The 46,635-nt window shown below is 51.2% G+C and carries 41 protein-coding genes, 3 tRNA genes and 2 pseudogenes (1 of these 46 only partly in view); 5 read left to right on the forward strand and 41 right to left on the reverse strand.

Features of this window, described 5'->3' with window-relative positions; all coding sequences use genetic code 11:
• Positions 1–611, reverse strand: the 5' portion of a protein-coding gene (locus VNA68_00680; GenBank protein HVE80646.1) for an NUDIX domain-containing protein. 52 nt of this gene lie to the left of the window's left edge; only the first 611 of its 663 coding nucleotides appear in the window; it begins with the start codon at positions 609–611; the stop codon falls past the left edge of the window.
• A gap of 135 nt (positions 612–746) precedes the next feature.
• Between VNA68_00680 and VNA68_00685 the strand changes: the two genes are divergently transcribed.
• The 4 genes from VNA68_00685 to VNA68_00700 all read left to right on the forward strand — a co-directional run bounded on the left by VNA68_00685 (position 747) and on the right by VNA68_00700 (position 2,667).
• Entirely contained in the window at positions 747–986 is a 240-nt protein-coding gene (locus tag VNA68_00685) for a hypothetical protein (protein ID HVE80647.1), read from the forward strand.
• Positions 967–1,338: a hypothetical protein gene (locus VNA68_00690; GenBank protein HVE80648.1), complete on the forward strand. Its 372-nt coding sequence runs from the start codon at positions 967–969 to the stop codon at positions 1,336–1,338. The genes VNA68_00685 and VNA68_00690 overlap by 20 nt, the downstream gene beginning before the upstream one ends.
• Before the next feature lie 106 nt (positions 1,339–1,444).
• The gene (locus VNA68_00695; protein ID HVE80649.1) at positions 1,445–1,891 is read left to right on the forward strand and encodes a hypothetical protein; all 447 of its coding nucleotides are present in this window, start codon (positions 1,445–1,447) and stop codon (positions 1,889–1,891) included.
• Positions 1,888–2,667 carry a hypothetical protein gene (locus tag VNA68_00700; protein ID HVE80650.1) on the forward strand — a complete coding sequence of 260 codons (780 nt, stop codon included), beginning with the start codon at positions 1,888–1,890 and terminating at the stop codon, positions 2,665–2,667. The genes VNA68_00695 and VNA68_00700 overlap by 4 nt, the downstream gene beginning before the upstream one ends.
• A gap of 59 nt (positions 2,668–2,726) precedes the next feature.
• Here VNA68_00700 and rpsG read toward each other — a convergent pair whose 3' ends face one another.
• The 14 genes from rpsG to tyrS form a co-directional block, all read right to left on the reverse strand.
• A complete protein-coding gene (gene rpsG / locus VNA68_00705; protein ID HVE80651.1) occupies positions 2,727–3,203 on the reverse strand; it encodes a 30S ribosomal protein S7 in 477 nt (158 codons plus the stop codon).
• Complete coding sequence (gene rpsL / locus VNA68_00710) at positions 3,204–3,617, reverse strand: 30S ribosomal protein S12 (protein HVE80652.1); 414 nt, start codon at positions 3,615–3,617, stop codon at positions 3,204–3,206. It abuts the gene before it with no gap.
• Between the two features lie 43 nt (positions 3,618–3,660).
• Positions 3,661–7,503 (reverse strand): DNA-directed RNA polymerase subunit beta', encoded by a 3,843-nt coding sequence (gene rpoC / locus VNA68_00715; protein HVE80653.1) that lies wholly within the window; start codon positions 7,501–7,503, stop codon positions 3,661–3,663.
• Between the two features lies 1 nt (position 7,504).
• On the reverse strand, positions 7,505–11,011 hold the full coding sequence (locus VNA68_00720) for a DNA-directed RNA polymerase subunit beta (GenBank protein HVE80654.1): 3,507 nt from the start codon (positions 11,009–11,011) through the stop codon (positions 7,505–7,507).
• 170 nt (positions 11,012–11,181) lie between these two features.
• Complete coding sequence (locus tag VNA68_00725) at positions 11,182–12,495, reverse strand: MFS transporter (protein ID HVE80655.1); 1,314 nt, start codon at positions 12,493–12,495, stop codon at positions 11,182–11,184.
• Positions 12,496–12,575: 80 nt separating this feature from the next.
• The gene (locus VNA68_00730) at positions 12,576–13,184 is read right to left on the reverse strand and encodes an ATP-dependent Clp protease proteolytic subunit (GenBank protein HVE80656.1); all 609 of its coding nucleotides are present in this window, start codon (positions 13,182–13,184) and stop codon (positions 12,576–12,578) included.
• Positions 13,185–13,233: 49 nt separating this feature from the next.
• Positions 13,234–14,511, reverse strand: a complete 1,278-nt coding sequence (tig, locus tag VNA68_00735; GenBank protein ID HVE80657.1) for a trigger factor — start codon at positions 14,509–14,511, stop codon at positions 13,234–13,236.
• A 76-nt stretch (positions 14,512–14,587) separates the two neighbouring features.
• Positions 14,588–14,980: a hypothetical protein gene (locus VNA68_00740; GenBank protein ID HVE80658.1), complete on the reverse strand. Its 393-nt coding sequence runs from the start codon at positions 14,978–14,980 to the stop codon at positions 14,588–14,590.
• Between the two features lie 96 nt (positions 14,981–15,076).
• Positions 15,077–15,409: a hypothetical protein gene (locus VNA68_00745; protein ID HVE80659.1), complete on the reverse strand. Its 333-nt coding sequence runs from the start codon at positions 15,407–15,409 to the stop codon at positions 15,077–15,079.
• A gap of 84 nt (positions 15,410–15,493) precedes the next feature.
• A tRNA-Leu gene (locus VNA68_00750) sits at positions 15,494–15,577 on the reverse strand.
• A gap of 3 nt (positions 15,578–15,580) precedes the next feature.
• A complete protein-coding gene (gene rsmD / locus VNA68_00755) occupies positions 15,581–16,126 on the reverse strand; it encodes a 16S rRNA (guanine(966)-N(2))-methyltransferase RsmD (protein HVE80660.1) in 546 nt (181 codons plus the stop codon).
• 1 nt (position 16,127) lies between these two features.
• Positions 16,128–16,985, reverse strand: a complete 858-nt coding sequence (locus VNA68_00760) for a hypothetical protein (GenBank protein HVE80661.1) — start codon at positions 16,983–16,985, stop codon at positions 16,128–16,130.
• A gap of 10 nt (positions 16,986–16,995) precedes the next feature.
• Positions 16,996–19,032, reverse strand: a complete 2,037-nt coding sequence (gene recG / locus VNA68_00765) for an ATP-dependent DNA helicase RecG (GenBank protein HVE80662.1) — start codon at positions 19,030–19,032, stop codon at positions 16,996–16,998.
• Position 19,033: 1 nt separating this feature from the next.
• A complete protein-coding gene (gene tyrS / locus VNA68_00770) occupies positions 19,034–20,200 on the reverse strand; it encodes a tyrosine--tRNA ligase (GenBank protein ID HVE80663.1) in 1,167 nt (388 codons plus the stop codon).
• Between the two features lie 87 nt (positions 20,201–20,287).
• Between tyrS and VNA68_00775 the strand changes: the two genes are divergently transcribed.
• Positions 20,288–23,125, forward strand: coding sequence for a transglycosylase domain-containing protein (locus tag VNA68_00775; GenBank protein ID HVE80664.1), 2,838 nt, complete (start codon positions 20,288–20,290; stop codon positions 23,123–23,125).
• A gap of 146 nt (positions 23,126–23,271) precedes the next feature.
• On the opposite strand, the pseudogene VNA68_00780 reads toward VNA68_00775, so the two are convergent.
• The 26 genes and pseudogenes from VNA68_00780 to VNA68_00905 all read right to left on the reverse strand — a co-directional run bounded on the left by VNA68_00780 (position 23,272) and on the right by VNA68_00905 (position 46,578).
• Positions 23,272–23,844: pseudogene (locus VNA68_00780) on the reverse strand (PIN domain-containing protein).
• Between the two features lie 141 nt (positions 23,845–23,985).
• Entirely contained in the window at positions 23,986–25,311 is a 1,326-nt protein-coding gene (radA, locus tag VNA68_00785; protein ID HVE80665.1) for a DNA repair protein RadA, read from the reverse strand.
• 49 nt (positions 25,312–25,360) lie between these two features.
• Entirely contained in the window at positions 25,361–27,841 is a 2,481-nt protein-coding gene (locus VNA68_00790) for an AAA family ATPase (protein HVE80666.1), read from the reverse strand.
• Positions 27,842–27,929: 88 nt separating this feature from the next.
• Positions 27,930–29,240, reverse strand: coding sequence for a transcription termination factor NusA (nusA, locus tag VNA68_00795; GenBank protein ID HVE80667.1), 1,311 nt, complete (start codon positions 29,238–29,240; stop codon positions 27,930–27,932).
• A gap of 130 nt (positions 29,241–29,370) precedes the next feature.
• On the reverse strand, positions 29,371–29,691 hold the full coding sequence (locus tag VNA68_00800; GenBank protein HVE80668.1) for a hypothetical protein: 321 nt from the start codon (positions 29,689–29,691) through the stop codon (positions 29,371–29,373).
• Between the two features lie 90 nt (positions 29,692–29,781).
• A complete protein-coding gene (locus VNA68_00805; protein HVE80669.1) occupies positions 29,782–30,126 on the reverse strand; it encodes a YraN family protein in 345 nt (114 codons plus the stop codon).
• Positions 30,116–30,739 (reverse strand): ribonuclease HII, encoded by a 624-nt coding sequence (locus VNA68_00810; GenBank protein HVE80670.1) that lies wholly within the window; start codon positions 30,737–30,739, stop codon positions 30,116–30,118. The genes VNA68_00805 and VNA68_00810 overlap by 11 nt, the downstream gene beginning before the upstream one ends.
• A 300-nt stretch (positions 30,740–31,039) precedes the next feature.
• Positions 31,040–31,393: pseudogene (gene rplS / locus VNA68_00815) on the reverse strand (50S ribosomal protein L19).
• 34 nt (positions 31,394–31,427) lie between these two features.
• Complete coding sequence (locus tag VNA68_00820; protein ID HVE80671.1) at positions 31,428–35,018, reverse strand: DNA polymerase III subunit alpha; 3,591 nt, start codon at positions 35,016–35,018, stop codon at positions 31,428–31,430.
• Between the two features lie 56 nt (positions 35,019–35,074).
• The gene (locus VNA68_00825) at positions 35,075–35,356 is read right to left on the reverse strand and encodes a DUF5665 domain-containing protein (GenBank protein HVE80672.1); all 282 of its coding nucleotides are present in this window, start codon (positions 35,354–35,356) and stop codon (positions 35,075–35,077) included.
• Positions 35,328–35,807 (reverse strand): YtxH domain-containing protein, encoded by a 480-nt coding sequence (locus tag VNA68_00830; GenBank protein ID HVE80673.1) that lies wholly within the window; start codon positions 35,805–35,807, stop codon positions 35,328–35,330. Before VNA68_00830 ends, VNA68_00825 begins: the two co-directional genes overlap by 29 nt.
• On the reverse strand, positions 35,807–36,067 hold the full coding sequence (locus tag VNA68_00835; protein ID HVE80674.1) for a hypothetical protein: 261 nt from the start codon (positions 36,065–36,067) through the stop codon (positions 35,807–35,809). Before VNA68_00835 ends, VNA68_00830 begins: the two co-directional genes overlap by 1 nt.
• A gap of 81 nt (positions 36,068–36,148) precedes the next feature.
• Positions 36,149–36,709 (reverse strand): mechanosensitive ion channel domain-containing protein, encoded by a 561-nt coding sequence (locus VNA68_00840; GenBank protein ID HVE80675.1) that lies wholly within the window; start codon positions 36,707–36,709, stop codon positions 36,149–36,151.
• A complete protein-coding gene (gene gatB / locus VNA68_00845; GenBank protein HVE80676.1) occupies positions 36,709–38,127 on the reverse strand; it encodes an Asp-tRNA(Asn)/Glu-tRNA(Gln) amidotransferase subunit GatB in 1,419 nt (472 codons plus the stop codon). Before gatB ends, VNA68_00840 begins: the two co-directional genes overlap by 1 nt.
• Entirely contained in the window at positions 38,127–38,567 is a 441-nt protein-coding gene (locus VNA68_00850; GenBank protein HVE80677.1) for a hypothetical protein, read from the reverse strand. The genes gatB and VNA68_00850 overlap by 1 nt, the downstream gene beginning before the upstream one ends.
• A complete protein-coding gene (gatA, locus tag VNA68_00855) occupies positions 38,564–39,988 on the reverse strand; it encodes an Asp-tRNA(Asn)/Glu-tRNA(Gln) amidotransferase subunit GatA (GenBank protein ID HVE80678.1) in 1,425 nt (474 codons plus the stop codon). The genes VNA68_00850 and gatA overlap by 4 nt, the downstream gene beginning before the upstream one ends.
• Complete coding sequence (gatC, locus tag VNA68_00860) at positions 39,985–40,275, reverse strand: Asp-tRNA(Asn)/Glu-tRNA(Gln) amidotransferase subunit GatC (GenBank protein ID HVE80679.1); 291 nt, start codon at positions 40,273–40,275, stop codon at positions 39,985–39,987. The genes gatA and gatC overlap by 4 nt, the downstream gene beginning before the upstream one ends.
• 79 nt (positions 40,276–40,354) lie before the next feature.
• Positions 40,355–42,370, reverse strand: coding sequence for an NAD-dependent DNA ligase LigA (gene ligA / locus VNA68_00865; GenBank protein ID HVE80680.1), 2,016 nt, complete (start codon positions 42,368–42,370; stop codon positions 40,355–40,357).
• Positions 42,367–43,143, reverse strand: coding sequence for a hypothetical protein (locus VNA68_00870; GenBank protein HVE80681.1), 777 nt, complete (start codon positions 43,141–43,143; stop codon positions 42,367–42,369). Before VNA68_00870 ends, ligA begins: the two co-directional genes overlap by 4 nt.
• The gene (locus VNA68_00875; GenBank protein ID HVE80682.1) at positions 43,143–44,033 is read right to left on the reverse strand and encodes a M48 family metalloprotease; all 891 of its coding nucleotides are present in this window, start codon (positions 44,031–44,033) and stop codon (positions 43,143–43,145) included. Before VNA68_00875 ends, VNA68_00870 begins: the two co-directional genes overlap by 1 nt.
• Positions 44,033–44,590, reverse strand: a complete 558-nt coding sequence (locus VNA68_00880) for a hypothetical protein (GenBank protein HVE80683.1) — start codon at positions 44,588–44,590, stop codon at positions 44,033–44,035. The genes VNA68_00875 and VNA68_00880 overlap by 1 nt, the downstream gene beginning before the upstream one ends.
• Positions 44,591–44,598: 8 nt before the next feature.
• Entirely contained in the window at positions 44,599–45,156 is a 558-nt protein-coding gene (locus tag VNA68_00885; protein HVE80684.1) for a LemA family protein, read from the reverse strand.
• Positions 45,157–45,272: 116 nt separating this feature from the next.
• The gene (locus VNA68_00890) at positions 45,273–45,575 is read right to left on the reverse strand and encodes a hypothetical protein (GenBank protein HVE80685.1); all 303 of its coding nucleotides are present in this window, start codon (positions 45,573–45,575) and stop codon (positions 45,273–45,275) included.
• Between the two features lie 111 nt (positions 45,576–45,686).
• Positions 45,687–46,304, reverse strand: coding sequence for a hypothetical protein (locus tag VNA68_00895; GenBank protein ID HVE80686.1), 618 nt, complete (start codon positions 46,302–46,304; stop codon positions 45,687–45,689).
• Positions 46,305–46,414: 110 nt separating this feature from the next.
• Positions 46,415–46,499, reverse strand: a tRNA-Leu gene (locus VNA68_00900).
• 5 nt (positions 46,500–46,504) lie between these two features.
• Positions 46,505–46,578 (reverse strand) — tRNA-Cys (locus VNA68_00905).
• Positions 46,579–46,635 lie beyond the last annotated feature (57 nt).

The raw sequence follows: 46,635 nt of genomic DNA on the forward strand, positions 1-46,635 counted from the left end.
AGGTATATTAGATCGGGCACGCTTACAATCAGTTTGTCGTCTTTAATATCCGCAATATCAGCCCAAAAGCTCTCGCCGGCTTTAACCCTAGCTTTAAGTTTGCCAGACGGGCTCTGCCCGTAAAAGAGGTGGAACAGAATCTGGCTGACCGGCTCCCCTTCCTCGCAGATAGAAATGTAGCCATCACCGCGGTGTGTGAGCGCAACACTCAAACCTGTCTTTTCCTTAAGTTCGCGCTCAGCTGCCTCTTTAACACTCTCACCTATGTGCAGCTTACCGTACGGAAAGCCCACCTGGCCGTACAGAGGCTGGCGGCGGCGGCGGAACATCAGCCACTGCCCTTCCTCGTTTTGGCAGACGATCAAAGTTACGATTCTAGGCTGCAAACGCGGTTTAAAAAGCTGCAGACTGAACTGGTCGGCCCGCACCTTGCCCTCTGGTGTCAGCTCATATAGACCATCGTCTGTCTTTTCCACCAAACCCTCTTTTGTCAGCTGGCGCAGGTGGTACATAAAGAGATTACCCTCCACCTCAGCCGGCTTAAGTTGGGAATAACGCAGCTGGGAGTTGGTGATTAGTTTATGGAAGATGTGTTTTTGCAGACGGTGCATAATTAATTAATAGTCCTTCGTGCTAGAGCATACCAGTTAATTATTTTTGACTCAAATTTTTTCGACTAGATACTATTTGACTCAAATTCTAATATGAGGTCGTTGGGTGAGAAAGCAACTTGAAAAGGAGCCGAAATGGCAGATACGAACCAACTATCGTTCAGTGCTCTCGAATGCTGGTGCGACGGCCGCCGCGGCCACACGACCGAGGAAGAAACCTCGCCATATCTGATGTACTTTAGAGGGTCAGACGGCTATAGGTTTGAAACTGAGTTTGTGGGCCTGCGCCATCTCTGCCCGGCTTGTGTAACGCGTATAAGCGAGATGATGTGCTATTACCTAGAGGAGGTGCAGTATGAGCGACTGTATTGCTGAAGAAGCTGCCGTTTTGGCAGAAAAAGAACAATGGGTTCAAAATGCTGCCAGGATAATAAGTGACTGTATCGATAATATCGATATGGAAGTTGCCGTGAGCTCAGCACGATGGGCCTCTCTTTGGCTCGATGACGTAAAGCTGTACGAGCCGCTGGAAGACAGGGATAGAGCGATAGAGGTAATTAAATCGGCCTTTAGCAGCTCACTTGAGAGAGCAGAGGGAGTTGAGCGTTACCCCACGGGGGTGCCTTCCATACGAAGCATGATTGCCGCAAAAGAGGCATTCTGCCTAGCGTATGGCAATGAAGCCCAAGGGATGAAAAAGCTCTTAGACGAAGTCTTTGCCGCCTGACCTACTCCCGGCCAAGCGTGGCCGGGAGTAATGCACTTAAGCTTGCTACACTACCCGCTTTCCCCTATAACTGCCTCTACAAACCTTGACAGTGAAAGAAGGTAAAATGTCTGGCAAACTTGAGCCAACACGGGTACGCAGCGAAGTGCTGCCAGCCGACCCGCAGCCTGTTTTTGCGCTTGTGCTGAACTTCACTGACCTATCCGATGAGCATCTTGCAGAGATTTCGATTCTATCGGGCGGAAGCGATCGCACAATCATTCAGGTTGAACCGGAACTGTTTAATACAGAAAAAGATGCAGCCGGTGCATGGCAAAAGCTTTGCAAGCTGCTTGCGCCGTACACCTACGAAATGCTGTTCATTTTGGTGCCTTGGGGATTCAGGGGATTCGAACAGATTGTGGAGGCAATCTATCTGGAGCAAGGGCGTGACCCATTCACCTTGATTCAGGTGGGATATTCCGTCTACGAGATGGGTATGGGGATGCGCCTCATAAATCAGCCTGGAGCCCTCGAGGTAGGCAGCGGGTCCTTAGAGGAGAAGATTAGATGAGCCAAGCATACGCCTTTGAGATCCCATACTGTGACGCTGAAATTGCCGCCAGACTAATTGAGTCTGTTCCACCGGATTGGAGTTGGATCGACGGACAAGTAGATGCTCCTCTGAAAGAAGTTGCGGAAGGATTGGTAGCTAGGGCCGGGTATAAAATATGCCGTTTCGACAGCATTGCAGTAGTTACCTTGAATGAGGAGGGAGAAAGAAACGATTTCTTCCATTTTTCTAGCGAACAACGCACATCAATCCTGATGTACCGCCGGGAAGCCAAGCTTGCGTTGGTCGGCTTGGGTCTTATGCCGTTGTTTGTCAGATTCGATGAAGCCGGTTTTGACCAGCAGGAGTGCGGAGATATGCCGTTTGAATCTGCCAAGCGAATTGCAAGTGAGTACGTCTGCCGAGGCTATCTGGGTGACCTGTTCTTCCGCAGCGATTGCTACGACAATTGCGGTAGCTACAATCCGGAAAGGTGTGATATACACCTTGCGCCCTACACGGCCAGATGGCACAGAATGGAGGGAAGGCCTCCAGTTATTCCTTTTTCCGAGCTAGAAGCAGCCTACAAAGCCGGCAACCGGCAGCGGATCAAGGATATCAAGGCCAATAACGACCCGCCCAAAGCACAATTCCCCGCACTCATCAAAATAGAGTGGGAGAAAAAGTATGGCGGCAGACCGGAGAGAATAGCCGGGATACTGGATGCTTGCCGTGAGCTAGGACTAAAAGAACTCGACCCTGAACCGATTGAATACGGCACTTCATATGCCGAGTAACGCCCTCTTACTGCGAGCGAAAGCCCTCGGTAAGAGGGCTTTTTTTATAATTATCTTTACTAGTATCTGGCGAAGTGAGCGAAGGCTTTATTGGCCTCGGCCATCTTGTGGGTGTCTTCTTTCTTCTTAACGGCGTCGCCAGCGCTGTTGTAGGCATCCATCAGCTCTTTGGCTAAAATCTTATCGAACGCCCGGCCGCCTTTTGCACGAGCCGCGCCGATTATCCAGATCATAGCGTAGTGAATCTTGCGATCACCCCGGACTTCCATTGGTACCTGGTAAGTGGCGCCACCGACCCGCTTGGCCTTGACCTGCACAGATGGAGCGACATTCTTAATTGCGGTTTCAAAAATCTCTACCGGATCCTTCTTAAGCTGATCACCGGCCTGCTCCATAGCATCGTACAGCAGCTGCTCGGCCAGACGCTTTTTGCCGTCTTGCATGATTTTATTAATCATTTTGGTAACTAAAACATTCTGATACTTTACATCAGGTATTAATTCTCTCTTAAAAGATTTCGTCTTCTTACGCGGCATTTACTTTTTTTCCTTCTTGGCACCGTACTTACTGCGCCCTTGCTTACGGTTAGAAACACCAGCCGCATCGAGCGAGCCACGCACAATCGTATAGCGTACACCGGCTAAGTCTTTAGGGCCGCCGCCGCGAATCAGTACCACCGAGTGCTCTTGCAGGTTGTGGCCAATTCCGGGAATATAAGCCGTTACCTCCATACCGTTGGTTAACCGTACACGAGCAATCTTACGCAGAGCCGAGTTCGGCTTACGCGGGGTGGTAGTGCTGACCTTAATGCAGACTCCACGCTTCAGCGGCGAAGGATGCACGTAGCTCCTGCCCTTGAGCGCGTTTAAGGTCCGGGAAAGGGCCGGCGTTTTGGTCTTCTTCTTTGGATCTTTCCGCGGCTTGCGGATTAGCTGGTTAATGGTTGGCATAGCTGGGATAGTTTCTCAGATTTTTACTGGTTTAGTCAACATTTTACTTCTTGGCTGCAGCCTTAGCTCTGGTTTTAGGCTTTTTCTTCTCGGCTTCAGCGGCACGGAACCCGGTACCGACAGGTATCAGTCGGCCGATAATCACATTCTCTTTTAATCCACGCAGTTTATCGAACTTACCGCGGGTAGCAGCTGCTATCAGCACACGCGTGGTGTCCTGGAAACTGGCAGCACTCAGGAATGAATCGGACGAAGTAGAAATTTTGGTAATCGGCAGAAGCAGCTGATCGTATGTAGCCACCTTGGCTTTAGCATTCAATGCGGCGTTTTCTTCCGTTACACTCATCTTCGGCACAATGTCGCCGGTAACAAACAGAGTTTCGCCCGGATCTTCTACCTGCACCCTCGAGAACATCTGGCGAATGATTATCTCTATGTGCTTATCGTTAATGGCCTGACCCTGCGAGGAGTAGATAGACTGAACGGAGTCAATTATGTAGGTATGTACGGCCTTTTCGCCCAACAGCGCTAGCATATCCTGCAGATTCACTGAGCCCTCTGTTAAACGCTGACCGCGGGTAACCAGATCGCCATTAGATACTTGTACCGACTGGTACACGGGAACCTGGTGCTCTTTTACGGCTTCGCCGGTGTGGGCCAACAGAATCTTACCGCGCTTCAGTTCTACGGTGCCTTCAATGCGGCTTTTTATAGCTCGCTTGCCGTCAGCATCAGCAGCCATCACATCGCCCGGCTTCACAATTGCTCCGTCTTTCACCTGGGTTTTGCGGCCGTCTAGCGCGTACTCGGTAACCTTGATATTGGCCGGGGTGATTTTAATAATCTTCTTGCCCGACTCTTCGCGAACTTTTACCATACCGTCGATCTCAGACAACACTGCCTGACCTTTCGGTGCGCGGGCTTCAAAAATCTCCTCTACACGCGGCAGACCGGTGGTAATGTCTTCGCCGCCAGCGGCAGCACCCTTGTGGAAGGTACGCATAGTCAGCTGGGTGCCCGGCTCACCAATCGACTGGGCGGCAATAACGCCGACCGGCTCGCCCATTTTCACCATCTCACCCCGGGCAAGATCGAGTCCGTAACACTGGCGGCAAATACCCCAGAGCGTCTTACAGCCCAAAACGGTGCGGATTTTAACTTCTTCAATTGCTTCATCTGCCACAATGGCGTTTGCCTGAGTATCGCTGATCATTTCGCCAGCTTTGGCTATTACTTCACCCTTGGCATTCTTAACCGTGGCAGCTGCCACACGACCGGCCAAGCGGTAAGCGAATGTTTCGCCAATGCTTTCAGATTCGTGTCGGCTGACGATACTGCCCTCCTTGTCGCCGCAGTTTTCTTCGGTAATGAACACATCCTGCGAAACGTCTACCAAACGGCGGGTTAGGTAGCCAGACTCAGCCGTTTTTAGGGCTGTATCTGTCAGACCCTTACGGGCGCCGTGGGTCGAGGAGAAGTACTCCAGGGTAGAAAAACCCTCTTTGTAGTTGCTCCTAATCGGCAGCTCAATAATCTGGCCTGTCGGGTTGTTTACCAGACCCAACATACCCGAGATCTGGTTGACCTGGCTGAGATCTCCGCGGGCACCGGATTCAACGAACATTCCGATAGTGGCATTGCTTTCATTAATCGCGGCCTCTAGCAGCTCTTTAATCCGCTCATTGGTCTTCTGCCAGACTTCAATCGTGCGGCGATAGCGCTCCTCATCTGTAATTAGCCCCATGTCGAACTGCTTGCTAATTTCTACCACCTGGCTCTCGCCTTCATCCACCATTTTCTCTTTCTGAGGCGGTACCACGAAATCGTCGAAGCCGATCGAAAGGCCCGAAAGCGTTGCATACTTAAAGCCAAGGTCCTTAATATTATCCACGGTCATGGCGGTCAGTTCGCCGCCGCATCGTACAAATATTTCCGTTACCAGCTTCTGCAGTTTCTTCTTATTCATAGTTTCATTACGGAATTCTATGGCTTCAGGCAGGATTTCATTGAATATGACGCGGCCGGCCGTAGTAACTGTTCGTACACCTTCTATTGGAACCGTAATAGTCGTTTGGAGTTTAATAGCGCCCTGCTCGCAAGCGGTGATCGCTTCATCGAAATCGGCAAAATGCTTCTGTGGCTCAGGTTCAGAGATGTTGTCGTAGGTCAGGTAGTAACAGCCCAGCACTATATCCTGGCTGGGGTTGACGACAGCTGCTCCATCGGCCGGCTTCAGCAGGTTTTTGGTTGAAAGCATAATGGTCTTGGCCTCTTCCTGGGCAGCCGCAGAAAGCGGCACGTGGACGGCCATTTGATCGCCATCAAAGTCGGCATTAAAGGCCGAGCAGACTAGCGGGTGCAGCTGGATAGCCTTGCCTTCAATCAGAATCGGTTTGAAGGCCTGAATACCGAGACGGTGCAGGGTCGGTGCGCGGTTTAAGAGTACATACTTTTCGGCAATAATCTCTTCCAGCGCGTCCCAGACCTCGTTGCGTGCGCGCTCAATCATCCGGCTAGCGGATTTCACGTTATGAGCCAGTTCAGCTTCTATCAGCTTGCTCATGACAAACGGCTTGAAGAGCTCGAGAGCCATCATCTTCGGTATGCCGCACTCATCGAGCTTTAGGTTCGGGCCGGCTACAATTACCGATCGGCCAGAGTAGTCTACTCGCTTACCCAAGAGGTTCTGGCGGAACCGCCCCTGCTTACCTTTAAGCATATCGCTTAGGCTCTTAAGCTTACGACGGCCGCCGGTCGAAGACACGGCGCGCTCGCGGCGAGCGTTGTTATCTATTAAAGCATCTACCGCTTCCTGAAGCATACGCTTCTCGTTACGGCGAATGACCTCGGGGGCACCAAGCTCAATCAGGCGCTTCAGGCGATTATTACGGTTGATCACCCGGCGATAGAGATCGTTCAGGTCCGAAGCCGCAAACCGGCCGCCGGCCAGCTGCACCATTGGGCGCAGGTCAGGCGGAATCACTGGCAAATCGGTAATAACCATCCACTCAGGGCGCAGATTCGCACCCTTCATGCCCTCCAGCATCTTCAGACGCTTAAAGGTTTTTTTACGTTTCTGGCCAACAGACTGCTCGGCTTCTTTAGCGAGCTGCTTTACTAGTTTTTCGATGTCGATTTCGGCTAGTAGGTTGCGAATGGCTTCAGCGCCGATTTCGGCCCTAAACACATCACCATATTTTAAGTTCAGCTCGCGGTACTTGGCTTCTGTCAGAAGCTGAAGTTTGGCCAGGCCATCAAGTTCGGTCTTGGCTGAGCTGTAACTAGCTTCGAGGTCAGCCATTTCGCCAGTCCGAGCCTCGGCCAGCTGAGACTTATCGGCATCTTTGGCGCTGGCCTTGGCCTTAAAGCTTTTTTCGATATCGGCCTTACGAGTCTTGTACTCATTTTCCAGATCGCTAATAGCCTGCTTGCGCCGCTCGTCGTCAACTTCAGTTACCAAGTAGCTGGCAAAGTAAACCACTCGCTCTAGATCGCGAATACTCATATTCAGTACCAAGCCGATACTGGAGGGCGTGCCGCGTAAGAACCAAATGTGAGTTACGGGTACAGCTAGAGCAATGTGGCCCATCCGCTCACGGCGGACTATGCTGCGGGTTACGCGAACGCCGCACTTATCACAAACTACGTCCTTGTAGCGGATTCGCTTGTACTTGCCGCAGTAGCATTCCCAATCTTTAGTGGGGCCGAAGATACGCTCACAAAACAGTCCGTCTTTTTCAGGCTTCTGGGTGCGGTAGTTGATGGTCTCGGGCTTAATAATCTCACCATGTGACCATTCTAAAATCTGATCGGGTGAAGCCAGCGCTAATTTAACAGCACTGAACCCACTGGTCATCTGGTCTAATCCTTCTTTTGCGTCTACCACCTTAAGCCTCTTTCTTTTCTTTAGCAGTTACTTCGGCTTTTTCAGCCTCTTCAAACTCATCTCCGCCGCCGGCAGCTAGATCCACCAAGGGCATATCAGCTACAGCCTCATCGCCTACTATGAGCTTATCTGTGCCCAGTTCCTCGACATCGGCGTCCATTTCACCGGCAATCACCTCTTCGGCATCAACTTCCTGGGAAGTTTCGTCACGGATCAGATCTACACCCAGGCTCAAACTCTGCAGCTCTTTGACCAACACATTGAATGATTCCGGAATGCGCGGGCCCCTAATTTCTTCGCCCTTAATAATCGCCTCATAGGCCTTGGAGCGGCCAACAACATCATCGGATTTAATTGTTAAGATTTCCTGCAGACTGTGGGCAGCGCCATAGGCTTCTAGTGCCCAGACTTCCATTTCTCCAAACCGCTGACCGCCGCGCTGAGCCTTACCACCCAAGGGCTGTTGGGTAACCATGGCGTAAGGGCCGGTCGAGCGGGCGTGAATTTTATCATCTATCATGTGATGCAATTTCAGCATGTAGTTGAAACCGACTGTGGTTCGCTCATGATACGGCTCACCCGTACGGCCATCGTAGAGCTGAGCCTTACCGTCTTCTGGCAGGCCGGCTCGCGCCAGCTCTTCTTTAATCTTTGTAATGTGGACGCCGTTAAAGACCGGTGAAGCTACTTTGTAACCCAAGAGATTAGCGGCCCAGCCTAAGTGGGTTTCAAACACCTGGCCGATATTCATACGCGCGCCCACACCCAACGGATTCAAAATCATATCTACCGGCGTACCGTCTTCCAGGTAAGGCATATCTTCAATCGGCAATACGCGGGCAATCACGCCTTTGTTACCATGACGGCCGGCCATTTTATCGCCGACTGAAATCTTACGCATCTGCGCGATTGAAACATGGAACTGCTGAATAACTCCGGCCTGCAGTTCATCGCCGCCTTCGCGCGAGAAGATCTTAACGCCAACGACTTTACCCCGCTCACCGTTTGGCATGCGCAGGCTAGTGTCTTTTACATCTCGGGCTTTTTCGCCAAAAATGGCTCGCAGCAGTTTTTCTTCGCTAGAAAGCTCTTGCTCACCCTTAGGGGTGATTTTGCCGACCAAAATATCTCCGGCGCTGACTTCGGCGCCAATGCGCACAATGCCGGTTTCATCGAGATCTTTCAGGCTGTCCTCAGAGACATTCGGAATGTCGCGGGTAACGATTTCCGGGCCCAGCTTAGTATCACGCACATCGATAGTGTAGGTTTCGATATGAATCGAACTGTAACGGTCGTCTTGTACCAGCCGTTGGCTGATAATAATGGCATCTTCGAAGTTATAACCACCCCAAGACATAAAGGCCACTAGAACGTTCTGGCCCAGGGCCAGCTCGCCGGCATCGGTCGACATGCCATCGGCTAGCAGGTCGCCTTTTTTAACCTTTTGTCCGGAATGCACGACTGTGCGCTGATGGATGCTGTTGCCTTGGTTGCTGCGCACGAAGTTCAGCAGCTGATAACTCTTTACGCCAGCTTTAGCGTATTTCACAGTAATCTCGGCGGCTGTAGCGGATTCCACTACTCCGTCTTCCTCAGCCACAATCACCTGACCCGAGTCACGCGCTACAACCTGCTCCATACCAGTACCGACTGTTGGGGCCTGGGGGCTAACTAAGGCCACGGCCTGCTTCTGCATGTTCGCAGCCATCAAGGCCCGCTTGGCGTCATCGTGCTCGATAAATGGAATTAGAGCCGTAGAGACGGAAACGATCTGTTGGCTAGAAACATCCATATACTCTACGTTATTGGCGTCCTCTTCTTCGGCTTCACCGCTACGCCGCACGGATACCCGTGGTTCTACAAAGTAGCCGTCGGGGCCGATTTTGGTGCCGTATTCAGTAATCACTGCGTTTTTTTCATCAGCAGCATCCATATAGACTATACGGCCGGTGACCTTAGCCTTAACAGGCACCTCTTCCAGGCCCAGCTTAGCTAGTCTTTTGGCGGCTGCCGGGCTGATTTTATCGCCGGGTTTTATAATAGTTTTTTCGCCATCTTTGATGGTGGTTCGGGCGATGTGGCCGGCTGCTTTATCGGGACTGATCCTATTAATAACTTTGCGGTAAGGGGTCTCTACAAAGCCGTATTCATTCACCTGTGCATAGGTAGAAAGGTTCGATACCAAACCGATGTTGGGGCCTTCTGGGGTTTCAATCGGGCAGATACGGCCGTAGTGACTGCGGTGTACGTCACGAACCTCAAAGCCGGCGCGCTCGCGGCTGAGACCGCCGGGGCCCATAGCGTTCAGGCGGCGCTTGTGTGAGGTTTCGCTTAGAGGATTGGTCTGGTCCATGAATTGGCTGAGCTGAGAGGAAGCAAAGAACTCCTTAACACTAGCCACAATAGGACGAACGTTAATCAGCTGGCCGGGAGTAACAGTAGCGCGGTCGTAAACAGACATTCTGTCTTTAACATTGCGCTCCATACGGACTAAGCCAACCCGGAACTTGGCCTGGATTAATTCACCAACCATTTTCAGGCGGCGGTTCTCTAAGTCGTCAATATCGCTGGCCGGACCTTGGCTGTGGTTTAGGCGTACTACCTCGCGAATAACGGCAACCAGATCTTCGGGGCGCAGAATGCGGTTTTCTACCGTATTTGCGAGCTTAAGGCCCAGGCGCTTGTTTAGCTTATAGCGGCCTACCTTAGAGAAGTCGTAGCGCTTAGGGTCAAAGAACATGCTTTCTATCAGAGACTTTGAGTTTTCAACTGTGGCCAGATCGCCGGGGCGAATACGTCGGTAAACCTCCATAAAGGCCTCACTCTGGTTAGAGGATGGGTCTTTATCCAAGGTTTCAGCAATATTCTTGATCTCACCAGTATCAACATCTTTGAACAGTTTTATAATCTCTTCGTCTGAGCTATAGCCAAAGGCGCGCAGTAGTGTCGTAACTGGAATTTTGCGCTTGCGGTCGATCTTAACGGAAATTACGCCGTTAGCGGCTGTGTCCATCTCTAGCCAGGCACCGCGGTCAGGAATAACTTTTGCACCGTACAGGTTGCGCCCACCGGCCGGTTCGGCCATAAAGAAAACCCCAGCCGAACGAACTAGCTGGGATACAATGACTCTCTCTACACCATTAATAATAAAGGTGCCGCGGTCGGTCATCCATGGATAATCGCCCAGGAATATCTCTTGGTCTTTAATTTCACCAGTCTCTTTGTTCTCAAGCCTTACCTGGGCTTTTAGCGGCACTTCGTAGGTTACATTCTTAGCTTTTGAAGTTGCAGCATCGTACTTAGGCTCTTCGAAGTGAAAATCCTTAAAGTAGAGCGCGAGGCTCTTGCCGGTAAAGTCTTCTATTGGGCTGATAGAAGCAAACAGCTCCGCCAGACCTTCACCTATTAACCAGTCGAATGAATCCTTCTGGGCTTTGATGAGATTCGGCAGAGGTAGAACTTCCTCGGTTTTATTGAAATAACGGCGGGTGGGTTGGGCTGATGCCAAAAGGCTGTCTCCTCTTTGATTATTAAATTAACCAAGAGGTATTTATCTAAATCGGCTTCTAGAGCTTTCGCATCCCAGGAAGTAAAGAGATACGAAAGTCCTACACGCAAAAAAAGTAGGCAGGCGACCCTACTTCGCGATTTAAGCTTCCTCTTGGGTCTAATATTCGCTTATTTAGATACTCTTGTCAATAGTTTTCGCCACCAGGGAGCCGGACGCGCTAGACGCCCAATTGAGTAGTATTGGAAGATGGCATAAACAGTCAGCACCACCCCTAGGGCCGTAAGCACCTTAGTAACGCTGAAGAGATCAGCCAGGATGCCAGCAAAAAATACCGGCAGGGTGGCTGCAATATTAACCATCATTCCCAGCGCGCCAAACACCTTACCCCTCGTCTCGTCGGTTGTGGCTTGGTGCAGCATAGTCTGGGAGGCGGCACTGATCATTGAATGCAGCAGCGCCAATACAAGCAGTAAACCTGCAACCGTCCAGCTCACTACACTGATACTAAAGCCATTGAAGCCGCCGATATGGCGATAAAGCTGCCCACTAAGACCCAGCATAGTCAGGCCTATGCTGGCCGCTACCAAGCACAAGGCCACAAGCTGCCAAAGGCTAAGACGACTGCTCAGATTATTCACTAACATTACCCCCGCTATCAGCCCCAGGCCGGCCGGCAAGAACAACAAGGAGCTTGAATCTGTCAGCGGGATCTTGAGCAGAGCCAATGACATAGCCGGCGCCAATGCCAGTACGATACCGACTACCGATTGGGTGATAGTAAGCTGTAGAATCGGAAAGTAGAGCTTATGGCTTGCCAGAATCGTCTGCAGATTCTGCCTGGTTTCGGCCATAACCCTCGAGACATCGTTAGATAGCTTGTGCCTTTTATGGTAGGCGGCCTCCAGCGAAGGCAGCATCAGATCAAGCAATGTAGCCGCCAGCCAAAGAATAGCCGCCACCACGTACGGGCCATGCGGGCCTGCCAGCTTTATGGAGAGTGCCGAAGAGCCATAACCGACTATGAACGAAGCATACAAGGTTAGTACAAACAGGGCATTGGCCGAGACCAGCAGATTCTTTTTAACCAATCGCGGGATAGAGGCCGCTTCGGCCGGCACAAAGAACTGGCTGATGGTCGCGATAGCGAAGCTTACAGCCAAGACTAAGAAAAAATTAGTTTCCACTAGAGGGTATGCAAGCACAAGCATAGCCCGGGCAATATTAGAAACCACCAGCACCCATTTGCGGTTCCAATAATCAACATAAGCTCCTGCCAGTGGCCCAAACAGAATGGCGGGGATACCAAAGGCCAGCACCAGCATTGCCACCGACACGTTAGCGAACTTGGTTTCGGCTGCCAGTTCGAAAACGCGGATGATTAAAGCGAAGAACAGTAAGTTCTGAGCAACCTGAGAGAATATTTGCGAACCCCAAAGCTTAACGAAGCTTGAGTTGCGCAGCAGCTGCAGATAATTGTTCACCGGTATCCTTAAGTTTATTGATTAAGCTTAATATAGAGCGCCCACTGCCTGGTGTCGAGTACCTTGAGCCAGATAAGCTCTTATCCCCTCTTAACGACTATGTTGTCTATGAGGCCATATTTTTTGGCCTCATCTGCCCCCATGTAAAAGTCACGGTCGGTATCCCCGTGAATCTTTTCAATAGGCTGACCTGTGGCGATAGCTAAAATTTTATTAATCCTCTCCCTAAACCCAAGCGCCTCACGGGCCGAAATTTCTATATCAGCTGTAGTGCCAGAGAATGCTGAAGACGGCTGGTGCATCATTATGCGGGCATTAGCTAGCGCCGAGCGCTTGCCTTTGGCGCCGCCGGCAAGCAGTACTGCACCCATACTCATGGCCATACCGACGCAAACAGTTGCAACATTGGGCTTAATGAAGTTCATCGTATCAAGTATGGCCATACCGGCATACACTGAGCCTCCCGGGCTATTAATGTAGAGCTCGATATCTTTTTTGGGGTCTTCGCTTTCTAAAAAAAGCAGTTGGGCAATAACAAGGTTGGCAACAGTTTCATCTATCTCGCTGCCTAGGAAGATAATACGTTCTTTCAGCAGGCGAGAATAAATGTCATAGGCCCTCTCGCCCATGGCAGTCTTTTCTATAACAGTCGGAATTAGAATTTGATTCCTAAGGTTGTTGTCTGACATTGCCATCTCCTTTTAGCACTCGCTGCTTACGACTGCCAATATTATAAGTTTATTTGGAGGCGTATTCAACCAAACAGCGGACTGTTTTAGCCGTCATTAAGTGGTTATAAATATCTTCTTTCACCTTCTCGCTCTCCAGCTCTTTCTGCATAGTGCTATCGGTATAGCGCTGCTTGAGTAGCGTCAGCTCGGCTTCTATTTCCTCCGGGCTTACCTTTAGGTTTTCTCTAGCGGCCACTTCGCGTAGCACTAAAGCCAATGCCAACCGGCGCTCGGCCTCGGGCTTTAGTTCGGCCTCCATCTCTTCGGCTGTTTTATTCTGCAGCTTAAGGTACTTTTGCATATCCAGGCCGCTGGTGGCCAATCTCTGCTCTAGCTCGCTCTTGAGTCGATCCACCTGGTGCGAAAGCAAATGCTGAGGCAGGGTAAGCTTGCTCGCTTTTACGATTTCTTCTAGCAGTTCATTCTCATACTGGCGATTGGCCTCTTGCTCAGCCTCAACCTTCAGCTGATCCTTAATGTCTTTTGTAAGTTCGTCTACGTTCTTAAACGGGCCGACTTCGGCAGCAAATTTATCGTTAAGCTCCGGCAAGGCAAGTTCTGTAACTTCGTGCAGGGTAATAGCAAACTCCACTGGCTTACCTGCCAGCTCCTTTTGGTGGTAATCCTTGGGAAAAGTAATGGTAAAGGTTTTTTCGGCTTTTGGCGCTAGACCCACCAGCTCCTCCTCAAAGCCAGGAATAAACTGGTTTGAGCCAAGCTTTAAGGTGTGGTTTTTGGCGGTCGCCCCCTCCACCGGCTTGCCGTCCTTGGTGCCCGCAAAATCAAACAGCACTTCATCGCCGGTTTTAGCGGCACGATCAACTTTATTGCGCTTGGCCATGCGGCGGCGGAGATCTTCGATCACTTCCTGCAGTTTGTCGTCTTCTATCTTAACTTGGGGCTTAGCCATTTTTATCTTGGTGTAATCGGGCAGTTTTACAGCCGGCAGAATCTCTACCTTGGCCTCAAACTCCAGCTCGGTGTAGGGTACGAATTTTTTAATTTGAATATCCGGGTGGCCGATAGCGGCAATCTTGGCATCTTCTAAGGCGTGGCCATAATAGTGATTAATAGCCGTCTGTATCACCTCACTCTGAACGGTGGCAGCACCAACCTCGCGCTCCACGATATTGTCGGGAGCTTTACCGGGGCGAAAGCCCGCCGCCTTAACGCCAGCGCGCAAGTGGTTAATGACACCGGTATGCTCTTTTTTCAGCTGGGTCTCGCTGACTTTGATCAGCAAAGTAACTTCGGTCTCGCTTTTTTTGATGATTTCAGAACTCATAGCTGCGTATTGTAGCAAAGCTAAGCCAAAATGTCATCGGCACAAAGAAAAAGACCCGCACCGTTTTGGTGCGGGTCTATGCCCTGGCTGGAATAAAGCGGCCATCTGAGAAAAAGCCGTGACTGCCTTCGCATGGCCTGAAAAACCACTTGTCTTCATTGCAGTCGATCGATTCATAGACCACGCCCATCTCATCGGACTGCAGGTCGTAGCCGATACCGATCGCAAGATACAAACCGCCCTTTTTGTGCTCCCAGAGCAAGGTCTCAAGCAAGCGTACTGAATAGCGGTAAAAATTATCCCGAACGGTCAGCTTCTCTCGGTCGATGTCCTCGGTATGAAGGTAAACCAGGTAATCATGATCTGCGCCCTTGTGGACGGCTTGGCGGCTTTTGTTGCCGAACTCAACTGTAACTGTAAAGAACAGCAATGATCTGTGCGGCACCTCCATCCTTTCCCTAGTTTTCAAGGCCTAGATATTTCACCACAAAGCGATTTTTTAATCAATTGGCGGATTAAAAAGAAAAAGGCCCAGAGAAAAAGCGTACCTTCTTCCTTGGGCCCGTTAGCCTGGAAACATTGAGTTATGATGAGCCTTGCCGGCTCTACGATACTCAATTGCCTCAGGCGGTACTTCGGCATCTATAAAGCCAGCCTCTATGAGCATATCAATGCTATCCATAGCATTCATGACAAAGTAGGCTTGATCATTTTTTATCAGATCGTCATTCCTCCAGGGAAGGGAATCCCACGTGTAGCCGATTCTTTCGGCATTGTGACGGGCGAGAGCGAGTACTGCTTTGTTGCGCTTGGTATCACTCTGGCGAACTGCCTCTATGGCAATCCTAATGGTAGATGAAGCTTCTTGAAAAAAAGACCGATCTACAACTTCTCCCATAACCCAACCTTCTTTGTAGATGTGCTAGAAGTAGACAAGGTTAGTAAACCAGTATAAGAACTGTCTTGCAAGTATAAATCTAATTGGTGGGGATGAAAGGACTTGAACCTTCACGCCTTGCGGCACTAGTTCCTAAAACTAGCGTGTCTACCATTCCACCACATCCCCGCATCAGCTTGAACGGTTGTAGAAACTCAGGGCTGAATCGCCATAAGTTTTTGTCTTTTCAAGCTCTAATGATTTTACATCAGGAGAGGGCTGCCTGCTAGAGTGCGAAACGACCATTTGCCCACCAGCGAGTAAAAAACCTGCCAGCTGGCCCAGAATGCCGACGTCCAGCTTATCGTAAGGCGGATCGGCCGTAATCAGATTATAGCGCGGTGCCGGCTGCTGCTGCTCCGGGAACTTCAGCCACCGCTCTACTCCGGCCTTATAAAGATGAAAATCGGCCGCCACACCTAGTTCTGAAACGTTCTTTAGAATAACAGCCTGCGCCTGCCCACCCGTCTCTAGCGCGTCCACGCTACTGGCGCCACGGCTAAGAGCCTCCAATCCAATCGCCCCACTGCCGGCATACACGTCTAGCACAACAAAACCGGTAACATCTCCCAGGGCATCAAACATAGCACCGCGCACTTTGTCGGCCATAGGCCTGGTGGCCATGCCTGCCGGGGCCGACAAACTCCGGCTGCCAAACTTACCGGCTATTATCCTCACGCTAGACCCTGACTGCTACTCTGGGTGCTGGTTTAGATTTAAGCTTTACGGTAGCGGTTTTCTGCTGAGCTTCAAGGTAGGCCAGCAGCCAAATGACGCCAATCGTATGAACCGTTTGCGGCGAGAGACGGTGCTTAACCAATCTAGCCACCCTTGAGTTCCAACCCGTCTCATAAAAGGTTTCGTATATGTGAAGACTGGCAATATCTCGCGATTCTTGTTTAAAGAACTCGATCGGGCCAATCTGCCTGGCGCGAGCTAATTTTGCCGGATCGAGCTTAACCCGCAGCCGGGTGCCGAACATAGCCATGACTACACCCATTTCAAAATTAAAGTGAGTGGTCAGCAGCCCTTTGCCGCCCCAAATAGCCCAGCCTTTCCGGAATATATCACGCGGTGCCTCACCCCGTACAAAGACTTTGTGTTTAAAAAAGCTGGAATTGGGGTTTTTTACCTTGGAGGAGTGCTCGGCAATCTTTTCTTCTAGCGGAAAGTGGTGGGCAGGGGTCAGACCGTCGCAAATGTAATGACCCATCCAGGCCGCCTCAAAAGCCGCCCTTACTAAATCTTCTTTTGCCAAGGCATCAACCAATACTCGGTAATGCCCCAAGATATTCTCTGGAATCGGCCCCACATCGGTGCTGGGGTTATAGAGATGCCCTGGCTCCTGCCGGCCGGGCGATTTTACCTTTAGACCGTCTGGGCCATTGATACCTTCAAAATGCAATATTTGCTTGAGCGGTGGAAATGTATCTTCCTTAAGGTAAGAACGAATCATTTCATAGGCTGCTGTATCGAACTTTTGGTGAATGCCAATACTAGAGACCGCCTTGCGTGATGTAACGAATCCTGAATACATTTAATGCCCCTTAATCGAGCGATGTCATCGCTTTTAAGCGATTGATGCGCTCTAAAACTATTGGGTATTGTAGCATGGCCTGAGGCTCGGCCACAAAGTCGGCCGTAATGTTACGCACGCTGGCTACCAGCTTCGTATCGCTCAAATCAGCCAAGCGCAGGTCTAATATGCCGTGCTGCTTTTGGCCGTAAATCTCCCCCGGTCCGCGCAACTCAAGATCAATCTGAGCAAGTCTGAAACCATCCTGGGTCCTCTCTAGTGCCTGCAAACGGCGAAATGCGTCACCACCCTCAGTACCCGTAAACAGCAAACAGTATGAGCTATGCGTACCGCGCCCGATACGACCTCGCAGCTGATGCAGAGCGGCCAGGCCAAAACGCTCCGCACCTTCCACTAGCATAATGCTGGCATTGGGGATATCTACTCCAACCTCAATCACACTGGTAGCCACCAATATATCAAGCTTGCCATCTGCAAACCGCCCCATAACGGCATCGCGCTCCGCTGGCTTAAGCCTGCCATGCACCACACCAATCCGGCGATGCTTAAATGGCCCCTTGGCCAACCTCTCGGCCTCGGCCGTTACGCTTTTGGCCTCTAGTACATGCGAATCTTCAATCAGCGGGCAGACTACAAACATCTGCCGGCCGCGGGCGAGCTGAGTATCAATGAATTTATACGCACTGTCTCTTTTATCCGGTTCCACCAGCTTAGTGGCCACACTTTTTCGCCCCGGTGGCATTTCATCTATAACCGAAATATCCAGATCGCCATACACAGTCAGCGCCAGGCTTCTGGGTATAGGGGTGGCCGTCATGCTTAAAAGGTGCGGCAGGCAGCCGGCTTTAGTTTTAAGCGTCTGTCGCTGAGACACACCAAAGCGATGTTGCTCGTCTATAATCACCAGCCCCAGGTTGGCAAAACTAACACCCTCTGATAGAAGAGCATGCGTACCGATAGTAAGATGAGCTGTGCCGCTGGCCAACTGTTTATTTGCTTCTTGCTTGGCTTTAGCCGTTTGACTGCCTACTAGTAGTACCGTCTGGTACCCCAGCCGTTTTAGTAGGGGTGTCAGCCTGGCAAAATGCTGTTTGGCTAGGATTTCGGTCGGCACCATCAGAGCAGCTTGAAGCCCACCGGCCATTGCCATGGTAGCAGCCAGGGCCGCTACAGCCGTCTTACCGCTACCTACATCACCCTCTAGCAAGCGATTCATCGGCCGCTCTCCAGACATATCCTGCAGAATCTGCCAGGCGGCCTTGCGCTGGGCATCGGTTAAATCGAAGTCTTGCGCGGCAGTAAACTTCTTTGCCACGTCAGCATCCAGGGGTATCACAGGAGCCTGCTCAGTCTTAATTTCACTTTTTATAATTAGGCTAGCGGCAATAACGTAGAACAGTTCTTCAAACGCAAAGCGGCGACGGGCCTGCTCTAATTTCTGCCGACTAGAGGGCGCGTGGATTTCGGTTAAGGCCTCACCAAATGGCGCAAGCTTACCGGCTTTTAGGATTTCTGCGGGCAGAGTCTCTGGCAGCTCTCTGGCGCGATGCAAAAGCGGCATAATAAAACCCCTGAGCTGTTTTGAGGTAAGCCCTTCTGTTTCAGGGTAAATCGGCACAATGCGAGCCGTATGCTTTGGGTCACCATTATCTTCTTCTATAGCCGGGCTTTGCAGTGCCAGGTCACTGTTCTTAAACTCCAGCTTTCCCGAAACAAGCACCCGCTTGCCGGGAGGGAAGCTACGGGTAAGGTACGGTTGGTTGAACCACACAACCTTTACCGTACCGGTCTCGTCTGTAAGGATTGCCTCGGTAATAGACAGCCGGCGACTGCGCGCCCGGCGGTTAGCAATGGCAACCACCTCGGCCCGGAAAGTTACAAGGCCCGGCCGCATTGAGCGGATTGGAATAATATTAGAAAAATCATCATAACGGCGAGGGTAGTGATTCAGCAGTTCGCCAACAGTTGTAATTTTAAGGCGGGCAAGTCTTTTTACCGCTAGCGGCCCGACACCCTTCAAGGTTTCTACCGAGCGGTCTAAATACATGCTAGCTCAGGTGCAGTTTGACGAACCGGCGCTTGCCGACCTGAACGATATCACCATCACCTACCTTGACGTTATCCGCGTCTATAGTCTGGCCTGCAATTTTAACGCCCTTTTGGCTTATCAGGCGCCTGGCCTCCGATTTACTGCTGGCAAGACCCAACCCAACCAGCAGCTCTGCCGGGTCCCAAGCAGCTTTAGTAATCTTCTCTTCCGTAATATCCTCGGGGGCCTGTTTATCTCTGAACTGTTTATTAAACCCTTCCTCGGCACCTGCTGCCTCCTTCTCTCCGTGATACTGCCTGACTATTTCGCGGGCCAGGGAGGCTTTGGTATCACGCGGATTGGCCCCCGCCGCAATATCGGCTATGACTTGCTTAATTACATTCATAGGAACATCAGTGCAAAGCTCATAATATGAGCCGACCAAAGCATCTGGCAGGCTCATCACTTTACCGTACATATCAGCAGGCGTATCGGTAATCCCTATGTAGTTTCCAAAGGATTTGCTCATCTTCTGTACGCCATCAGTACCTACCAGCAAGGGGCACATTACTATCTGCTGTGGCCTCTGCCCCAGTTTTTTCTGCAAATTGCGGGCGGCCAGCATATTAAAACGCTGATCGGTGCCACCAAACTCCACATCGGCCTCTAGGCATACTGAATCATAGGCCTGCATCAATGGATAGAGGATTTCATGGAGGGAGATTTCTACTCCTTGCTTTAAGCGGGTTTTAAAGTCATCGCGCTCGATGATTTGGGCAACTGTAAACTTACCGGCCAGCTCTAGCAATTTTGCTAAGTCGAGCTTATCTAGCCATTCGCTATTACGCCGTATTTCCGCCTTCTTAAGATCCAGGATTTTACCGACTTGTGCCAGATAAGTCTTGGCATTAGCTTCAATTTCTTTGTCTGAAAGCACCGGCCGGGTTTTGTTTATACCGGAGGGATCCCCTACTCTGGCAGTCGCGTCTCCGATTAGAAAAATAACCGTATGGCCCTGGTCCTGAAATTGGCGCAGCTTTCGCAAAACCACGGCATGGCCCAAGTGAATATCGGGGCTAGTGGGGTCTACTCCCAACTTCAATCGCATTTTTTTGCCCTTTAGGGCACGGGTCAGCTCAGCCTCTGTAATGACTTCGCTGATGCCTCGAGAAATAAGTTCATTCATTCTAACAATATACCATAAGGAATAACCGGTGGTCTGGGAACCCAAGAAAACCTCGACTAGAGCAAGCGCAAACATTATAATACTGCTATGAAAAGACGCAGGGTGCTAAGAGGAGGAGCTAAAGGCTTTAAAGGCCAGCTCAAACTCTTTTCCACCTCATTTACACCCACTGGATTCAAGCGCTACTGGCTCAACCAAGCTGGTGCTCGCCGCGCGGCCAAGATCGCCGGAGTAGGTTCTTTATTCCTATTTTTAATTTTTCTTTACTTCGCCAAAGACCTTCCTAGTCCGGGTAAGATCAACGCCCGGATAGGCGCTCAGAACACCCGCTTCTACGACCGCACCGGCCAGACATTGATTTACGAAGTGCACGGCGATAAAAACCGAACCGTAATCGCGTTCAACGAAATGCCGGACAATATCAAAAAAGCCACCGTTGCGATCGAAGATAAGGACTTCTTCAAGCATGGGGCCTTTAGTATTTTCGGTATCGGCCGGGCATTTACAGGTGTAGTTTTCCGTGACCCAAGCAAGGGCGGAGGCTCAACCATTACCCAGCAGTATGTAAAAAACGCCCTGCTATCCCCAGAGCGCACCCTCTCGCGCAAGGTCAAAGAGCTGATTCTAGCGATTGAAATCGAGCAGCTCTATAAGAAAGATGACATTCTAAAGCTCTATTTGAATGAAATTCCATACGGATCGCAATCATATGGTATAAAAGCCGCTACCAATACCTACTTCTCTAAAGATGTTGAGGATAGGAAAGTACCAAAGGAGCCGCACGAACTAACATTAGATGAGGCGGCACTGCTGGCCGCTATGCCGCAAGCACCCACCTACTACTCGCCTTACGGCAACCATCGCGACGCCTTGATAGCCCGACAGCATCTGGTACTCAGCCGTATGGCAGAGCAAGGCTTTATAACGAATGAAGAGGCCAAGGCCGCGAAAAGCGTAGACACTCTAAGTAAACTTAACCCCAGGCCGAATATTGCATCTAAATCGAAGGCTCCGCATTTCACCCAGTTCCTGCAAGAACGGCTGGCGAATAAGTATGGCACACGAGTGGTTGAGCAGGGCGGCCTAAAGGTGATTACCAGCCTAGATTTAGAGAAACAGGCAGCGGCCATTGATGCGGTTCAGAAAAATATGGGTAATGTCCGTCGACTGGGCGGAAGTAACTCCGCGCTGGTTGCTACCGATCCTAAGAGCGGCGAGATTTTAGCCATGGTTGGCTCATATGATTACAACGATGAAAAATTTGGCGCCTTTAACGTAGCGGCCGCCCACCGCCAACCCGGCTCGAGCTTTAAACCGCTGGTGTACGCCACAATGTTCAAAAAAAACTGGGGCCCGGGCAGCACTATGTATGATGTAACAACAGATTTCGGCGGCGGCTACAAACCAGAAAACTATACCGATCGTACTTACGGTGTTCAATCTGTGCGCGCCTCACTAGCCGGTTCGCTAAACATACCGGCTGTTAAAGCACTATACCTTGCGGGCATCAAAGACAGTCTAACCCAGGCGCGCAAAATGGGTATTTCTACCCTGAATAGCGACTCCTCCAAGTATGGCTTAAGCTTGGTTTTGGGTTCAGGCGAGGTCAAGCTGGTAGATATGGCTAACGCCTATGAGACGTTTGCGAACGGCGGTAAACATTACCCTTCTACCGGTGTGGTTAAGATTACCGATGCCCGAGGACGGACATTGCAAGAATCCAAAAAAGCCCAGCCTAAAAAAGCACTGGACCCGCAGATTGCTTATTTGATTTCCCACATATTAAGCGATAAAGCCGCCGGGCAGTATATATTTGGCGGAGCATTGCAAACTCCTGGCTTAAACACCGCTATTAAAACCGGTACGACCGAAAACTATCGAGACGCCTGGACCATGGGCTACACGCCAAGCATAGTAGTGGGCGTCTGGGCCGGTAATAACGATAATAAGTCGATGACCAAAGCAGCCAGTGCCGTTTCGGCGCCGGCGTTCAAGAGCTTTATTACAGATAAGCGTGTACAGATTAAGAACGAGCAGTTCGAAAAGCCAGCCGGTATAAAACAGGTCACACTTGATGCCAATACAGGCGCCCTGCCAACATCGGGAGGCAGCCCAAAGACCCGCACCGATATATTCCCCTCTTGGTATAAACCAGAAACAGCTGGGGCGGTTAAGACCGGTAAAATAGATAAGGTATCTGGCAAGCTAGCCACTGACTGTACTCCGCCGTCCGCTGTGCAGGAAGTAACCTCTGGCCAAATGGATGCTGAAATTCCCGCAAGTGACCCAGCTTATAGCCGCTGGAATGGGCCGGTGCAGGCATTGGCAAAAAGCATGGGCTTCAGTGCCGGGGGCGGACTGCCGACTGAATCAGACGACGTCCATAAATGCAGCGATACGAAGCCATCGGTAAATTTAACGGTGAGCGGCAACGGGCCGCTGAACATAAGAGCCGACGTCAGCCAGGGCACTCACGCCGTGAATAATCTTACGATTTACTTCGATGATCAGGTGATATCAACTACCGGCGGAGGCTCATACGAATTCACTTATAACCCCCCTGCTACCGGCAGCCATACGATTAAAGCCAAAGTGAGCGACACGGCTCTATACGAGGGTACAGATGAGGAGGCGGTTAATGTTACCAGCACCAGCGGTTTTGAAGGCACAGCCCCGGGTAACGGAGTCGTATTTGGGCCAGGATCTAGTATTAACTTTAGGTGGACTACCGCGGGAGGTGCAAATAAGTACATTATATCGGTAAGCGGACCAGGCGGTAATCAGAGTAATAATGCCGGTAACTCGACCTCATATACCTTTCCCACGCCCTTCATTCCGCCCGGTAATTACACATGGTATGTACAGGCCTACCATGGTGGCACCCTGCTTACTCAAACTGTCTTAAGAAGTTTTCAGATCCAATAATTTCATGGTGGTTAGGCGGTTAACTCTACTAAGTCGTCTTCTATATTTCGATTTGTGCGATGGCGGTTTTTAGCGCCACTGGCTTGTGGGCGCTGGCCACGCTGCCGACTGTGCCGTTTAGGGGGCTGGCCGCTATCAGATTTAACCGGTACCGCAAACAGCATTTTGCCGGCTACGGTTTGGAATACGCGGGTAATCTCTACTAGCAACTCCTGGCCAATCAGCCTATCGCCGCGGTCGATTACAATCATAGTTCCGTCAGACAGATAGCCTACCCCCTGCCCCTTCTCTTTGCCGGCCTGCACTACTTTTACCATCATCTGCTCGCCAGGAAGTACGACTGGACGGATAGCGTTTGAAAGCTCATTAATATTAAGCACCCTGACGCCTTCGATCTGGGCTACCCGATTCAAGTTGTAATCGGTAGTTAATATTTGTGTACCTAGCTTTCTGGCTAGATGCACCAGCTTGGCATCTACCTCTTCTACATCCTCAGGGTCATCTTCTATAATTTCTAAATGCACACCCTCGGCCGTCTTAATGGTATTAAGCATTTCCAGCCCTCTGCGCCCGCGACTGCGGCGCAGGCTATCGCTAGAATCGGCAATATTCTGTAATTCCGCCAGAATAAATCTCGGCACCAGCAGCTTACCGGGCACAAAACCGGCTCGCGCTATATCTGCAATCCGGCCATCTATAATCACCGATGTATCTACTAGAATCTCTGATGCAGCCAATAGATTAGGGTTTACTGCCGCGTTTCTAGCTGCTATTGCCTTAGCTGCAATGGCCGCGCTTAGCATTGCGGCAAAAGCAAGCAGGCCAATTAAAAATAATTCCATATTAATTTCCTATTTAGTTTAATGTAGGGCAGTTTCTACGGCTTGGGCGATATTCGCTACTTGGCCGGTGCGGCCTTTTACCTTAGATAGCGGCATTAGAGCCGACTTAAAGCCCAGTTTCCTAGATTCAGCTATGCGGGATTCCACATTACTGACAGACCGTATCTCTCCGCTTAAACCGACTTCGCCAAATGCTATGAGATTATGGGCAACCGGCTGATTCTTATACGCAGACGCGATTGCTAAAATAATTGCCAGATCGGCGGCCGGTTCGGTGATCTTCAGTCCGCCAACGATGTTAACATAAATGTCCTGATCACTCAAATTCAGCCCAGTACGCTTCTGCAAGACCGCTACCAAGACATTTAGGCGGTTAATATCAAAGCCAGCTGCAGTTCGCTTGGGGTAGCCGAAGGGACTTTTGGATACCAGTGCCTGGACCTCGACCAGTAGGGGGCGGGTTCCTTCCAGCGTGGCCAGCACCACCGAGCCAGGCGCTGTTTGGCGTTCTGCCAGTAACGCTTCCGAAGGGTTTGGTACCGGTACAAGCCCAGAATCACGCATTTCAAAAATGCCAACCTCGCTAACGGCTCCAAAGCGATTCTTTACCCCCCTTAAGGCTTTAAAGGTACCGTAGCGGCTGCCTTCCAGGTAAATAACCACATCTACTAGATGCTCTAGAATCTTCGGCCCGGCAATCAACCCCTCTTTGGTTACATGGCCTATTATCAGTACAGCCGTATGGGTGCGCTTGGCTACCTGTTGCAGTATCTGGGCGCTGGCGGTAATCTGCCCGGCCGTACCAGGGCTGCCCGTCAGGCTTTCTACCCCCAAAGTCTGTATGGAATCTATTATAACCAAATCGTACTGCCCGGCTGCAATCGTAGCGACTATCTGCTCAGCTCCGGTTTCTGTGAGCAAATCCAGGTTAATATCTGCCAGCTTAAGGCGCTCCGAGCGCAGCTTTATCTGGCTGGCCGACTCCTCGCCGCTCACGTATAGTACGGTACTGCCAGCGGCCACCCTGGCTGCTACCTGTAGCACCAGGGTCGATTTGCCCACGCCTGGATCGCCCGAAAGCAACATGACCGAGCCGGGTACGATGCCGCCGCCCAAGACTTGATTTACTTCCGGTATGCCGGTATCGATCCGCGGCATCTTAGCAGATGATATAGAGGCCAGTCTTTCGGGCTTTAGGGCCGTCGCTCCCGCAAACCGGCTGGAGCTGGCCGGCACCTGTTCAAGCAGGCTGTTCCAGCGGCCGCACTCTACGCACTTGCCGCTCCATTTGGAATAACGAGCACCGCATTCCTCGCATACAAATTGAGTTAAGGTCTTAGCCATAACCGAATTGTATCATAAAAACCGAACAAAAAGCAAACAGTTTATTTATTTAAGATTTAATCTTGGCCAAAGCCTTTAGAATGAGCTGGCCGTCCTTAGCGGCCACGGCAATCGTATCGCCCTCTTTAAACTCGCCGCTCAATAAGCCGACAGCCAGCGGATCCTCAATGTAATCCTGAATCGCCCGGCGCATCGGGCGGGCGCCTTGCTCGATGTTGTAACCTTTCTCTATCAAGAAATCTTTTGCCGATGGCTGGACCTTAATAATAAGATTCTGTTCACCCAAGCGCTTGCCTAAATCATCTAACTGCAGCGCCAGGATTTTCTTAATATCCAGCTTAGAGAGCGGTTTGAATACTATAGTGTCATCGATACGGTTAAGGAACTCGGGGCGGAAGGTCTTCTTTAATGATTCCAGCACCTGCTCCTTAACCTCCTCGTGGCGCTCCTGCAGCAGTTTTTCTTCAGCGGGAGTGTCGGTCTTAAAGCCCAGACGCGCCGCCTGCCGCAAATTCTCAGCCCCCACATTGGAGGTCATAATAATCACCGTATTGCGGAAATCGATCCTGCGCCCCTTGGCATCTGATACATAGCCGTCCTCCAGAATCTGCAGCAGCATATTAAACACATCTGGGTGGGCTTTTTCTATCTCATCAAACAGTACTAGACTGTAAGGCTTGCGGCGTACCACTTCTGTTAGCTGGCCACCATCATCATAGCCGACATATCCGGCCGGAGCGCCGACCAAACGGGCGACATTATGCTTTTCCATAAACTCACTCATATCGATCTTTACCAGTGCGTCGCGACTGTTAAATATCTCATCGCTCAGCACTCTAGCCAGCTCGGTCTTACCGACACCGGTTGGACCCAGGAATATAAATGATCCAATCGGGCGGCGCGCGTCGCTAATACCGGTACGGCTGCGGCGGATCGATTTAGCTATGGCTGCCACGGCCTCACTCTGCCCCACTACGCGCTTAGCCAGAGACTGGTCGAGCTTTACTAGGTTTTGGATCTCGGTATTTATCAGCCGTGTCACCGGTACGCCCGTCATCACGCTAATTACCTGGGCTATCTCATGAGCCGTAATCCTAAGCGACTCGCGGCCCACGCCTTCTTTAGCCTGCATTGCCTGTATCTTCTGCTCTAGTTGGCTGGCTTTAGTCTTAAGTTTTGCGGCCATCTCAAAATCTTCCTCATTCACCGATTCTTCAATTTCATTCTGAATAGAGGCCATTTGCTTCTGCAGGCCTCGCAAGGGCTTACTGGAAGCACCGCGCTTAATTCGCACCAGAGAAGCCGCCTCATCTATCAAATCAATGGCTTTATCTGGCAGAAAACGGTCGGCAACATAACGCTGGGCTAGCTTGGCGGCATGTGCAATAGCATCATCGGTAATTTCTACCCGATGGTGCTCCTCATACTTAGCTCTCAGTCCCTGCAGAACTTCAATAGTTTCCTCTACTGAAGCCTCTGGTACCTGCACCGACTGGAATCGGCGCTCCAAAGCTGAATCCTTCTCTATGTGTTTACGGTATTCCTCAATCGTGGTAGCACCAACTACCTGGATGTCTCCGCGACTTAAGGCCGGCTTCAAAATGTTAGCGGCATCAATCGCGCCCTCGGCCGCTCCGGCGCCAACTACCGTATGCAGCTCATCTATGAATAATATGACGTCGCGGTTAGCCTTGGTTTCATCCAGTAGCTTTTTGAGCCGCTCTTCGAATTCGCCTCGGTATTTGGTACCGGCAATCACACTGGCCAGATCGAGCATAATAATCCGTTTGCCCTGCAGCATCTCTGGTACTTCTTCGGTAACTACCTTCTGGGCCAAGCCCTCGACAATGGCGGTCTTGCCGACTCCTGGCTCGCCGATCAGCACCGGATTATTCTTACTGCGGCGGTTGAGAATAGTAATTACCCGGCCAATCTCTGTCTCACGCCCAATTACAGGATCTAGCTTGCCCTCCACTGCTGCCGCTGTTAAATCCACCCCAAAGCTGTCTAGTGCCGGCGTCTTGGTTTTGGGCTTTTTGGTGGTGGCCGAAGAAGTTTTGGTGGCTTCTTCGCCCGAGAAGAACTGCTGGTTACTCAAGTAGCCTTCCAGCTCGACGCGAACAATAGACGGATCGACCTTGATGTCTTTTAAGAGAGCGTTGGCCCGGGCATTTTTCTGGCTAAGGATCGCGAACAGGATATGTTCAGTGCCCGAATAGGGCTGGCCGAAATCACGGGCTACCCGCCAAGAGTAAGTTAAGGTAGCCTTGGCCGTTTCTGAAAGTCCCTTGTGACTGGTTTTAGGAAGCAGAGACGGGGAGTAGCTCATTATTTCTTGGGCTTTATCCATAGTCACTCCGGAATTGCGCAAAATCTTGGCACCAATCGAACTCTCTTGCTGCAGTACGCCCAGCAAGATGTGTTCTGTACCAATGTAGCTAGAGGCCATAGCCCTAGCTATGATATCGGCATTTTCCAGACTTTTTTTTGCGTTCTCGGTGAACCTGTCGAACTGTGCTCCAAGATCCATTTTGCCGTTCCCTACTTATACACTTCCATTTTAGCATCTAACTGCCAGGGTGAATCAGTATTTTAAACAAAACTTCGAGGCAAACTGCCTATTCTTTGGGTGCATCTGCCTCTGATGCTGCAGGCTCTTGGCCTAGCGCTTCGGCTGTCTCTTCTTCTAATTCAGGTGTCTCTGCCTGCTCAGGTGCCTCTTCTGCTGTTGGCGCCTCAGTCGAAGTTTCATCCGCGATCTGCTGCTCTACAGCCTCAATCAAAGAGCCTTCCAGATCCTTACGGCGGGCAGACTTCTTTTCGGTGGCGGCTTCGGCCACAGCCTCTACCTTAGATTCATCAGCACTCACAATATCAATATTCCAATTCGTTAATTTAGCGGCCAAGCGCACGTTTTGGCCTTGTTTACCAATAGCCAGAGAAAGCTGGTCTTCAGGCACTTTTACAGTCGCCTTGTTCTCCTTCTCATCCAGTTCCACACTAATAACCTTGGTCGGAGAAAGCGCGTTTATAATGTAGGTTTTGGGGTCTTCGTCGTAGAGAATAATATCTATCTTCTCCTCGCCCAGCTCACCCATCACTGCCTGCACCCGGGCGCCCCTGCCCCCCACAAACGTACCGACCGCGTCCACACCATCGGTATTAGAGAGTACGGCCACCTTACTTCTGGTGCCGGCCTCGCGGGCTACGCCTTTAATTTCAACTGCGCCGGATTCCAGCTCGGGCACTTCCATCTCAAAAAGCGCCTTCACAATATTAGGATGCGCCCGAGAGAGAACAATCTGCGGGCCGCGGCTGGTCTGCTCTACCCGCACTACGTAAACTTTAACCCGCTGCCCGTTGTAGTAACGCTCACCCGGAATCTGCTCGGAAGCAAACAGCACACCGAGCGATTTACCGAGATCCACGTATACAATGTTGCCATCTACTCGCTGCACGACACCGTTTAAGACGGTCTCTTCTTTATCTTTATACTCGTTAAAGACGATCTCGCGCTCGGCTTCTCGTAGACGCTGAATAATTACCTGTTTAGCGGTCTGAGCTGCCACCCGGCCGAAATCCTTCGGGTGCTCCTCATACTCTACGGTATTCGGCTCTTCTTCGCCGTCGGCCGAGGTCTTAACGCCAACCTTGGCATCCTTATCGTGCTTTTTAGCCTCTTCCAGGCTGATTTGCAGGTGAGGGTTTTCCACCTCTTCAGCGGTTTTTACAATCTCTTTGGTTACGTAAACCTGTACCGAGCCGTCTTTTTCGTTTAATCTAGTGCGCACCACTTGGTCTTTATCGCCGTAATCCTTCTTATAGGCGGCGGCCAAGGCGGCCTCTACTGTTTCTACTACCAGCTCACGCGGCAGGTTCTTTTCTTCTGTTAAGAGATCGATAGCTTTTAGAAAGTTAACTTGTTCCATATTTTCCTTATTTTTTGATGAAAAAAGCCGGTTGGGAACCGACTGAAAGTGCAATTATTGTAAATAAAAACAGCTATTTAGTCAAGGAAAGGAAAACCCCGCTCCGGTTAAGGAGCGGGGTTATACCGCCTTATGCGTTGCTTGCGCCCCTCTGGGGCTTAATCGCGCGCAAATTGCGGCTGGTATCACGGGCCGGCATCTCTGCCGTTTCTGTGTGGGGCACTTCCCCACCCTCTGCCCGCTTGATGTCCTGCTTGAGCAGGTACTGCTTGCACACAGCGATCATCAAGATGAGCGACCCGATGGTCATGCCGATCCACCCTATAGGGTCTTGCAGGTTGCGATCGAGCCCCACGGGAGCCTGAGCCGCAACCACAGCCGACACGATCAAGACGATCATGCCGATCAGAAAGAACAAGCGGGTGAGACCCAGCTGGCGCCGAAGACTCATGCACAACCTCCTGGTACGGGTTTAGAGGGAGCGTTAAGCTGTTAACTCAACGCGAAAAGTATACCAGTAAAGCTTATGTTTGTCAATAGCCTAGAGAGCATTTGGCAGGTACTCTACAGATAGGGAGCCCCCATCTGGAGCCACAGATGCAATATCTACCTGATAATCACCTGTAAAGCCGTTTTTAGCCACCCAAGCGGTGGCTGCCCTTCTGAGGCGCCGGGTTTTATCAGGTGTAATGTATTCGAATCCGGTGCCGTAAGCAGCCGATTTGCGGTATTTAACTTCTACAAAACTTACCACTTTGCCCCTTCTAGCCACTATGTCTATTTCGCAAAAAGGCGTCCGCCAGTTGCGGTCCAGCACCTTATAGCCTTTTTGTTCAAGCCAATCAGCTACACAATCTTCAGCTTTTTTGCCAATCTCAACCGACAAGGCTAAGTTCCCTCACCGGCTGGTAAGAGTACCGGTGCAGCGGGCTGGGGCCGTACTGCGCAAGAGCCGCCCGGTGGAATTTAGTACCGTAGCCTTTGTGGCCTGCAAAACCGTATAGGTGGTACGTGCGATGCAGTAGCTCCATATATGAATCACGTGCGACTTTCGCGATAATCGATGCGGCCGCTACACACAGGCAGCTGCCATCAGCGCCAACTATAGCCCTGGAGCTGTATGCACCAGAGAGGTAATTGTGGTTGCCATCCAGAAGTACGGCATCAATACCGTTGCCTAAGCTTGCAAGCGCGCGCTTGCCAGAAGTGGTAACTGCCCATGTTAAACCCGATTTATCGAGCTCACCATTTGCCACCCACCCGACACCTATAGCAAGAGCCGTACGCTTAATGGCCTCTGCGGCCTTATGCCTCTCCTCATGTGTTAGCAGTTTAGAGTCGGCCACCATAGGCAGATCGCAATCCTCCGGTAGAATTACGGCCGCAGCCGTAACCGGCCCGGCTAGTGCACCTCTGCCTACCTCATCTATCCCCACCACATACCGATGACCTGCCTGCCAAAGCTCCGTTTCTGCCTGCCTGGTTGGCGTAATTTTCATACACCAAGAATAACAAATTTAGAAAAGTTTAAATAATTACTGTTTGTTGGGCTCAGCTTCGCTGACGCCTTCTGCGGTTTCTTCGTCGCTCAGTGTCTCTTCGTCGGGGTTAGCGGGATCAGCTTTTGGCTCCTCAGCAGCAGCCTCCTTGCCTTCGTCCTTGGCTACTTCTTCGGTTGATTCCTCGGGCTTTATGTCCTCAGCCGCGCCGGTATCAAGCTCGGTAACTTCGGCATCTTTACTCTCAGCTAGCGGATCTTCTTTAACATCCTTAACTACCGGCGATTGGTTAACGGCCGCTTTATCAAACGCCACCTCTTGCAAACGGGCCGACTTACCGCGGCGCTCGCGCAGGTAGCTCAGGAAATTACGGCGCACCTTGGCCCGGCGCACGATCTCAATTTTCGTAACATTAGGAGAGTGCAGCAAGAACGTCTTTTCTACCCCTATGCCGCTGGCTATCCGGCGCACGGTAACGCAGGCCGAAAGTTCGCCCAGGCGGTGGGTGCGTATTACAACGCCTTCGAATATCTGCACACGCTGCTTGGCGCCCTCACGAATCATCTGGTGTACGCGCACGGTATCGCCCGACCTTACGGGAGAGATGGCCGGTTTGCGCTGAGCGGTTTCTAATTCTTTAATTAAGGGATGCATAACTTGGGTACTTTAGCATAGCTCTATCTGTTAATCAAGCCTGGAAGCGAGCAATCTCACCATCAGCAATTGCCTCTTTCAGCTCCTGAACCAGATTGCTATCGAACGTGACTTTAAAAGGTAGTATCAGCTTTTTGGGCGGATCACCCGGCAGTACCAGACAGGTGGGGTTGGCACCCGGATATTTCATTAGAATATCTTTAATTGTGGTCAGAATGCCGGTATCGGTCATTTTGGCTAGACGAATTACCAACACCTCAGGCTTTGCCTTTACTTCCGCTTCGGGCGGCTTGGCTTCGGCCTTGGGCTTAGCAGAAGGTTTATGACTTTTAGCCGCGTCGTAATCTATCAGTTCGGCCCGATCTACCATTACCTTTATCTCTGTACCCACTCGCCCGTCGCGGTCTTTGGTGCTGATCTTACCGGCTACCTTAATAACCTTATCTGCCTCCCACAAATCCGGTTGGGCCTCGTATGCACGGGGGAACACAATCAGTTCCAGGCTCTCCCCGCTCTTATCCTCTAGACCCACAAAGGCCATCATGGCATTATTTTTTGTCGTAATCTTACGCACCGTCGTAATAATACCGCCGATGGTCACAGCCTTACCCTCCATTTCTACCGTCAGGACTTTGATTGGCACAGTGTGGTCTGTAAGGTAGGCCTCGTAATCATCCAGGGGGTGGTGCGAAAGGTAGAGTCCTAATAGCTCCTTCTCCCAGCTCAGCTGCTCACGGGGTGAAAGGGTCTCGGGCGGCAGATCCATACGCAGAGCAGGAGCGGCGTCCTCGATACCCAGCGAACCGAAAATGTCGATCTGCCCAGAGAGCGCGTTCTTCTGCGCTTTGGAGGCATACGACATAATGGAATCCAGGTTGTGCAGTAGCTGGCCGCGCTCACCGAAATCGTCCATGGCGCCGGATTTTATCAAACTCTCCCAAACCTTACGGTTTGTTTCTGTAACCGGCACCCTTTTGGCAAAATCTTCGATCGATTTAAAACGCTCAGCCTCGCGTACCGCTAGAATCGCCTCGATTGCACCTGTACCGACATTCTTAATAGCACTCAGGCCAAAGCGAATATCGCCTGTTTCTGGGATAACGCCGAATTCCAGGAAACTCTCATTAACACTTGGCGGCAGGATCTTAATGCCCATCCGCTGGCACTCGGCCACTTCTATTGCAATGCGGTCTATATCGCCATGGTCACTCGTCATAAGGGCTGCCATAAAAGCGGCCGGGTAGTGGGCTTTTAGGTAGGCTGTTTGGTAGGCGATCATAGCGTAGCAGGCGGCATGCGATTTATTAAAGCAGTAGGCGGCAAAGTCTTCGAGATTGAGCCAAAAATCCTCCACTACCTGGCGATCGACTTGAGAGACCTTAATAGCCCCCTCTATGAACTCGGTTTTCATCTTGGCCATGACAGAAGGAATCTTTTTACCAATGGCTTTGCGCAGAGTGTCGGCCTGGCCGCCAGTAAAACCACTCATTTCCTTAGCAATCTGCATTACCTGCTCTTGGTAGACCACCACACCGTATGTACTCTTCAGGGCCGATTCCATAGTAGGATGCAAGTACTCAATTTGGCGCCGGCCATGCTTACGGGCAATAAAATCATCGATCCACTGCATAGGGCCGGGGCGGTAAAGTGCCACCATGGCCACAATGTCATCGAAGCGGTTTGGCTTAAGTTCGCGAATATAGCGCTTCATGCCGGCTGATTCCAGCTGGAACACACCGGTGGTATCGCCGCGGGCCAGTAGCTCATAGGTTTTAATATCATCAATCGGTATTTCAGCGATATCTATATTAGTATTATGAACCCTCTTAACTATTCTAAGCGTATTCTTAATAATCGTGAGGTTGGAGAGGCCCAAGAAATCCATCTTTAAGAGGCCAAGGTCTTCTATTGGCCACATATCATACTGGGTGGAAGTGCCGCCCTTTTGCGCCCTTTGCAATGGTGTGTATTTGGTGATTTCATCCGGCGCTATTACCACACCGGCTGCATGCACGCCGTTAGAGCGAATAGTGCCCTCCAGTCGGCTGGCTAGATCGATCAAGCGTTTGGCCCGAGGGTTAGATTCGTACTCGGCCCTAAACTCCGGATTATCCTTGGCCGATTTCAAAAGCGGCACGTGCCGGCCCTGTACCGGCTGGGGTACTAGTTTAGCAATTGCATCGACCTCAGCGTAAGCCATGCCCAGTGCACGGCCGGTATCGCGCACGGCGGCGCGGGCGGCCATGGTGCCGAAGGTAATAATCTGCGCCACCCTATCCTGGCCGTACTTTTCTGTCACATAGGCAATCACCTCACCGCGCCGGGTATCCTGCATATCAATATCTATATCAGGCATGCTGATACGATCGGGGTTCAAAAACCGCTCAAACAGCAAATTGAACTTGAGCGGATCGAGGTCTGTGATATTTAGGCCATATGCGATTATAGAACCGGCTGCCGAACCGCGCCCTGGGCCGAAGATGATTCCCCTGTTTTTCCCCCAGTTAATAAAATCGGCTACGATCAAAAAGTAGCTTTCAAAACCCATCTTACTAATAACACCCAGCTCATAATCGGCCCGCTCCACTACCTCTTTGGGCAGAGCCTTGCGGGCTTTGGCCTCTGTTACCAAACCTGTATCTTCTTTGGCTATGCCGCCATAGCGCCACATAAGCCCCTGCCAGCACAGTTCGCTTAAGTACTCGCCTTCGGTCTGCTTGGTAGGCACTTCAAAGTGCGGCAGTAAGATCTTGCCCAGTTCTAGTTCGACATTGCATTTTTCTGCAATAACCGCGGTATTGGCTATGGCCTCAGAGAGGTGTTGCCAGCGCTCTGCGATCTCCTCGGGCGAGGAAACGAACAGGGCCATTTCCATCTCCATTCGGTCGGTATCGCCAATGGTGCGGCCGGTCTGCACGCACAGCAGTATCTCGTGCGCCTCGCGATCAAGTTCATTGGTATAGTGGCTGTCGGCCGTAACCACCAGCGGCACGTTGGTCTTTTTGCTAAGTTCGATCAGCCCTTTATTAATCTGCTTCTGCGGCTCCCACTCCTCATGGTCTTGCAGCTCCAAGTAGTAATCTTCGCCAAAGGTCTCCTTGTACCAATTAATAGTATCTTCGGCCTCCTTCATAGAGCCATTCAGGATATGTCGGGCAACCTCACCCGAAGCACAGCCAGAGAGTGCTATGAGACCCTCTTTGTATTTAGCCAGCAGCGGGCGATCGATGCGAGGGCGGTAATAAAAACCCTCCAGGTGGGCCATGGTGGAAAGACGCATTAAATTCAAATAGCCCTGGTAGTTCTTGGCTAGTAGAATTAAGTGGTAGGGGTTGGAATCGAGCCGGCTCTGCTTATCGCCCATACCGCGCACGGCTACATAGGCCTCCATGCCAATGATGGGTTTAATGTCCCGGGCCTTGGCCTCCTTGTAGAATTCCACAGTACCGCTCATATTTCCATGATCGGTCAGAGCCACAGCGCTCATCCCCTGCTCTTTTACCCTATCAAGCATTTGCGGAACCTTCTGCAGCCCATCCAGAAGGCTGTAGTGACTATGGTTATGAAGATGAACAAACCCTACTGGCGCCTTAGTTTTAGGCGCCGCTGCTGTGGCTTTAGTCACTTTGGTCCCCTTTCGTTACGCTAATTTTAGCATAACCATAATGAGTACAAAAGACGCTAACGCTGAATTGTTTGGACTAGGTCTTTAAAGAACTGGCCGATTACTGGCAGGGCGCCGGCCAGATCAAGTACATATAAAAGCAGAGCTATCATTACCGTAGCGCCTATAACACCGCCGAAGCCGGTAAGCAGGCCTCGTACAAAGGCACCCCAAATCTGCCGGCGCGTGTTGCCCAAGAGATTGATGTAATCGTTCACCAAGGTCGATTCTATTGCCCGACCCAGCTTCTCGTAATCCTCGGCCGAAGGCCTACTTTTTCTTGTCAGATCGCTTTTCATCAATCGCCTTATCGCGGGCTGCACGGATAATCTGCCGGGTTGTCTTTTCTAACTCATTCATAATAGCCGTTCCTTCATTTACCAGCCTTTTTACATCTGTCATGGTTTCGTCTTTGGCTTGGTTACTGATTTTGCCCAGGCGTCCGGCTGAATCCTTAAGATCCTGCTTTAAGATTTCGGCTTTAGTGATTAAACGCTGACTTTCCTCATAAGCCTCGCCCTTCAGGTCTTTAGCGGCACTTTTAAGGCTGTCTATCCGCCCGTTTAAATCTCCCTCCAGCTCAAGTAGCTTTTGATCCATGTCCTTTTTTATCTTTTTTGCTTGGTCTTTAAGATCGGCCTGAGTCTCCTTGCCGCTTTTCGGTGCTAGCAGTAAAGCCGCTACCGAACCGACTATAGCACCAAACAATGTGCCCTTAATTAATCCTCTGCCATGTCCCTTTTTCCCCATTATTTCCTCCCTTTCATTTTTGATTTAACTTTATTAAGCATCACGCCGCTAAGAGCCGAAAGTGCCGCCGGTACCAGCTTACGCCCGGCATATTTAAGAGCCTCACCCATATTCTCGGTGGTCTCATCTAGCCGTTGGGTTACCCTCCGGATGTTGAGTAGTATCTTTACCAGTACGAACGAAACTATAATGCCCATTATAACCAGAATTAAAAATCCGATACTTAGTAAAATTACCAAAACTGTTTGTGTATCTTGCATAGGGGTCTCTTATTATGGCTTTATTATCGGATTTATTGGAGCCGGTTGCAAGCTTTAACGGTTATAAAATCAATAAACCGTTTATTCTAGATCTTTTTTCTTGGCGACCAACACCCACTGCTGCCGTTCAATTACAGCATTCGGAAATATGTGCAGGCGGCCATCTTTAGTGCGCAGCCTGGTGCGGCGCATATCCATGCTCTCAACTATCCCCTCTACTTGCTCTTCTGGCTTAGAGGCACCCACAATCACTTGGTCTCCGACGTTAAAATCGCGATCGCGGGCCAGATCGATTCCGCCCAGCACGTCTGACACCAAGTTAGAAGAGCCTGTACCCAGCGCCAGGCCAATGGCACCGATTGCGAGCGAGAAGATCAAAGCCAGATTGTTTAAGTTTAGAGACTGGAGAACGATAATCACCAGACCCACCATTAGTAGCGCGTTTATCAGCGAGCCTAGGATTCCCTTGAGGCCGCGCGGCATTCTTACAAACCCCATCAGCCAAGAGGCTATCCACGAAAGCAGCCTTATTACCAGCAGACCTATTAGCAGGGTAGCCAAGGCGCTGGGCAGCTTGGGTATAATGTCGTTTAAATTGTTAGTCAGCGGTCCAAACAGATTTACGAGCGACAAATCAAACACTACTTATCTCCTAACTTTTTCTTGATTATATCATTAACCATTGGCGGATTGGCCTGCCCCTTCGATTCTTTCATAACTTGGCCGACTAAAAATCCAAGCACCTTCTCATCTCCAGATTTATATTGCTGCACCGGCTTAGGATTGTTTTTTATGACTTGTTCGACAATCGTCTGTAACTCCCCTTCATCCGATACCTGCAGGTAGCCATGCTTCTCAGCTAGCTCTTCGGGGTCAGCGGAATCCTCGTGCATGAGAATAAAAATGTTTTTTGCATTAGTACTGCTCACTATCCCATCTTCGAACATATCGGCCAGTTGGGCTAGGCGCTTAGCATCCGGGGTCTTGCCTCTGAATTCGTCATTAAACTGATTGGCCACCCAGTTGATGATGTGAATTATCCGCTTCGGGTCCTGAGTATGCTGGCGGCTTTCAAAGACTTTTTCGGCCAGCAGTGCCTCTTCCACCAAGAACTCCACATCCTGCTTCTTAACCTCAAGCTCTGCCAGTGTACTGCGCACATCATTCGGCATTATATCCGGCAAACCAGCCTTGGCTTTAGCCAGCATTGCATCAGTCACCACAATCGGTGGCAGGTCGGGTTCTGGGAAGTAGCGGTAATCGTGGGCTTCCTCCTTACTGCGCTGGCTAAACGTAATCTGTTTATCCTCATTCCAACCGCGTGTCTCCTGCTCGACTTTGCCACCTGAATCCAGCACCTCGGCTTGGCGCCCCGCTTCATACTCCACCACGCCATACACCGCGCGGAAGGAGTTGAGATTTTTAATTTCAGCGCGAGTGCCCAGCTCTTTACTGCCGGCCAGCCTTAGGCTGATGTTTACATCAAATCTCATGTTGCCGTAGTAGAGATCACAATCGCTCACCCCAGCGTAACGCATTAGATGGTAGAGCTCCTGGGCGTAGGCCTTGGCCTCACCAGCCGTGCGCATATCGGGCTCAGAGACGATTTCCATCAGCGGGGTGCCGGCGCGGTTCAGATCTACCAGCGAATAATCTTTGCCCGGCGGATGAACCAGCTTACCGGCATCGGCCTCCAAATGGGCGCGGGTAACACCGACTGTTTTGCCTCCGGGCAGTTCCACCTTGCCCTTCCCCACAATTGGCTCGTCGTATTGTGTGATCTGGTAATTACTCGGGTTGTCGGGATAAAAGTAATTTTTACGATCGAACTTGGTCTGCTTGGGAATCTCACCATTCAAAGCCAGGCCGGCCCGAATAGCCAACTCCACCGCTTTTCCGTTTAGCACCGGTAGCGAACCGGGTAGGGCGGCACAGACCGGGCAGATGTTTACATTCGGCTCAGCTTCGCGCGAATCATTATCGCACCCGCAGAACAGCTTGCTTTTAGTGGCTAACTGCACGTGCGTTTCTATGCCGATTACTGCCTCATACTTACTCATTACAGCGCCTCCAAATCTTTCAGGCCGCCCTCAAAACCCTGCAGAGCTTCCCGGGCTTGAGTCGGCACCAGGTCAAACCCGACTTCGTGCACCAAGACGTTGCGCAGTTTATGAGCCTCCCACACCGCATTGCGGTTCTTCAAATTCTTCTGGGCAATTTTGAGGCGGTCGGCCATTGTCTGACCCGCGTAGCCCTGCTGCTTCATCACGTAATCCAGAAGCTTATCGGCTTCCATCACCGCATGGCGGATGTCATTACCATTGCCTTTTGCAAGCTCTGTAATCGTCTGCCAGCGGCTAGCCACTAGCGCACGATCAACATGTCCAACCTGCCCGGCCCGGCCGCGCTTTTTTACAGATTTGGCCGGAGTGCGCACGGTAATAACGGCAAAGAGCAGTATAGCCACTGCCAGCACGATAATCAGAAAAGTCAGTGTCATTTCTCCCCCTGTAGCAGCTTCTCTATAGACGAGGCGGCCGAGAGCAGAGTCGCGTCTTTTTTCTGCGATGCCACAATCTGCAAGCCAATCGGTAGTTCATTTGACGGCAAAGGAATGCTAATGGCCGGCACCCCCACCAAATTAACCGCCACGGTATTCACGTCTGATTGGTACATTGAAAGCGGATCGGCTTTTTCGCCCAGACCAAAAGCGGTGGTAGGCGCGGTAGGGCTTATTAAAACATCAAACTTTTTAAACGCCTCTTCGAACTCACGAATAACGACCGTGCGGACTTTCTGCGCCTGCTTGTAGTAGGCCTCATAGTAGCCGCTAGAGAGCACATAAGTACCTATTAATATCCTCCGCTTGGCTTCGGTGCCAAAGCCCTCATCGCGGCTCAGCTGATAGGTTTCGGCCAAGGTATTGGCATTAGGTGAACTGTGGCCATAGCGAATGCCATCGTAGCGCGCCAAATTAGAACTGACCTCGGCCGGTACTAGAATGTAGTAACAAGCCAGCGCCAGCTCAACCGAGGGCAGGCTGATCTCGCTAACCTCGGCACCAGTTGCTTTAAGTGCATCGATTGCCTTAAGTGTCTGCTTTTTAACATCTGGGTCTGTACCTTTGGCGATGTATTCTTTGATCAGACCGATTTTAAGGCCTTTCACGCCCGAAGGTTTGCCGGTATAAGTTTCTTCTCTTTCAATCGTAGTGGCATCCAGCGCGTCTCGGCCGGCTATTACATCCAGCACCAGTGCCGCATCTTCCGTAGTGCGAGCCAGCGGGCCGATGACGTCTACCGAGCTGCCCATGGCCACCACACCGTAACGCGACACCAAGCCGTAAGTCGGCTTCAGCCCCACCACTCCACAGAAAGCTGCCGGCTGGCGGATTGAGCCGCCGGTATCCGTGCCAAGCGCAAAGCTGCACAGGCCCAGTGCCACGGCCGAGGCTGAGCCGCCCGAAGAACCGCCGGGTACTTTTTGTTGGTTAACGGGATTTTTGGTGGGGCCAAAATCACTATTCTCGGTACTGGAGCCGTGGGCAAAGGCATCCAGGTTGGCTTTGGCTACCATAATCGCCCCTTCGGCGCTGAGTTTCTTAACGGCGGTTGCCTGATAGGGTGCCTTGAATGGTTTAAGGATATTACTGCCGGCCGTAGTGTGGGTATGGAAGGTAAGAAAATTATCTTTAGCTATAAATGGCACACCGGCTAGTAGACCCACCTGCTTGCCGCTTGCAACTTGACCGTCAACCCACTTGGCCCACTCCAGAGCCGTCGGGTTTATTTCTAAAACAGCATGAAAATTCTCGTTGGCCTTAATAGCTTCCAGGCAGTGCTGCACCAAATCGACGGCTTTAATTTTGCCCGCCTGCACGTCGGCCGCAATATCCGCAATCGGGCGTTTGATATCTATCACTCCAGCACCCGTTTGACTTTAAAGTAGCCCTTTTCTTGTTGTGGCGCATTGGCCAGCATGTCTTCACGCTTCGGACTCTGCTTTACCACATCTTCCCGCCAGACATCGGTGAGGCCGGTTACTTGGTTGGTCGGCGGAACGCCCTTAGTATCTGCCTTTTGCAGCTGCTCCACAAAGCCCACGATTTTACCTAGCTCGCGGCTGAGCGGCTCTATCTCCTCATCTTTTAAACCTATTTGAGCCAGAGCGGCGACTCGCTGGACTTCTTCGGGTGTAATTTTTGACATATGCATATTGTAACCACTTTAACTGGTAGGGGCAAAAGCCTTACCGTCGGGCGATCAGCCGGGTACGATAATCCGGTTTTTATTTTTCCAATATTTTTAGCAGCTGTTTTTCATTAATCTGCACGGTGCCGTATTTTTCGGCCTGGGCGATTTTATTCGCCCCCGGATCTTCCCCCACCACCAAGTAGTCGGTTTCTTTGGTGAGGCTATTCTGCAGTTTGCCGCCTAAGGCCTCTATCCTTTCGCCTCCCGCCTCACGGCTGAATGCCGCAAGTGTACCGGTAATCACGAAGTTCTTGCCATTCAGCGGCCCCTCTACCTTCTCTATGGGCTGAGGCTGTACACCGTTTGTGAACAGTTTATCCAAAAACCGTTGGTGGCGTTCGCTCTGCAGCCAATCATAAACACTTTTTGCTACCACATTACCGATGCCGGGCACTGCTTCCAGCTTTTCAACTGTGACACTACAGAAGTTTTCGGGCCTGACAAAATGCGTTGCCAGATCGGCTGCCGTCTGTGCCCCGACATGGCGGATTCCCAGGGCGTAGATAAAGCGATCGAACGGTACCTTCTTCCTGGACTGGATACTGTTCACCAAATTGCCGGCCGAAATTTCGGCAAACCGCTCCAGTGCTAAGAGGTCACTCTCTTTCAGTGTAAACAGATCGGCCGCGTCCTTTATTAACCCTGTATCCAGCAGCACGTCTACAATCTTCTCCCCCAAGCCTTCAATATCAAAGGCGGCCTTGGAGGCAAAGTGGATGATGCGCCCACGCCCTAATGCCGGGCAGTCGAAGTTCACGCAGCGCCACACGGCTTCCTCGGGCTTTTTGAATAGCGCCTTGCCGCAAACCGGACAATCTTTGGGCATTACAAATTTCTTTTCCTTACCTGTGCGCAATTTAGGCAGCGGCGCCACTACCTCTGGAATCACATCTCCGGCTTTCTGGATAATCACGGTATCCCCAATGCGAATGTCTTTACGGGCAATCTCGCTCTCATTATGCAACGTGGCCATCTGCACGGTAGAGCCGGCTACCACCGTCGGCTCCATAACAGCAAAGGGAGTTGCTGCACCGGTGCGGCCCATACTTACCATAATATTCTTAATTTTGGTTGTGGCCTGCTCAGCCGGGAACTTGTAGGCGATAGCTCCCCTGGGTGCCTTACCTACTACCCCAAGGCGGCGGTAGGCATCTTGATCGTTAACCGTTGCCACCAAACCGTCTGTCAGGTAGGGCAACTCTTTGCGCTTTTCTTCCCACTTGCGGGCAAATTCCATAATTCCTTCTATACCGCGCACCAACTGGCTATGGGGCTCAACTTTAAAGCCAAGCTTAGCGGCCAGCGCATGTTCGGCAGCGTGAGTGGTTACACCCGACAGCGGAGTAGCTATGGCATAAACATGAAAGCACAGCGGGCGGGCAGCCACTAGCCTTGGGTCTAGCTGCCGAATAGTACCGGCGGCAGTATTGCGCGGATTGGCGAATAGCGCCAGGCCGGCTTTCTCTCTAGCCTGGTTCAGCGCCTCAAAGGTCTTCTTATACATTAAAACCTCACCCCGGATTTCAAGCCTTCCCTTATAAACTTCATCGGGTACAGCGCTATCATGTCGTAGCCGCAGCGGAATCTGCTCGATTGTGCGCAGGTTCGGCGTAACATCCTCACCCACCCGGCCATCACCCCTGGTTAGCCCGCGTACCAGCACACCATTCTCATAAATAAGCGTAGCCGCCAGACCATCCATTTTCAGCTCGGCATAAAACTCTTCTCTAAAATCCGGTTCCAGCTTCTTTATACGGGTTATCCAGGCCTCGGTCTCTTCCTGGCTAAAGACATCGTTCAAACTCAGCATTGGCATCTGGTGGGCGACGCTTGCGAACTTGGGCGAGGGCTGACCAGCTACCCGCTGAGTTGGGGAATCGGAAGTAATCAGATCGGGATGCTCCCGCTCCAGCTGCTGCAGCTCATGCTTAAGACTATCGGCCGCCGCCTCGCTCATAATCGATTTATCGTGCACATGGTACTGGTAGCGATAATCGTTAATCTGCTCCCGCAGCTTGGCTACCCGCTCTTTGGCCTGTTCGCGGGTCATTTTAATTCCCTGTAGAGCCGGTGAAGGTATAGAGTTGAGGGCGGCAGAACCGCCAGCGCCAAAAGAATCTGCAGAATAATTGCCGGCCAAGCTTCGCCTGCAATCGCAGATAACCCCAGCAGGGCGGTTGAGAGCAAGGCGATAATTAGAAGCATAACGGCGGCCAGAGCCAGTACGCGACTCATCACCTGCCAGAGGCGGCCACCCACTAGTGCCCGGCTCGATTTCAGTGCTTCAATCGGCCCCTGTTTGGTTTCTGACACAATGAAGATACTGAATATTGCCTGGCTGACCAAGAGCAGACTGGGCAGTGCCAGTACAATTGCCAGCAGCCCCAGCATCAGCTTTTCCGCACCGGTCATTAGTCCGGAAGGCTCGGTAATTCCTAAGTTAAATATCAGCAGGCCGAGCGTGAGAGGCAGCATTATGGCGAAGAATACGAAGCCCAAGAGAATCGTCCGCACTAGCATAGATGAGCCCTCGTAGTAGGCCTGTTTGATAGTTGCTCGTTTGCGGTTTTTTGCGACAACGGCCCACAACAGCGCGGCATTCATAATTACATTGGCAATCGTAAGGTAGGCCGAAAGCACCGTGTCGGCTGTAGGGTCGGCAACTAGACTGGCTACTATTGCTACCGGCACCGTTACAAGCAAAATAATACCGGTCAGTAAGCGCCAATTCTCTCGGTAGTCTCCAAGTGCGCTCCGCATTAATTGCCGGAACCCGGGCAGGGGTTCGGGAGCGGCAATAAGTCGGGATAGGCGAGCAAACATTACGGCTTGTGCTCCATCGCACGGAGTTTAGCAATACGGTCTTCTGCCGGCGGATGAGTGCTGAACAGGCGCGCAATACCACCGGTAACCCCTTTACCCGGCCCGAACGGGCTTGCGATGTAGAGGTGGGCGGTAGCGGTAGAGGCATGGTGCACCGGCTCATGAGCGGCTGATATCTTCTCTAGCGCGCTAGCCAGACCTTCCGGATAACGTGTCAAGAGAGCGGCTGTAGCATCGGCCAGGTACTCGCGGCGGCGCGAAACAGCGAGCTGGATGACGGTCGCAATGAGTGGAGCCAGCAGCGCCATGACGATTCCGACTATGAAGAATATCGGGTTAGGGCTGCTGTCTTCCTCACCGCCAAAGAAATTGGCATGGAAGAAGAAATCACTTAGCAAGGAGATAATACTGACCAGCGCAGCCGTCACGCTCATCAGACGGATGTCGTAATTACCAATGTGAGCCATTTCGTGTGCCAGTACGCCCTCCACCTCTTCATCTTCCAGCCGCTCAATCAAACCGGTCGTTACCGCCACCACGGCATTATTCGGATTGCGTCCGGTTGCAAATGCGTTGGGTGCCGGATCGTCAATCAAATATACCTTAGGCATCGGCAGGCCGGCAGTAATGGAGAGATTTTCTACCATTCGATAGAGCTGGGGCGCGTCTTTTTTAGCTATCGGGTGTGCGCCAGACATACCAAGCGCGATTTTGGCCGACATGAAGTAGGTAACAATCGAGTACACCAAAGCGCCTATGCCCACGAAATAAAAGATTCCAGGATTAGAGTAGCCCTGGGCAAAGATGTAGCCAATAGTAGAAACGAAGGCCACGAATACGGCCATTAGCAAGAACGTCTTACGTTTGTTGGCGGCAATCTGGCTATACATTATGCCTCCTGGTTACTACTTACGGGTGGTGGCGCTGGCATTGGGGCGGGAGCAGGCTGCAAATTCACCGCATGCATATTACCAGAAATATCGGTGACTCGCGGAGGCTCGGGTGCAAGTGGAGGAGTTGGAGTAGGTTCCGGCTGCGGTTCAGCTTGGCTAGGTACATCGGGCTCATTCGGCTCCGAGACCGGTTCTTCTGTTGCCTCCTCGGCCACCTCCGGTTCTGGTTCTGGTTCAGACTCAGTAAATTTGTCTGATTGCATTCTGGCAAGCAGGGCTTCTGCCTGCTGACCCAAGCTGCCGGTATCAATTGCCGGGAAGGTCTTATGCACCAGCTCCAGCTCGGCAGCTAGAGCCACTACCGCATCGGTACTGGCTTTGCGTTCGGCGGCCAGATCCTGAGCCACACAGACGGGAATAGCCACGGCCGATTCGCGCAGACGCTGCAATAATGGGTCGTTATCCTGGCGGGTAAACTCATCGCACAGCTTACTGAGGCTTTGGCTAAGTTTTACTGCCTCCTGCCAAGCGTAAGTTTTCTTAACTTCTTCCATGCTCGTCCTTAACTAAAGTTAACTTCGGTTGGCTTTTCGATTACGGCTTGATCTTCAACTTCAAAGAATGAGCGCGGCTTAAAGCCCAGCATGCCGGCAAATAGATTCGTGGGGAATACACCTAGTTTGATGTTTAGATCTCGCACATTGCCGTTATAAAAGCGGCGGGCAGCCTGAATCTTATTCTCTGTATCTACCAGTTCATCCTGCAGTTCCTGAAAATTACTGCTGGCTTTTAGCTCTGGGTAATCCTCAGCGACGGCAAACAGGCTCTTTAGGGTTGATGACAGTTGGTTTTCGGCCTCGGCTTTATGCGCTACGTCATTAGTACCCATGGCTGCCGAGCGAGCGGCTGTGACGTTTTCGAACACCTTTGATTCATGCTTGGCATAACCCTTAACAGCGTTTACCAGATTAGGTATTAGATCGTAACGCCGCTTCAGCTGGATGTTTATATCGCTCCAGGCCTCGTCTGTCCTGAGCTTAGCCATTACCAAGCTGTTATAAGTAAACCAGACGAACAGTATTACGATTGCTACTATGCCTAAAATAATCCAGAGTGTCATTTTTATTCCCTTATTTAAGATAATTATACCATACCAACAGGTTCAAAAAAGCTAAAAAGTTAAAGCGGCCTCTTACGAGACCGCTTAGGTGCTGCGGGAAATGATGCTCAAGCGAACTAGTTCGATATTGCATCGTACTGCAGTAGGTGCAGCTCTTCGCGTACTTGAGCTCTAAGCTCATCGGTACTGAGTTTGGTCGAAAACGTCAAGCTTCCCATGGCCCTGTCTTCGGCAAGTTTCAAGAACTTGTTCAAGTCCCTTTCCGAGATCAGGATCTCCTCCCTCAAGCCGGCTCCAGATCGGCTGCAGTAGGCTTCCCACGCAAGGGCTGCATCGTTGTAGCGGATGCGAAAGGCAACCAGCTTCTTGCTGCTCTTGGTCAAAACCGCCATGTCAATCTCCCCTTTTTTGTATCTCAAAAGTTTTGGTTTACAGGCTAGGCTACTCCAACGTAAGTACTATTGCAAGCCCAGGAAGCACTCTCCAAATGAAAAAGCGGCCCTCCTAATGAGAGCCGCTTGAAAAGCTGGCTACTGAGGCCACTCGTGACGGTTACTCAAGCTGTGACATCTTGGCCAACGCTCATCTCCGAAATACTCTTTCGTCATGCCGCACTTTCGGCAGCGGCCACTCTCTGCGAAAACATCCTCGATATTTACCGACTTCCTCTCATCCCCATCTGGTGCCAACCGGTACCCCTCAATGACTACTCCCCGTCCATGTTCGCGGTAGATCATTTGAGTGCGAATACCGCGACGGGAAAGCTCACGAAGGCCTCCAGCCCAAAATAGCTGGTCGTTTCGCGAAGCAACGTAGGGAATCACTCCGGTGGCAATTCCAAGATCACGAGAGGTTTGATGGTCTACATACGCGGAACGTACATACACATCTTGTTCACGGGCGCTTTCCAGTAGGGGCAGGAGCTCCTCGGCGGCCGCAACTTCTTGTAAATCGAGTTCGGCACGCCTAGCGGCTTCTTTTACCTCCCACTCGTCTATAGCAGCCCTAACTTTCTTCTCAGCTTCTTGCAGGGCGCCATCAAGATCGTCCTCGCCCAACAGACTGAGCCACTCAGGACCGGTTAGTCTCGGATTGAGATCTATAGGATCCTGTTCGTTGCGAATCGAAAGCCTTGTTAAAGTGCTCATTCTCACCTTTTCTAAATCGTTGGTGCTTACAGCTTACATCAAGAATATTGATTTGAAAATGAAAAAGCAGCCCCAAACAAAACCTCGACCCAAAGGTCGAGAACTTGTTTTGGTGCTCGGGGTGGGACTCGAACCCACAAGCCTTGCGGCAACGGATTTTAAGTCCGTCGCGTATACCGATTCCGCCACCCGAGCTCATTTGGAGGCACCGACCGGAATTGAACCGGTGTAAAAGGTTTTGCAGACCTCTGCGTAACCACTCCGCCACGGTGCCGCGTCAAAATGATGCTTCAGCTTACATGAATTACTTAATTTCACACGGCTTGCGCAG

The sequence above is a fragment of the Candidatus Dormiibacterota bacterium genome (genome assembly GCA_035536395.1).
In the GTDB taxonomy this organism is placed as follows: domain Bacteria; phylum Patescibacteriota; class Saccharimonadia; order UBA4664; family DATLOE01; genus DATLOE01.

What these genes read in the sequence shown, in the direction of transcription:
- VNA68_00700 (HVE80650.1), top strand. Translation starts at nt 1,888, where the DNA reads ATGAGCCAAGCATACGCCTTTGAGATCCCATACTGTGACGCTGAAATT.
- VNA68_00875 (HVE80682.1), bottom strand. Translation starts at nt 44,033, where the DNA reads ATGTATAGCCAGATTGCCGCCAACAAACGTAAGACGTTCTTGCTAATG.
- radA (HVE80665.1), bottom strand. Translation starts at nt 25,311, where the DNA reads ATGGCTAAGACCTTAACTCAATTTGTATGCGAGGAATGCGGTGCTCGT.
- VNA68_00790 (HVE80666.1), bottom strand. Translation starts at nt 27,841, where the DNA reads ATGGATCTTGGAGCACAGTTCGACAGGTTCACCGAGAACGCAAAAAAA.
- VNA68_00895 (HVE80686.1), bottom strand. Translation starts at nt 46,304, where the DNA reads ATGAGCACTTTAACAAGGCTTTCGATTCGCAACGAACAGGATCCTATA.
- VNA68_00810 (HVE80670.1), bottom strand. Translation starts at nt 30,739, where the DNA reads ATGAAAATTACGCCAACCAGGCAGGCAGAAACGGAGCTTTGGCAGGCA.
- rpsL (HVE80652.1), bottom strand. Translation starts at nt 3,617, where the DNA reads ATGCCAACCATTAACCAGCTAATCCGCAAGCCGCGGAAAGATCCAAAG.
- VNA68_00800 (HVE80668.1), bottom strand. Translation starts at nt 29,691, where the DNA reads ATGAGTCTTCGGCGCCAGCTGGGTCTCACCCGCTTGTTCTTTCTGATC.
- gatC (HVE80679.1), bottom strand. Translation starts at nt 40,275, where the DNA reads ATGTCAAAAATTACACCCGAAGAAGTCCAGCGAGTCGCCGCTCTGGCT.
- nusA (HVE80667.1), bottom strand. Translation starts at nt 29,240, where the DNA reads ATGGAACAAGTTAACTTTCTAAAAGCTATCGATCTCTTAACAGAAGAA.
- tyrS (HVE80663.1), bottom strand. Translation starts at nt 20,200, where the DNA reads ATGAATGAACTTATTTCTCGAGGCATCAGCGAAGTCATTACAGAGGCT.
- VNA68_00730 (HVE80656.1), bottom strand. Translation starts at nt 13,184, where the DNA reads ATGTCAGACAACAACCTTAGGAATCAAATTCTAATTCCGACTGTTATA.
- VNA68_00825 (HVE80672.1), bottom strand. Translation starts at nt 35,356, where the DNA reads ATGAAAAGCGATCTGACAAGAAAAAGTAGGCCTTCGGCCGAGGATTAC.
- VNA68_00745 (HVE80659.1), bottom strand. Translation starts at nt 15,409, where the DNA reads ATGGGAGAAGTTGTAGATCGGTCTTTTTTTCAAGAAGCTTCATCTACC.
- VNA68_00690 (HVE80648.1), top strand. Translation starts at nt 967, where the DNA reads ATGAGCGACTGTATTGCTGAAGAAGCTGCCGTTTTGGCAGAAAAAGAA.
- ligA (HVE80680.1), bottom strand. Translation starts at nt 42,370, where the DNA reads ATGACCCGCGAACAGGCCAAAGAGCGGGTAGCCAAGCTGCGGGAGCAG.
- gatB (HVE80676.1), bottom strand. Translation starts at nt 38,127, where the DNA reads ATGAGTAAGTATGAGGCAGTAATCGGCATAGAAACGCACGTGCAGTTA.
- VNA68_00760 (HVE80661.1), bottom strand. Translation starts at nt 16,985, where the DNA reads ATGTATTCAGGATTCGTTACATCACGCAAGGCGGTCTCTAGTATTGGC.
- VNA68_00870 (HVE80681.1), bottom strand. Translation starts at nt 43,143, where the DNA reads ATGTTTGCTCGCCTATCCCGACTTATTGCCGCTCCCGAACCCCTGCCC.
- VNA68_00830 (HVE80673.1), bottom strand. Translation starts at nt 35,807, where the DNA reads ATGGGGAAAAAGGGACATGGCAGAGGATTAATTAAGGGCACATTGTTT.
- rpsG (HVE80651.1), bottom strand. Translation starts at nt 3,203, where the DNA reads ATGCCGCGTAAGAAGACGAAATCTTTTAAGAGAGAATTAATACCTGAT.
- VNA68_00685 (HVE80647.1), top strand. Translation starts at nt 747, where the DNA reads ATGGCAGATACGAACCAACTATCGTTCAGTGCTCTCGAATGCTGGTGC.
- VNA68_00775 (HVE80664.1), top strand. Translation starts at nt 20,288, where the DNA reads ATGAAAAGACGCAGGGTGCTAAGAGGAGGAGCTAAAGGCTTTAAAGGC.
- VNA68_00880 (HVE80683.1), bottom strand. Translation starts at nt 44,590, where the DNA reads ATGGAAGAAGTTAAGAAAACTTACGCTTGGCAGGAGGCAGTAAAACTT.
- VNA68_00695 (HVE80649.1), top strand. Translation starts at nt 1,445, where the DNA reads ATGTCTGGCAAACTTGAGCCAACACGGGTACGCAGCGAAGTGCTGCCA.
- VNA68_00885 (HVE80684.1), bottom strand. Translation starts at nt 45,156, where the DNA reads ATGACACTCTGGATTATTTTAGGCATAGTAGCAATCGTAATACTGTTC.
- tig (HVE80657.1), bottom strand. Translation starts at nt 14,511, where the DNA reads ATGAGTTCTGAAATCATCAAAAAAAGCGAGACCGAAGTTACTTTGCTG.
- recG (HVE80662.1), bottom strand. Translation starts at nt 19,032, where the DNA reads ATGTATTTAGACCGCTCGGTAGAAACCTTGAAGGGTGTCGGGCCGCTA.
- VNA68_00835 (HVE80674.1), bottom strand. Translation starts at nt 36,067, where the DNA reads ATGCAAGATACACAAACAGTTTTGGTAATTTTACTAAGTATCGGATTT.
- VNA68_00850 (HVE80677.1), bottom strand. Translation starts at nt 38,567, where the DNA reads ATGACACTGACTTTTCTGATTATCGTGCTGGCAGTGGCTATACTGCTC.